Raw genomic sequence first — 57,671 nt, forward strand, 5'->3', positions numbered from 1 at the left:
TTAACCAAACTTGCAACACCTGAGAAACGAAACGTACTTGTTTAGAAAACCTGCCAAGGTAAAACGCTAAACTAGCTGTGAACGAAAACCGATTTGCTTTAGAAAGCTAAACTTCGAAGAGCTAAAGAACGCAATTGCAGACTTTACCAGTGCGACCCTTTCTTAGAGTTAACACAAACACAAAAGTACGAAACTACTTATAACCACGATAAACCAAACAGCTTTCAAATTTTTAACGCCGAGCTAAGCGGCAGTTTTTAAGTTGTGGTTTTGTGGAATACTTTGCGCAGCAAACCACGAAAGCGCAACTTAAAAACTGTCCAGCCACCGAAGGTGGCGATGCTTGAGCGACTTGTTAGAGAATTTTTTATTGCGCCATTTGATACCGACAGAGAAACATAATACATAAATTTTTCAGCGATAGTTAAATTTATACATATTGTTTCAACTTGCCAACGATAAAAAGGACTTTCTTCTTCTACCCCTTGCACATTGGGATTGCCAAAACGCGCTTTTAAAATTTCAAAAATTGCTTCCAACTCTACTTTGGCGCTATTGAATTCTTTTTCAGGCTTGTATGTTAAATGGAAAATACCATTTTTGTTATTGTAAGCTTGTACGGAAACGCTCATGCCACCAAAAACCTTTTCATCTGGCCAAAATAATTGTGTAAATTTTTCATGCTTCGGAATCTTCTCACCACCTAAACCTGCTATTTCGTTTAAATTTTTGTACCACGGAACAAGAATCTTTGAGTTCTCCAGATACAAACCTTCAGCTAGACTAATAATTGAATCTTGCATTTCATTTCTCTAACGCCGAGCTAAGCGGCAGTTTTTAAGTTGTGGTTTTGTGGAATACTTTTGCGCAGCAAACCACAAAACTGCGACTTAAAAACTGTCCAGCGCACGAAGTGCGCGATGCTTGAGCGACTTGTTAAAAATTACTTTTGCGCACCCAAAACCAAAAATTTTTCCAAGAACTAAGGATTATTGTCAATTGGAATTTTCTTAATTCCTGATGAAATTAAATTGTAAAGACCCATGAAGAAGAATAGCCATGCAAGTGGAATTATAAATATGAGAGGAACACCGCTAGCAGAACCAACTGTACCATACCATTTAAATAAAAATATTATGGGAATTAAGGGAGAGATTGCAGAGCTAACAATGAAATATGTTATGGCCAAGTCAAACTTCTTATCCGGCGCTTTAGTAACTTCAGACTGTACTTTTTGCTTTCCTTTTTTTGATTTACCTAGGTATATAAATGCCAGCACTATCGGTGCAGGACTACAAAATGCCGCGACACCAATAAACGCAAATATTGAATACAAGATAGAGTCCATTTTCGCTCCTTTTTAACGCCGAGTTCAGCGGCAGTTTTTAAGTTGTGGTTTTATGGAATATTTTTGCGCAGCAAAACCATAAAACCGCGACTTAAAAACTGTCCAGCGCACGAAGTGCGCGAGGCTGGAACGACTTGTTAAGTATTTGATGGTTTGAAAAACGAAAGAATGCGTTTTCAAACTAACAACTACATGTACTCGATTAAAAGTAATACGCCGAAGATTACCGCAATTTTTCTTATTGGCAATAGCCAGAAAAGAGCGCGCACTTTTGGCCAATGCATACTTTTAGAAACTACCCGCCAGTTAATTTAACCAAACTCGCAGCAGCTATGAACCCAAACAGACTTGTTAGTAGCGTGTTGGGCAGCGCGCCGGACTTCCTGTGAACAAATAAGGATTTCGTTTGGAACACAAAACCCCGACGAGCAAAAGAACGTGGCTACAAACTTTTCAAGTGCGACTCTTTCTTAGAGTAAACACAGACACAAAAAATACGACAGCGTTTACGACCACGACAAACCAAAACAAACTCAAATATTTAACGGCGAGTTCAGCGGCAGTTTTTAAGTTGTGGTTTTATGGAACACTTTTGCGCAGCAAAACCATAAAACTGCGACTTAAAAACTGTCCAGCACACGAAGTGTGCGAGCTGCAACGACTTGTTAAGTAGCTTTTTTGCTTGCGAAAATGTTTAATCCAGTAACCAATAATATTGAAAGAACAAAAAATAGTTACAAACCAAGAATTTCAAATTTTAATGATTCAGGTATAGCAACCCATTTTACATTTTTTGAAATTGACAAAATACAAGATTGTTCTTTTGCAGTATTAACTATTTGACTATACCAACGAGCGTAAGACCATTCTTTTGGCTTTGGTGAATATAAACACTTTCGCTCGGGATGCCAAAAAACCTCTTTTGCTTCACGATAAATGAAAGGAAATTCCTTTGATTTAGGCACGAGATAAAGCCTTTCTTCTGAGTCAATTCCGATTTCTATGATTTCGTCACGTTCCATTTTGTGCTACCTGATTTACTTAACGCCGAGTTCAGCGGCAGTTTTTAAGCTGTGGTTTTATGGAATATTTTGCGCAGCAAACCATAAAACCGCGACTTAAAAACTGTCCAGCGCAGGCACGAAGTGCCGGAGCGGAGCTGGAACGAATTGTTATATTTTATGCTCTGCTTTATAAATTAAATTTTTCGATAAGAATAAAAAATGACAATAGATCTGAATACCCAAACCTATAATTGCCGCAACAATTGCCACACCTATTATTATAGAACCACGACCCGCAAAAATAATATAATTATATGCATCTCCCCCCACTATTCCATCTTTGTAACCTAGCTCTTTGAAACCAATATAAATTCCAAAGAACGCCAGACCAACAGCGATGACATAGAATAGAACTGCAAAAAATGCTGCCGTGCTTCCTGACTCTGAAGGCTGACTTTCACTGGAAACACTTTCGTTTTGTTGCTCTTCGCTCACTTCACTTACTCCATTGTTATGTGTAGAAACTTGAATCTAACTCATTTGGTCATTTTCCATAGCACCGCTTACAAACCTCTTTTTCTTGGCCGTTTAGCTTGATGTGATATGTTTTTTGCCTATGCATTGATAGCGGGGATTTACAATAATTGCAGTGAGTGTCTTTTGGCATAAGAAAATACAGCACAGCCAAGATAGGTAAGCCGATAATTCCCAATACAATAATTAAAGGTTCATTTTCACTCATGATGAACTCCGCTAAATATAACGCCGAGCTAAGCGGCAGTTTTTAAGTTGCGGTTTTGTGGAATACTTTTGCGCAGCAAAACCACAAAAATGCGACTTAAAAACTGTCCAGCGCACGTAGTGCGCGGTGCTTGAGCGACTTGTTAAACTTACTTTTTAGGGCAGCCCAAATAGCCATTTCTTTTTAAAAGAGACTGAATTTCTGCTTTTAAACTTGAAACAGCCTCACCATTGCCTTCAAGCCTAACTTCTTCACGTGAATTACTTAGATTGATAGCTATATCTATTTGTTCACAATGAGTACATATTTCTTCAGAATTTGTTTTTGCAGCTTTTAGCTGATTTTCCAGTTCTTGAATTTTAAGATTAGCTATATTTTTCTCAATTTTAACTAGAAATGTGTTTAGTTCAGGTTCACTTACGTGCTTTACAAATTTAACTATTTTTGTTTCGCATTCTGATTTAATCAGAAGGTTGCCAAATTCATCTAAGTATATTTCTAAAGGCAAAGAAGACGCCCAGCTTGATGCGTGAAAATATGAAATAGGAGTGATATTTTCAGCCGAAGCGCTAAATGAAAAAGCCAACAGAATTAAAATTATGTTTCTCATATATTCCCAGTTTAACGCCGAGCTAAGCGGCAGTTTTTAAGTTGCGGTTTTGTGGAATATTTTTGCGCAGCAAAACCACAAAAGCGCGACTTAAAAACTGTCCAGCGCACGAAGTGCGCGATGCTTGAGCGACTTGTTAAATTTTTTGAATTTCACCTGATTCATTTAGAATGGGTTGTGCCCACATGTAAAATTCAGATTTTCCTTCACTCCAAGGCCATAAGCCTTGCGTAGTTGGCCAAATAAGCTGATATGCCGTGAAATTGCTTCCAGCATAGAGCCACAGCGCCCAACCAAAATATTCTTTGTAATGCTTTTTGTCTACCTCAACAAAAGCTACTTCAAAGCCCTCAATAAAGTCAGCGTAGAGGTTACCAGGTGTAAAGGTTTCACCATTTTTAAGCCGAGAACAGTAATTATTTATTATTGAGTGGGCAAGTGTGCTCTTTAAACCAACAACAATTAATTCAGGCTTATTTTGATTCTTATTAATACCAATAGAATATGAAAAACATGGCTGATCTTCACCTTCCATTACATTTAAAACATGACACCCATGCTTTTCAATATCTTCCAGCGCTTTACGATCTCTTTCGTCCATTCGCATTTTCCAATTTAACGCCGAGTTTAGGGGCGCCGTATCACGGCGTCCCAGCACGCAAAGCGTGCGCTCTAGAACGACTTGTTATGGACTTTTGATTTTGACTACTTTTTACACTTTAAATTAAACATTCCAAAACCATTTTTATGGAATTCTTCAAAGCCATTTTTCTCTATGTATTTTTCATTAAACTTGTAAGAATTAGATGCCTGATATTCTATGAGCTGCTTTGTATGTTCTTTAGACTTACCAGCTTTAATTCCTGATTCTATTGCTAATTTTGTGTATTTCTCAGAAAGACGAATAAATTCTACAGTTTGATTACTATATTCCTGACCCTGCTTATTAAAGATTTTTGCAAACGAAGATGATTCGCTTGCGCACATAACATTTTCGAAGTAGCTCGAGCTTATACCGGTCTTAGATTGGGCAACAGGATCAGCTTCTGCTGCTGCATTAATAAAAAACATAAATATAACTAAAGCCCATTTAATGGTTAACATAATTAATTTCTCTATGGATTTCCATAACGCCGAGTTCAGCGGCAGTTTTTAAGTTGTGGTTTTATGGAAACATTTGCGCAGCAAACCATAAAACCGCGACTTAAAAACTGTCCAGCGCAGGCACGAAGTGCCGGAGCGGTGATGCAACGACTTGTTAGCTATTTGGCAATACTACAGGGTAACGCCATTTAGTTTTTTCAAGAAACACTTCTACATATAACTTTTCATAATTTTTAACTTCAGGAAAAGTGAAAACAAAATTAATATTGCCTGCACTGTTTGTTGTAAGCTTTTCCTCTTGTGACACTTGACGAAAATTTTCTTTTACAGTGGAGCATACTAGGCATACAGAGATAACTTCACCTGCCCAAGGTGCACCATTTGGCTTTGATAATTTTATTTGTGCTTCTACAACAACACAACCTGACGGTGACGGAGTGTAGTTAAAAGAAATTTTTGGACTAAAAATTAGATTTGGCCTTAAACCCGCAGCGTATTCCAGCCTCACTTGTTCTAATGATGGGATGTAGCCAGAATCTGCTTCCGTTTCTCCAATGCAACCCCAGCAGTCTCCGCCACAATCAGATGAAAGCGGATCTTCAGAATTTTCTAAAATACGTCCGCAAATACCGCACTTCATATTCACACAATTCCATTTTTGGCTAACAGTTTATTAGATAGCGCCAACTATATAACCCGCAAAATAAAAAGCCAATTAATTTGTAGTTGCGCTGTATAACTCCAGTTAAACGCCTAATCGAGTACAAATAAAACATAGATTAATCAAAAAGTTAAATAACTCTCTGAATTAAATGTGGAGTTATACAGCGGTCACCGCTCCTAATTAATTGCTTTTTATAAAACATGTAACTACACTTGCGATACTGGCTATCCAAACAGGCATTTATTATGGACGATATTCGCACCCCTCTACCAGTTTCACCTACGAAGTTTTTAGACCAAGTCCGCACATTTATCCGTATTGATGGAAAGAGCTATTCCACTGAGAATGTGTATGTTTATTGGATCAAGCAATTCATTTTATTTCACAACAAAGCCCATCCGCGCGACATGGGTAAAAATGAAATCACTGCTTATTTAACTCACCTTTCCGCCACACGGGATGCTTCTGCAAATACGCAAAAGCTTGCGTTGAATGCACTAATGTTTTTATACAATCGCTTTTTACAGCAACCTGTTGAGAAGCTTGAATTCAGATATGCGAAGAAAACAATGCGTACTCCTACGGTATTTACGCATGCAGAGGCATTAAACATTATTAACAATATTGTCATGCCTTATAAGCTGATGGCGCAGCTTATGTATGGTGGAGGCCTCCGCGTTAATGAGGTGTTACGCTTACGTGTTAAGGATGTGGATTTTTCAATGGGATATATTGTTATTCGGGACGGCAAGGGCTTTAAAGATCGAACGACCTTGTTACCTAAAAGTGTTATTCCCGATTTACAACAGCAAGTTAAGATAGTTGAAAACCTATTGGCCTTTGATAAGTCCACTGGCGTTAGCGGCGTTTACATGCCCAACCTACTTGAAAAAAAATATCCCTCCGCCGGCCACTCATTGGGCTGGCAGTTTTTATTTCCCAGCCAGGATCTCAGTAGAGATCCTCGGAGCGATGCTATTCGCAGACACCATGTTTATCCTACTACGATTCAAACTCACGTTAAGCAAGCAATAAAAAAAGCCAATATTCACAAACAAGCCAGTTGCCACACCTTTCGCCATTCATTTGCAACGCGTTTATTGCAGGCCAAGTATGATTTAAAGCAAATCCAGACACTAATGGGACATACAGATATTCGTACCACAGAAATTTATTTGCATGTGCTGGACGAACTTGGCGATAAAGTTAAAAGCCCACTCGATTGAGAAACTTGCCGCACAAAGTAAAAAGCCCGCAAAAGGCGGGCTTTTTTATAAACTAATTAAGCTTTACTTTTTTGGCGTTAAACGCAAGACAATAACATCATGCGCTGGAATGGTTTGAGTGAAGGCGTTTTGGGTATCGCCTTTGGCGCCGGTCCAAACATTTTTCCAGTTGAAGAATTGTTTTTCAAAATAAATTTCTGTTTTGAAAAGATCGTCTTTTAGATAATGATCTTTCCAAACATGTTTTAACGATTTAGCCGAGTCTGAGCGATTCAAAAAAAGGATAGCCAATTCGCCATTCTCAAGCGGTTTGGCGAAAACTTCCAAGTCACCTTCGTCTAACCATTTTTGCGCCTGGATACCTAATTTATCCTGATTGATTGCAATCATTTCTTTATTAGTGAGAATTTTACGAGTGCGGTCTGACATACTGCGCAAATCATTACCAGCAATTAAAGGTGATGCCATGATTGCCCAAAGCGAAAAGTGTGAACGATCTTCGCTTTCGCTCATACCGTTACCTACTTCCATCATGTCCATGTCGTTCCAGTGGCCGGGACCGGCAAATTTACGCAAACCAGCTTGCTTGTCTAAAATGGGCAAGACACCCCATGATGACCATGAACCATGGTTGTGTTCGCAATTCCAGCAGGGATAGATATCACCAGTGGTGCGCCATGAATGGCCAATATCTTTTGCCCAATCCCACGGCTTATTATCGCCCCATTCGCAAATGCTGAATAAAATTGGGCGGCCTGCTTTTTTAATGGCGTCGCGCATGGTGGTGTAGGCTTGCTCTGCGTTAATACCTTTGGTGTCACACCAATCGTATTTCACGTAGTCGATGCCCCAGTTCGCGTAGGTAATCGCATCCTGATATTCATGGCCCCGGCTACCAGGGCGACCGCCGCAGGTTTTTCCACCGGCATCTGAATAAATACCAATTTTTAGACCTTTGCTATGCACGTAATCTGCAAGCGCTTTAATGCCTGATGGGAAGTGAGTTTTATCGGCCTGGATAAAACCTTGTGCATCGCGCTCGCCGTGCCAGCAATCGTCGATATTAATATATTCGTAACCCGCATCCTTCATACCGGTTTTGACCATGGTGTCAGCCATATCACGAATCATTTGCTCATTAATTTCACACCCAAATGTATTCCAACTGTTCCAACCCATTTGCGGAGTTTTGGCTAGCTCGTCAAATTTTTGCGCGTGAACTTGTACGGCTAACAGAAAGCCCGCACAGAGCGCGAGCAGATAAGATATTTTTTTGTTCATAACAAAACCTTTTATTTTTTAATGTCAGGAGTCAAATAGCATTTTATTGAAGAAGGGAGTCGTCCTCCTCGCAAAGCGGAAATCCAGTTGTTAACAGACTAAAATCAAAAGCTGGATCCCCGCTTCGCGAGGATGACGATTCCCATATAAAATTTTTCAGCAAAAACCCTGTATGACTAATCATATAAATTATTTTTCTGCCAAAAAAACTGCAACCTAAATTGCAGTTTTTAACGCTTATATCTATTTGCAACGGAAGTGCAAGACAAAATTAGAAACAAAAAGCGGACGCCTACATGGATGTAGGTGGTAGAGCAACGCAGGAGCAGTTGCCGAGTCTCATAAGCAAATCACTTACCACATCCATGTGGTTCACCCAAAGGGCAGCTTCGCTGTGTAAATTGCTCCTGCAATTTATGAGCATTTTTGTTTCTAATTTTAACGCCGCAATTCCTAAGCAAATTTATTTTGGTATTGCGTGCATTTTGTCGGCGTATTCTTTAATGATTAAGATAGTCGAAATATCTGAATCAAAAATTCCATACATGCCCTGCTCTTCTTGCGGTGGATCACCCATAAAGTCATCACCGGTTTGCCACCAGTAATTTGCACGGGTAGTGCGCGCAGAACCATTCCATGCCCAGAAGTTGTAACCCGCAATGGCTTCACCTGCTTTTACGCGGTTATACAAGGTATCGAAAACGATGCGATAAAATTTGTCGCGATAGTGAGTAGTGGCCTTGATATCGTAAGAACCGAAATCGCGATCCAAGCCAAACTCTTCCAACACCAAGGGCTTGTTTACTTTTTTCGCGATGTCGATATGCACATTTAAATATTCGTTTGCTTTTGCCAAACCTGCATCCCAGGTTTCTGCTGGTTTGGCTTTATCAAACCAGCCCCAGTTTCTAATCCACATATGATAAGTCATGTAATTAATGTAAGGCGAAGCGTGTGCATCACTATACAATTTTTCATCATTGTTAGATCCCATTAAACCTTCACTGCCTGTGCTCACCATGTGATTAGGGTCAAGCGAGTGAATATATTTTGCAGTGTCGTTAATCCACTTTACGTAAATTTCTTTTTCTTTGGCAGATGCTTTTGAATTGCCGGCACGAGGCTCGTTCGCCAATTGCCATGAAAGAATTGATGGATCATTAATGTAGGATTTACCTGTCACGGTATTAACACGTGTTACAATTTTTTTAATGGTTTTGCGCCATTCGGTTTGGGCTTTTTTGCTTTGATAGAAGCTGGCAGATTTTGCCATAAAACCTTCCCAATCTTTGGTGACGTTAGGATCTTGCGCAGGAGTGCCCTCAATCCAACTCATATATTGAGTCATACCGCCCGACCACTGCCAAAAGTTATTCAAATAGATAACCGCAGAAATATCGCGCTTGGCAATTTCTGCCATAAAGAAATCCAAACCAGCCAAAAGCTCTTCATTGTGATCACCGAAGCCGTTGGTAGTTGCGGGATGAACAGCGCTGTTATGCTCAGCTTTTTCTGACACAGCCAACACACGAATGTTATTAATGCCCAGTAATTTTAAATTATCGAGTTCTTTAACAAGCCTTGCTCTATCGCCAACTTTACCTGATGAACCCAAATAGCCGCCGTACCACATATTGGTACCCACCACATAATAATTTTTACCTTTCACAGAAAGGTGCGCACCATTGGTGGTAAAAAAATCAGCCTTATTAACGGCATCGACTTTTTTGTTATCGGCAGCGAAAGTCAGACTCGCCACACAAAACAGCAAGGCAGCTGCGCATCTACTAATAATTTTTTTCATAATGTCTCCTCGCATAATTTGCTCGCATGTTAATGCAAGTGGAATTTTGATACTTTTTCTAAACACGTTTAACTGCGCTTTTGATAAAAAATCACTATAGGGAGCTAGTCAAATTTTAATAAAAGATGCTGTGCGGTATTGTTTATTTTTCTTATCATTAAGACCTTTGGCGTTTTTATAATATCTTTGCCAAATAATTTATCCCTTCCATCATGGCGCGACCATTATGGTAAGGGCACTTCCAAAAACCAACTTTGTAATAAGGTGGAACTTGCGGCCCATTAACACTTGCCGACCAAAACCATTCCCCGTGCTCTTTGTCAATTTGGTAGCGCTTAATAAACTCCCAAATATTTTCTGCTGCACTGCAATATTTTTGCTCACCTGATTCGCTGTAGGCAAATAAAAATCCGACTAAAGCTTCTGCTTGCACCCACCACACTATATCGGGCAAATAGGTTTTGCTCGCAAAGTCGTAAGCGTCAATCACATGGCCGTGCGCACCTACCCCTTCCTTCAAGGTAACATCGGCAATTTTCACCAACTCAGGCATTAATGCTTGGGTATAATCTGTGTCGCCCAAAGATTCCAGGGCTTTTGCAATTAACCAACTCGCTTCAATATCATGCCCATAAGTGAAGCCGGGGGAATGATCTTTCCAATCATGATCCATAAACATACGCAAATGACTGGTTTTTTTATCAATAATATATTTATCAAAAAGCTCAATGTTATAACGCAAAGCCGCACTAATTTTTTCAGTCGGATGAACTTTATTGAGCGTTGTATAGGCCTCCAACACATGTAAATGGGTATTTTGTGATTTTGGAAAATTCAAATCTTTTTCACTTAAACGCAAATCATCCATTACTCCCCAGCTGCGGGTAAATGCTTCAAGATAACCCTCACACTGGCGATCAATCGTTTTTGATTCCAGCAATTCAAAACAATTCAGAGCATAGGCAAGAGCTTGCTCATCTTGCGTTAAATGATAATAAGCAGTGAGCGCATAAATAGTAAAAGCCTGGGCGTAGACTTGTTTCTTGGTGTTTATGGGATTGCCGAGCGAATCCAGCTCCCAATAGACACCGCCATGCTCGTCATCAAAAAAATAATTGACGATGTAATCATAAGCTCGCTTGGCCGCATGGCGGCATTCAGTAGCTTTGGAGTCAATTGAGCCCAGGGATACTGCTGCCTCGCTAAAAAACCACAAGATGCGCGCATTTAAAATAATGCCTTTGCTGGCATCTTTCACGGGCAAATTATTTTCACTGACCTCGCCAAAAAATCCGCCATGCTCGCGATCAATAGTATTGGCTAACCACCAATCAGCTATGGCAATTAATTCTTCGCGAAATTCAAATTGCAGCGCTGATAAACGGCTAGTGACACTCGCAACACTCATTGTTAATTACACCAAATCTTTTAGGATTTTTAAATTTGCACTAATTAACTCATTGCGCACCGCCACCGATGCCGCGGAACGCAAACCGTCTTCTGGCGTGTTTTTACAGTAATCAATTAATTTTTCTACTGTTGAAGTCGCCACGTGCATGCGCGTATCGGATGAGGCGTAATAAATAAAAACTTCATTTTTTTCATTCACAATCCAACCGTTGGCAAAAGCAACGTTGGAAACATCGCCTACGCGCTCTGCACCATGCGGTGCAATAAAGTGACCGGCAGGACTGTGCGAAACCACCCAGGGGCGTTCTAGTTCCGTCATAAACATATAAAGCGTGTAGCGCAAACCGGCAGCAGTGTTGCGCACGCCATGGGCCAAGTTCAACCAACCTTCTGCTGTTTTAATAGGCGCTGGGCCCTGGCCGTTTTTCACTTCTTTAATGGTGTGATAAACCTTTCCATCTACAATCACTTCTGATTTCACTTCGGCGCGGGTCATGTCATCAACCAAGCCCCAACCTATTCCACCGCCGCCACCGACACTGATAAAGCCATCTTGCGGGCGCGTGAACAAACCATATTTTCCATCGATAAATTCAGGATGCAAAACTACGTTGCGCTGTTGACCAGAATAAGTGATCAAATCCGGCAAACGCTCCCACACAACTAAATCTTTTGTGCGTGCGATTCCGCATTGCGCTTCTGCTGCGGAAGTATCATCAGGGCGCGTTAAATCTTTTCGCTCGGTGCAGAACAAACCGTAAATCCATCCATCTTCATGCGCAGTTAAACGCATATCGTAAACGTTGGTATCTGGACGATCTGTTTCTGGCATGGTGATTGGATAATCCCAAAAACGGAAATTGTCGATACCATTTGGGCTTTCAGCAATTGCAAAAAATGATTTGCGATCAACGCCTTCAACACGCACCGCCAAAACATATTTTCCCTTCCAGTAGATAGCGCCGGAATTAAACGCGGCGTTCATACTCTGACGCTCCATTAAAAATGGATTGGTTTTTTCATTTAAATCGTAGCGCCAAAAAATGGGAGCATGCTCAGCCGTAAGGATTGGGTTTTCATAGCAAGTGTAAATGCCATTACCATTTTCTTTAGGCGTATTTTTTTTTGTTATCAGCGCCTCATGTTGTGCGAGTAAAGCTTTCGCCTTTTGTTTAAATTCTGTCATTGGAAATCCCCATTGCTTAGCTATGCGCAGTTCTTTATTAATCGCCTGCGCTTGTAAATATTTTTTGCAAACACAATTGCGCTTGCTTTAGTTTAATTGCAGACCGATTGCCGTTTTATAAAACCGCTTTCGGTCAAGATTTTTTAATCAAATGCGCATCATTGGTACCCACCAACAATTCGTTGGGTACATCTGCAGGATAATCTTGCAAATGTTGATACCAATTTTTCCACAAGAATAAAGTCCCTAGCGCAGCTACGCCCATGCACAGTGCGAACTCGGTGTAGTAATGAATAACCAGGAAAATCGGCGCAGCCACCAAACTGGTTTGCCATACAATCCCCACAACTACATTCACCATATCGCGCAGGAAGTTGGTATTTTTTTGCAGCGCAGGATGATCTTGCAAACAGGCATCATGCACAGGTTTCCAGAAGCCCCATGGGCGAACTTTTAAATAGAATTTTTTCAAGATCGCCATATCAGTAGGCGCAGTCACCAAAGACGCCACCACACAAGTGATTAAGCAAACAACGAACAACCATGGGAATGCATAGATGAAATCAACTTTTTCCAATTGCAGACCAAACAGGTTCAAGCCATGCGCAACTGCGATGTTGGCTTCAGGTATCGCCAAGGCTAAGGCCAATACAATACCGACTGCCATGCCATAGAAATAACCGTAAGCATTGAATCGCCACCAGTACCACTTGAGCACGTTGGATGCGGTGTAGCCGCCATACAAACCACTTACAATCCACTGCAAGACTGTGTTCACGCTTGGGATGTAAAAACCGAGGGCAACACCCGTAACAATAAATATCAGCGAAACAACGTAGCTCAAGTACACATAACGCTTGGGGTGCGCGTTGGGGTTGATGTAGCGCTTGTAAATATCATTCACAACATAAGCTGGCGCCGCGTTAACGGTAGCTGCAAAGTTGGACATAAATGCGGCGAGCAAACCGGCAATTAATAAACCGAGCAAACCGCTGGGAATATAATTTTTCAACACGAAAGGCAGGATTTGCTCGAAGTCTACATTCGGGCCCATAGCCTTCAAATCCGTCATAAAGAAAGCGAGCGCCAATACGGTCAAACCAGCGATCAACATGTAACGCGGGAACATTAAGACTACAGTTACAAAGCCACTCATTTTTGCGGCGTCGCGCGGCGATTGGGTGGAGAGCACGCGCTGCATATCGTAATTCGGTGCAGGGCCAGCAAGGCTCAACAACACACCTTTAAACAACATGAGCATAAAGAAAATACCAAACAACGAATAACCATCGGCAGCAATTTTTTGGTTGGCAGCATCAAACCGGCCAGCCCAGTCCACATTTACATGCCAGTTAATTGCCAAACTGTCCCAACCTGCTGGCACCACCGCCGCAAGCATTTCGGGCGATACGCTGTTCATCGCAATAATACCCACACCTATACTCGCAATTGTGGTCACAATAAATTGGAAGACTTCGGTAAACACCACCGAGAACATGCCGCCTTTGATGATGTAAAAAGTGGTGATGGCGGTCATGCCCAAGCCGTAATAGACATCGTTCATGTGCGGATCATCGGAGAGCTTCCAAGGGAAAAATACCGAGGCAAATTTTCCGATTCCGATAAAGCCATAAGCGAGAAAGCCGATCACACCCACGAGCGCAAAAGCCACCACAATAATATTGGATAGGCGCGCACCGCGGTCATCGCCAAAGCGGAAAATAATCCATTCAGCACCCGTCATAACGCCCGAGCGGCGCAACCAGGTAGCAAGGAATACCATCAGGAAAATCTGGTTAAAGGTGGGCCAAAGCCAGGGGATGTAGACGCTCGACAAACCGTAAACGAACAACAGATAAACCAACCACATGGTGCCCGAAATATCGAACATACCCGAGGCATTGGACAGGCCGAGCATGTACCACTTGAGCTTGTTACCACCGAGGAAGTAGCTATTAATGTCTTTGGATGCACGGGCCGAAACCCAGAAACCTACACAGACCGTCGAGCAAATAAACGCAATCACGATCAGGATATCGAGCAAGGGGAGATTCATCGTATTTTCCACTTATTATGTTTTGTCCCACAGGGATTTTATAAAGGGCTGCATTCAGGAAAGCCCGGGCTGGCACGGCTAATAAAGTGCCAAACCGGAAGATCATGCCTAGCGTGTAAAGTTTGTTCAACTAAATCGGTTACATCTTTACAAAAATAGATCTTCCCGCAGCCCACTTGGTTTATAGATCCCTTAAAAGGTAAAGCCAAATCAGAAGATGCATAATGTAATCGGTTACAGTTAAAATTACCAGCTAAATTCAATGGCATGGCGTAAATATTCTTTGTAGACGCCCTGTATTTACATCACCAGAAAGCTTATTGTTACACTCTTCTGTTGACGCTCGCCTGTTTTGCACTTCACTCGAACGGCTGGAAAAATGACTTCCGGCAGTGCAAACAGGAACCGTCAACAGCCCTGGCAAACAACTATAACTCACCACTAAAAAGAGACAGATTATGTCCAGCATCCGCGATGTCGCCCGCTTGGCCGGAGTTTCCGTAGCCACCGTTTCCCGCGCACTTAGCATGCCTGAAAAAGTATCCAGCGATAGCTTGGCTAAAGTCCACACCGCTATTGCACAGGTTGGCTATAAACCCAATATGCTCGCACGCAACTTTAGGTCTGCCCGCTCTTATGCGGTAGTTGTGTTGGTGCCAGATATCGCCAACCCCTTTTATTCGCTATTTATTCGCGCCCTTGAAGACCGCGCACAACAAAAAGGCTACGCGGTATTGCTGGGTGATACCCGCGGCACCACCGAACGCGAAATCGAATATATTCGCCGCGTGGAAACACGTTTGGCGGATGGCATCATCCAACTGCGCCCCAGCTCTGAGAAAAGCCAAAACAATATCCCATCGGATATCCCCTGCGTGAACGCTTGCGGCTGTGAATACACCACCGGCCCGGCCATCCGTATCGACAATCGCAGCGCAGCCAAAACCATGGTGGATTATTTGATATCCCTGGGCCACAGACGTATTGGCGTTATCTCTGGCCTTAAAGATAACCCGCACACAGTGGATCGCCTTGAAGGTTACAAAGACGCAATACGCGGTGCCGGTATTGAGTTTGATCGGGATTTGATTGCAGAGGGCGATTTCACCATGTGGTCAGGCCTCAATGCTGCCTTCCAGTTCTGCAATATGAAAAACCGCCCCACGGCTATTTTTTCAATGAATGATGAAATGGCAATTGGCGCTATGCAAACCCTGAAAGCACAGGGAATTCGCATTCCGGAAGATATGTCAGTGACCGGCTTTGACGATATCGCCTACGCCAAATATTGCGACCCCAGCTTAACCACAATCTCCCAACCTGCTGAAGAGATGGGCAAGATGGCGATGGATATGTTGTTGCGAATTATTGAAGGCGAACCGCTCAGCCAAACCGAATGTATTTTGCCAACGGAATTTATTATTCGTAAAAGCACGGCGCCGGTTAAGGCGTAAACTTTTCGAGATCTGCAAAATAAAAAAGGGGCGACAGCCCCTTTTTGCTATTAATACCCGCCACACAAACTTTTTACCGGGGGTCGTCATCCTCGCGCAAGCGGGGATCACGATTCCCTATTTTAATGGGTGCGGCAGGTTACTTGCTGTAAACACCATTACAGTGATCAATCAATTCCACCGCCGCCACAATCAAATGATAAAGCGTACTTGCGGGCGCAACATCTACCACGATTTCATCATTAGCACCGCGTTGATCCACATAAGACCCCGGTGTGCTAGCGCATAAATAATAAGTGAAAAGATCATCAACACCTTTAATGGCGATAGCTTCTGCCTTGGGGTTTCCCGCGCGAATTTGGACGAGGCTGGCTTTGATTAATTCGGTAATGCCCCAGCAGCGTTTTTTGGGGTCTATGACGCGACCATCGGGAGCGACTGCATCAAACAATAAGCCGGATTTATCCATACCGATTTGCAGGCCTTTCTCGTAGAGCGCTTTGGTGTAGTGCGCCACGGGGCGGCCGCTGCGGCGACTATACCAATCGAGCAACCAAACCCATTCCATCATATGGCCGGGCTCAACCACTTCACCTTTGGCATCTGCACAAAGCGTCCAATCATCTTCAAAGAATTCAAACAGGACTTGTTTTTCTGCATCGAAAAAATGGCTTTGGAACAGTGCAAATAATTCGCCTACGCGCGCCAGCCATTTGGCATTGCCCGTCGCATCATAGAGTGCAAGAAAAGCTTCGAATAAATGCATGTGCGGGTTTTGGCGGCGACACACGTATTTATAATCACCCTCAATCCAACCACCTACGGCAGAGCCAAATTTTGCATCCAAATGCGCGACCAGATTCTCTGCTTCAGCGAGAGCATTTTTATCGCCCCAAACGCGGTACACCCAAGCGTTAGCGAGAAGGAAAAATGCGTGGTCGTAGAGATCCTGTTTGATATCGACTACGTGATAACTTTTATCCAAAAGATGGGTATAGCCACCACCAGCCGAAGGATGTGCAGCATGGGTTTGTACAAAAGCCAAAAGACGTTGGGCAACGGATTTACCACTATCGCACCAACCACGATCAGCAGCTTGCGCAAAGAAAAATGCCTGACGCGCCTGCACCCGAACACGCACACTCGACTCGAAATCAACCTCGCCATTGGGCAGTAAACGCTCATAGTTAACGCCGTTTCCAGGGTTTATACCGCGGGCTAGCCAGAGGGGAATTGCGTCGTTTTTAATCCAGTTTTCCAGGCGTTGCGCCTGAGCTTTAAGCTGTGCAGACATGGAGTTTCCTTAAGCAGAGTTGAATCGATATGGGACAGAACTATACCCATAAACGAAGGGCAAGTTAATTAAAAGCATGGCATGTTGAATTTTTTGGCGGATTTTTCCCATAAAAAACCCCGGCAAGCCGGGGCAACAAAAACAAACAGCGGGCTAACACCAGCATGAGCATCACAAGGATGCAATCGATAACTTATTCCAGTACTTGACCAAAGAAGTAATCGATTATTCATTGAAAAATATTAAAATCAATGAACTGGTTCGAGCATATTGCCAAAAAATGTAACCGATTACAATTGATCCTTGGATTTTATTAACAATTTAAACTTGTCGAGAAGATAGCAAGGGCTGGGAATAGAAATGGCATAAAGCAAAAAAAGGGGCCTAAGCCCCTTTAAATCATTAAGCACTGAGGCTTATTTAGCCAAAGCATCATCAATCGCCTTTTTCAAACTATCAGCATCTGGCTCGGTCATGCTGCCAAAGTGTTGGATCACCTTGCCATCTTTACCCACCAGATATTTATTGAAATTCCATTTTGGTTCGCCTGATTCTGCACCCAAATATTTAAACAAGGTGTTCGCCTCAGGACCTTTAACTTTGGTGGGCGCCAACATGGTGAAGGTCACACCGAAGTTCTTAAAGCAAATGCCCGCTGCATTGCCTTCGTCTTTGTCTTCCTGGTTAAAGTCATCGCTCGCAAAACCAACAATCACTAAACCCTTATCTTTGTAGCGTTTATGTAAAGCTTCCAAGCCTTTGAACTGCTTGGCAAATCCACAATGGCTAGCTGTGTTGACGACCAAAGTCACTTTATTTTCAACCAGGCTGCACAGGTTAAGCGACTCGGTAGAATGTAATTTGCGATACTCGCCTTGAAGCTGTGGCTCACAAGCAGCAAATGCGGTGGATGAGAGTAGCCCCATAAAGACGGCTCCTAATAACAGGCTTAGCGATTTCATAATTGCCCCCGATTAAAAAGCATTGGTTGATTTGAAGATTTATACGTTTTTTGAAAGGAGATAGATGATAGGCGCCCCCTAACCTTTGAGACTAGGGGGGCTGAGTTAAAAAAGGTTAAAACTTGAATTAAAACCAAAAAGAAAGGTAAAAGCGAATTACATCTGCATCCAAGGTATAAAGCGGCTCTTCACCCACTTTGTAACCAGACGCCGGCGCTTTGGTTCCACCGAAGTTCGCATAATCGCGGAAGTCTTCGTAATCAATTTTCATATGGTCCCAAAAAAGATTGGCTGTGCTTTTATCAACGCCGGGAATAGTCCAAGGGAATTTGTAGGTTAAACCCAGGCCAATAGTTTTGGATGAAAAGGGGCTCAACTCTTTATCGCGCGCCATAAAATTTTGCGCATCTTTATAGGGAAATAAATCGCTGTAAAATTCTGCTTCCGTTTGACTGTAAACGCGATATTTCACTTCTACCAACAAATCTTTTTTGAAGTCGTGGATGTAACGCACTTCGGCATTGGTTGCGGTGATTCCCCAGCTATCCGTATAACGACGCACATCAGCGCGCACAGAAGCTGAGTAGGGCAAGTGATAAATTGCACGTAAACTTCCAGCATCCGAATTGTGTGTTAGTGGATATTTTTCCAGCGCCAGCGCACGCACACCGTTCTGCAAATAACTGTAACTGCGGTAAGGATTGTTCAGGCAAGTTTCGCCTTCTGCCATGTTAATACAGGCTTCTGAACCCGACTCCAAGCTGATTTCGGCAATTAAGTTTTTGGTGAGAATTTGTGAAAGGTTTAACGAATAGCGACGCTGCTCTTTGTCCAAATGAAAATCTGGATCTGGTACGCCTTTTAAATTTCGCCCGACAACATCTTGCCCAAAACTGAAACCAAAATTCAAGGTTGTTAAATCACCAAAAAAACTTTGGGTTACGCCGAGATTGTAAGTTTTTGCCTGGTAATCATTTTCGTCGCTGGTGGTATAACCCAAACTAAAATTAGTGCGATCAAACATGTAATCCACACTAACAGATTTTTGTTTGCGCTCTTCGCTGTAGCGGCTGGCAGATGCCAACACATCTATAGAGGCACTGCTCACCATGTCCACATAATAATTTGCGGATACGGAAACGGATTTACCAATGTTTTTGCGTACCAGAATTGAAGGACCGGTAACTTGAATACCGCCGCCATCGTATTGGTGTTCCAGAATATCTACGCGTTCATCAGGCAATACAGCAGCAAAAACTGGAACAACACTCAGCGCACAAACAACGAGTGCAAACTGGCGTAACATTTTTTTGCAGTCAAAAAAATTAATTGCAACCACAACCGCCTCCCGAACCACCATCAGCACCTCGAGCGCCTTCGCGTGCATCATGCACATGGGAGAGATAAGCATCCGAAACCGGATCGCGACTGAAACTCATAATAGGATCAGAAATATTTTGGCGCTCGTAAGGTTTTACCCAAGGCTTAACCCGGCTGCAAGATGAACACAGCAAAGTAGATAACACCACTATGATCAGCGCGATTTTAGTTCGCATCATTCGCTGATTAGCTCCTTGATTTGTTTAATATATTTTTCGTCGTCACCTGGAACATAGCCTTTGTGTATATGGCGGATTTGGCCTTTCTTGTCGATAAACACACTGAATGGCATGCTATCCACAGCATAAAGGTCGCTCAATTTTGAATCGGGATCAAACAGAATTGGATAATTAACTTTTACTTTTTCCAAGACTTTTTTTGCTTCAGCAATATCCTGATCGGTGTTAACTCCGTACAACACAAAGCCCATTTTTCCGTACTTGCTATTGAGCTTGTCAAGCAACGGCATTTCATCGCGACACGGGCCACACCAGGAAGCCCAGAAGTTCAACATCACTACTTGGCCGCGCTGTTCCGCTAAACGAATGTTTTCACCCGTTGAACTTTTCAGCGTGAAATCCGGCGCTGCAGCTGCAAATACAGTACTGCTGCCAAACACTAAACCCAAGACGGCGATTTTTTTAACCCACGAAAAAAATGACATAATATTTCTCTATAAAAATTGGTATTCACAATTCCCTGACGGTTTTAGCCCTAGAAAAACAACGAAATACCTAAACGTGATTCAAGATTATTGGTTTTTTTACTTTCACCAAACAACTCATGGCTGAATGAGTAATTGCGCATTCCCAAATCCAGCATCAACCAATCGGTTGCGTAGAATTTAAAACCCGCACCGAGGTTATAGGTGAAATAATTTTTTTCAGCAAAGCGGGTATTGCCCGCGCCGGCAATAAAATAGACGCCGGTATTGAAATGCCATTTCTCAGAAATATAAACCTGGCCCGGCAGCAAATTGTAACCGAGGGAGATATTGTAATAACTGAGATCGCGTTGGTCCTTGGTTAAAAGCTCAACGCCACCACTCAACAATTCGTAACTGGTTTTTTGGGTTTCGCTGGTACCATAGTTGAGCTGCGCAAAAAAATCTTCAGTGATGTGGTAAGCGAAACTCACACCCACTACCGGATTGCTGCCGAAATCTTCTACGCTCAGCATGCCGTAATACAAACCTACTTCAAAATCTTCCGAATCCAGGTCAGCTTCTTTGATATGGCGACGTTCGATATCGGGCGTAATAATTTTTCCCAATTCGCCGTCGTTATTTTTTTCTTTATCGTCAGCTGCAAATGCTGGCGCAGTAAAACCACCCAGCGCACTCAACAGACTGGCAATTAAAAGAATACGTTGAACCCGATTTTCCATTCATTAACCTCTTCGTTAGTATTCCGGCTGGTCAGCACATAATCGTTAATATATTCCGCGCGCACAAAAAAACGGCCGGTAATATGAATGTAAGCGCCCAAACTCGCTTGCAGTAAATTGTCTTCGCGATCTTCCGACTGCACGAGCGTTGTACTGGGCATAGTTTTCAGTTTGCCTGCGCCTATACCGATAAAAGGCGATACACGCAAATCAGGAAAAGGTTGATGCAAAATGGCAATCGCAGCAATTTGGCTGTCTGAATATTGCCCGGTGTTTTGCGCAAGACGAATTTCGGTAGATAAATTTTTGGTGAACCTGTAACCCAAATTTAAACTCACCGAATCTGCACCGTCGAAATCCCCAAAAGCGGTGCCCACTTCAAAACGGTCAACCAAATAATCTGCTTGTTTGGTGTCAGGAAACTCCGGGGCCAAACCGTCAGGGCCCAGCGTTAACAAAACATCGCCACGCTTGATCCAACCCTCAATGCCGCGCACCGTTTTGATTTTAATCCAATCGGTTTTCATCTTTAGCAAGGTAATGGTTTCACCGCGCTCAACCACATGAAAAATTGGATAACCTCGACCGGGTGCGTTGTATACATTGATAAACGCATCGTTAACGGTTACTTCAATGGGCACGTCTGGCGCAAACCAATCCAGCTTCCAAAAATCCGCTGCGGATGCATTCACGCTAAATAGAACTGAAGCTGACCATAACCAGATTGAGCCAAGACAATAAGCACATGCCTTTGCGCTGCGAGTAAAGTGCTTTGCTGTTTTTATTTTCAAAAGCGATATTTTCACAAGTCGATTCATCGAATGTTATTGTCTGATCATGTCAAAAGGATTGTTGTAATAAGTACCGCCAATATCCAACCACTCTGACAATAATTTTAATTCGCTGGCATTCAGTAGGCCGCGATGATCCACAGTGTCCGTTGCCGCATTAAAATTAGCAAATTTATTAAAGAACCTTGCACTGCCCAATGCGCTGCCGCGGCTCATGCTGGGAGGAATTCCTATATTTCTGGTCAGCGGCGTTGGGTTACCCATTGCATCCAACACCACTGCATCCGTTATTGCATCTTGCACAAAAGGACAATTCGCCACGCCATTACAGGTGGGCACGCCATTGGTATCGCGCACTATTACACAAGCATCAATATCGGGATACAAATCTGCCGGTGCTAATTCGCACACGGGTATCTCGATAGTGGGGACGTTATTAACGTTAAGAATTTGCTTGTTGGTGGTTGTGGTCAGCTCAGTATAGGAGAGCATGCGCTGATTGTTAGCCGCTTTGGTACCCAAAAGCTCAAGCTGGCCATCGGGAATTTTCATATTGACGTTGCCATCGGCGTCGGTAGAAGTATGGCAGGTGACGCAGGTGGTATCTGCTATGCCATTGGCAGCGCCGCGTGCGCGCTCCCAAATCGGTTGCAAGTGGTTTTCATAGTTGATGGTAACGCGGCACAAGCTCGACCAACCATCCGCTTCCATACAGGCTTCTGCCGTGGGCGAATGTATATCGCTCGCAACCAGCGCGAGGTTTTTGTATCTATAGGCGAAGCTGGCGGTTTTCGGGCGAACAGCTGGATCGGTCCATTCATCGTCAAATACCAAATCGACACTTGGGGCACGCAGGTTAGTGGATTTGGCTTTGTTGCTAAAAGGTGCACAGGTAGTGGGATCACCAGGAATCAAACAATAGGTGGTATGGCTGGCGAATTCCGCCATGGTTTCCCCTGCTTTGGGCAGGCTTGGTGTGCCCAGGGGATCGAAACGAACAGTGTTGGTAAATTGGCTTCCACCAGCGCCTTTATTGATGCTCGCCAATTCCGCATCGCTGCGACCGTGACCGGCATTTACAGTCACGGCGTTGTGGCAACCGTTGCACTCACGCACCTCACCCGGACGAACCTGCAACCAGTTGCGATGGAGCGCGCCCACGCGTTTGCCATCCTTATTGATCAACTCCAGTGTAAAAGCGACATCGGCAGGCACTTTGATTTTGACTGAACCATCCGGCTCTACCGGTGCATAGCCAAGAATCTCACGAAGATTGGTGAATTGGTTGAACAGCTCGCCATAAGTGTTATCACCCAGGTTATCTGCCGTTTCATCATCGGGAATGGAAACCGCTTTAATTAAACGTACAAAACGTATTGGGCGTTGATCTGGCGCCGCTTGGGCAATTTGCTCGATGCTGGTAAAAGCTGCCGCACCGTAGTTGTTAAATTTGCCGTCCATATCGTAAACGCTGCGAATATGGAGCATTCCCACAGATTCTGCGGCCAAATCGGCTTCAATTTTGGGCTGAAGATATGTTGCTGCAGCGCGCGGTTCCAACGATACCGGCTCACTAAACATCATGCCTTCTTCTGCAAGAACGACTGGCTGTTGGGTTTGTTGGGTGATGTTATAAACCCAAATACCGTAAATTGGATCTGCCTCTTTTACCCCCGGCGTCGCTAACCAGGTTGCGGTACATGGCACCAAACGTTTGTCTTTCGGTTCAATTAAACGGCATTCACTCCAACTTACTAACAGGCGGTTAGTGCCATCGAATAGCGGAGTTAATGAGGAATAACGACCATGTTGCGAAAACTCGTTTTCACCCACTTTGGTATTGATTGGCAAAATGGAAATGGAGGCTTGGGCTGTGGTACCGGTGCCGCCGCCAGCAGGAATTTGTAAATCATTTTCAAAGAAATGCTTGGTATCAATGACCACCATATCACCCCCAAGCATGGCCTCATTGGGTTTGAGAATGGCAGCTATGCGGCCATCGGGCATTTCTTGCGGGCGAAACAGGCGATTGCGCGGTGCGTTGGCTGTCTCAGGTGCGATATTCAGGCTGAAGTAACCGTAGTGGCGTTCAACCTGGGTGCCATCGGGATTCGCCGTGTAAAAGCTGAGCTTGTTGGTGGCAAATTGGTCCCAGTGACTATAGAGAATCTTGCCGTTTTGCAGCACGGTGGGTTGCAAATCGTGGCTTTGGTTGTAGGTGAGTTGCTGGATGTCAGTTCCATCGTCCTTCATGGAGTGCAGTACAAATGCCGGTGTATCGCTGCCTTCTTCCAAGGCCGAGAATTGGGGTTTGCCATCGTCCAACAAAATTGCCTTGCTGCGGATTTGGCGGGTTGAACTGAACACAATACGGCCATCAGGCAGGTAGCGCGGGCTAACGTCATGCCCCTGAAGCGCCACAATACTGGAGGTAATAATAGGGCGCAGGATTTTGGTGGTGAGGTTGTATTCCCAAATCTGCCACTTGGGTTGTTTTTCCTCGGTCACGTTCTCCAGCATGGGTGGATGCAAGGCGAACAAAAGCTTTTTGCCATCGGGACTGGTGCTTAGGTCTTTTACATCGTAAAGCGCGCCTTTCTCAAAAGCCCCTTCGGTAATGTTGACCGGCGTTGCCAACGCAGTAGCGCGCTCTTTTACATAAACCGCCGCACCGGGGTTGAAGTCCGTTGGGTCGAGCAAATCGGGGAAAACGGGGTTTTCATCTTCATCCACCGGAATGGGGCGCTTGATATAGGCAATGGGTAAGTCGACAGCAACAGGATCAGGCTTTTGTCCACTATCGGAGCTTTTACTCGTCCCACTACCGCCACCACAGGCGCTTAGCAAAACACAGACGCTCAGCCAAACACAAAAAGTGCCGGCAAGGGCTGATCCGGCTAAGCCTGAAATCTGTGGTCGCAACATAAGCACTGCCTTACATCATTTGGGGAGACTATTAGGGGAAGATCATTGTCAGTGAAGTGTATAGGCCATTCTCTCGATTTAATCACGATTTAAAGACCTTTCAATGCATCATTTGCGGCACAAGTCTCGTTCTCCTTTTGATACGAAAGACAAATTGTAGAGGCAGCTTGTAAAACCTAGCTACCTAAGCAAAACAATATATGTGGCTTGTGACAAATTGCAGGAGCAATTTGCACTGCGTAGCTGCCCGTAGGGTAAACCACATGGATGTGGCTTATGACAAATTGCAGGAGCAATTTGCACAGCGTAGCTGCCCGTAGGGTAAACCACATGGATGTGGTTTATGAAACGACAAAAATCCTTTGCTACCTGTTTCACAAAATCCATAAGCATTCCCGAATATGTGATTGAGTTGTCAGCATATTTGCAAGCGAGGCACAGGTTTCATAAAAACTCCCGCCTATAATCAATCCAGAATTCTTGTCTGACGATTAGCCCCGGAGCAGCCGTGACCCCTTTCATCATCACCAAAGCCATCACCGCAGCGGTTCCCGCCTGGCTGCACCGTCAACGCCGCTATTTGCAAATAGCCTTGGTCAGCGCCGGTTTGCTTGCTGCCCAGGCACACGCCGGCTCGCGCGAGCAGGCACTGCAAATCCACAACCGCGTTGCTGGCGTGCCACCGAGCGAAACCGTACTACTGCAAATGGCAGCATTTTTAGATGCAGGCCAAAAAGACAAAGCCGTAGAACTCGCCATGGATAACGAAGGTTTTTACAGCGTTGTTTTGAAAAATATGGTGACGCCCTGGACCAACCGCGAACAAACCGTATTTGCGCCGCTTAATGACTACACTGCAACCGTGATTGGCCTGGTGCGCGACAACGCCGATTTCCGCCGGGTGCTGTTTGATGATGTGCTCTACGTGGCCAACCCTAATCTCGGTTTACCGGCCTACTCGATTAGTAACAACGCTCACTACCAAGCGATTGAAGACCAGCATATCGAGCTTAAAGACCCCAATAAATTTATATCTATTGCCCAATCTTCAGTTAACGGCCTTCCAACAGAGGCCACCTCCGGCGTTATTACCAGCCGTGCCGCCGCAAAAGCATTTTTTATTGCGGGCACCAACCGCGCCATGTTCCGTTTTACCTTGATCAACCACCTCTGCCGCGATTTGGAACAAGTGCACGACACTACTCGCGTACCCGATTTTATTCGCCAGGACGTTAGTCGCAGTCCCGGGGGCGACAGCCGCGTGTTCCTCAACGGATGCATTGGTTGCCACAGTGGCATGGACCCTATGGCCAAAGCTTACGCTTACTACGATTTTGAATTTGATTCTGTCGGCGACCCGGATGCCCTTAACGGCAGCATCCACTACAACGCAGCAGGTGCCACAGATCCCACTACCGGCACCCGTGTTGAGAAAAAATACCTGATTAACAGCACCACCTTCCCCTACGGATACGTCACTACTAACGACGACTGGCAAAACTACTGGCGCGAAGGCATCAACACTAATCTGGGCTGGAGTTCAGCACTGCCGGGCAAAGGCTCGGGTGCTAAAGATATGGATAAAGAATTGGCTTACAGCAAGGCATTCGCCAGCTGCCAAGTGGAAAAAGTGTTCAAGCACGTCTGCCTGCGTAAACCTGCCAATGCGGCAGATCGCAGCAAAGTTGATGCAATTACAACCAACTTTGCGAGCAAAGGTTATCAACTCAAGCAGGTGTTTATCGACACCGCCGACTACTGCAAAGGTGAGTAAGCGATCATGATAAAACTCACTCGTAAACTCATTGCACTTCCTTTTGCACTACCTTTGGCCTTTTCTGCCAGCTTGTTGGTAATGACTGGCTGCGGTTCAGGCAGCTCGGCCAAAACAACGACTAATCCGGATACCAGCAATGGCAATACCGGTACAGAAACCTTTACCTACAAAGGCCAAAAACCGGCAGGCACGCCGGATGTGCTGAAATTCCAGACTAATCTATGGATCAACATAGCGCGCGAAGATCGTTGTGGCGGTTGCCATAACGCCACCGGCCAGGCTCCCCGCTTTGCTCGTGCCGATGACATTAACCTCGCTTACGATGAAATGATCAGCAATGGCTTGGTGTCGCTTTCCAACCCGTCGCAATCCCACATTGTTGAGAAAGTTTCCAAAGGCCATAACTGCTGGTTGAAAGACTCGGTTGCCTGTGGCGATACCATCACCACCTGGATTACCAACTGGGCCGGCCCCAGCGAAACCAAAGCTAACGACGTGACACTGATTGCGCCCGCCGAGAAGGATGTGGTTAACAGCAAAAACTTCCCTAAAGATCCTAATGATCCGCAAAATCCGGACAACTTTGCCAAAACCGTGTATCCGGTGCTGACCGAATATTGTTCCCGTTGCCATTCCGAAACAGCTCTTACGAAGCAACAACCTTACTTCGCTCAGTTTGATGGCCAAATCAAACCCGGCGACGCCAATTACCAAAGCATTTACAACGCTAACCTCGCCATTGCCTACGCTGCCGCCAAGACCAAAATCCGTTTGGATAACCCTGCTCAATCGCGCCTTGTGCAACGCCTGCGCAGCGATTTCCATAACTGCTGGAGCGACTGCGCCGCTAACTCGGCCACTATGGAAGCCAAAATCGCCGCCTTCTCTAACAGCTTGAAACCGATTGAAGTCGATTCTTCATTAGTTATCAGTAAAACCGTTGGCTTGGGCGATGCCTTTGTACTCACCAGTGGTGGCCGTATAGACACCAATCTGATCGCCAAATACGAATTCAAATCCGGCAAGGGCAGCATCGCCTATGACACCAGCGGTGTAGAGCCGGCAGCCAACCTGAACATCATGGGCAACGTGGGTTGGAGCAGCGCTTGGGGCATCAAAATCAAAGACACGGGCCGCGCCCAGGCAACCACGGCGACCAGCCGCAAATTCTTTGACCTCATCCGCGGTTCAGGTGAATACAGCATTGAAGCCTGGGTTATTCCCGATAACGTCACCCAGGGCACTAACGACAATAACCCCGCGCGCATAGTGACCTATTCGGGCAGTGCTATTGACCGCAACTTTACTCTGGGTCAATACGAGTACAACTACAGCTTCCTCAACCGCACTGATAAAAGTGACGGCAACGGCCTGCGCGAACTGCACACCGCCGATGCCGCTCAACGCTTGCAAGCGACCTTGCAGCACGTGGTTGTTACCTATGACCAAACTAACGGCCGTCGCATCTACGTAAATGGCGAATTCACTGGCGATGCAGACCCCAGCAAGGGCGCCGTATTGAAAGATTGGGATAGCAGCTATGCCTTGGCGCTTGGCAACGAAGTGAGCGGTGATACCAAAACCCAATGGCAAGGCAGCATCCGTTTCCTCGGCATCCACAAGCGCGCTATGACAGCCGCTGATATCAAAGCCAACTACAAAGTTGGGGTGGGGGCGAAATACTTGCTGCTTTTCAACATCTCTAGCCTCATCGGCACGCCCGACAGCTTCCTGGTGTTTGAAGTGCAACAATTCGATGACTACGGCTATCTGTTCGCGAATCCTTTCTTTACCAACCTGAAAGGCACCGCCATAAACAGCGATATTCCGCTTAAAGGAATTCATATCGGCATCAACGGCGAAGAAGCGGCAACCGGACAGGTATTTGCCAACCTCAATACTTCGCTCAACTCGAACGCCATGGTTAACGGTCGCCAGACGCTATCGACTTTAGGTACGGTAGTTGAAATTAAAGGCGGGCCGGATCAAGACCAATTCTTCCTTACCTTTGACCAAATCGGCAGCAAAACCTACGCTCGCACGGCGCCTACGCCACCTCCAGCCGCCACTCCGGCTGATATTGAAGGCCAGCCGCTGATTGGATTGCGTCGCTTTGCGGAAATCAATGCGTCACTGTCTACCTTGACCGGTATCCCCCAATCAAACGCCAGCGTAAAAACCACTTATGGCAAGGTGCAGCAACAGCTGCCAACGCTTGCCAACCTTGATGGTTTCCTTGCCGCGCAGCAAATGGGTATCACCCAACTGACAGTGGCTTATTGCAACGCCTTAGTGGGTAGCAGCAGTGCCCCTAATGCTATTCGCGATAGCTACTTTGCAGGCTTTAATTTTGGCGCACCCGCATCCAGCGCCTTTAGCGCCAGCGGTCGCAGCCAAATTATTGATCCGTTGCTTAAGCGCTTATTAGCCGCAGAAATCGGCGGCACTGCGCTGAACACCCAAGCTGATCCTGCGCTTTTGCGCACCGAGTTGAATCGATTGATTGACACCATGACCGCCTGCGGCAGCGGCTGCGCTGCAGACCGTACCTTAACTACCGTCAAAGCTACCTGTTCGGCAGCCTTGGGTAGCGCGGTGATGTTGTTGCAGTGATATAGAACAAAACCCCTCGGCAACCGCATCTTGCGTGGCTCTACCTCCCGCATCCATGCAGTCGCCCCGATCTCCCCCTTGGAAAGGGGGAGGTTGGTAGGGGGGTTCAAGCCCTCAAACAAAGACGGCAATCTGAAATAAACAGTTGAACACCAACCGCTACTAGCAGGTTAAGACATGGCAAGAAACAAAGCTCCACTTCATCCAGACGCGCCGCTGCTGTTGAACAGCCATAGCCGCCCAATCACCCGCCGCGAACTTATCGCGCAGGGGTTTAAAGCTGGCGGCGTCACTCTCGCTGGCGGTTCACTGTTCAGCTTGCTGGCACCTTCGGCCATGGGGAGCTTGTCATCCGACATCGCCGACAAGCGCGCCCAGTGCGGCATTGCCTCCCAAGGTGCAGGCAAGATTCCTTTTATCTGTTTTGATTTGGCAGGCGGCGCCAACATAGCTGGCTCAAACGTTTTGGTCGGCCAAAAAGGTGGCCAGCTCGACTTGATCAGTACCGCCGGCTACAGCAAACAGGGCTTACCGGCAGCCATGGCCCCCAACTCTTCAACCACAAATTTTGTTGATCAAACCCTCGGTCTCGCCTTCCACTCTGACAGCGCGGTTCTGCGCGGCATCAAGAGCCGGGTTGCCATTACTACCGCCGCTATGACCAACGGTGCGGTAATTCCCGCACGCTCGGAAAACGACACTGGCAATAACCCGCACAACCCCATGTACGGCATCAACAAATACGGCGCAGATGGCTCGCTGTTGACCTTGATTGGCTCAGTCAATAGCGACTCCGGCGGCAATTCCATGTCACCTTCCAGCATGATCAACCTGGAAGTGCGCCCCACCAAAATCGACAACCCAGGTGACGTAAAAGGTTTGATCGATGTAGGTGACCTGGTGAGCTTAATGAGCCAGCAGGACACTGTGTCGGTAATGGAATCCATGTACCGCATTAGCGATGCCAAACTCAAATACGTGAAGACCGGCACCGCACGTGATGCCGAATTGAAAGAAATGATCCGCTGCGGCTACATCAAAAGCGCGGACATTGCCGACCGCTTTGGCGACCCACGCAGCGTTAGCGTGGTAGATGATCCCAACATCGTTGGCCCAACAGGTATTTTCAGCAAAGCCGAATTTGACACCGACAGCGAATTCCGCAAAACCGCCTCAGTGATGAAGCTGGTCGTCAACGGCTACGCTGGCGCAGGCACTATCACCATGGGCGGTTTCGACTACCACACCGGCAACCGCTCCGCTGGCGAAATGCGCGACGAACGCGCCGGCAAATGCATAGGCGCCTGCCTGGAATACGCCGCACGCTTGCAAGTACCGATCATGATTTATGTATTCAGCGACGGCTCCGTATTCAGCAATGGCATGGCCGACAACAGCACAGAGGGCCGCGGCAAAGGCCAATGGACAGGTGACGACCAACAAACTGCATCGGCCTACTTTTTGGTATACAACCCGACCAAACGTCCCATCCTCATGGACGGCACCAGCTCAGACCCAGCCACCATCACCATGGCACAACGCGTTCACCAACAACTCGGCTACATGCGCGCCAGCGGCGACGTAGAAACCGCCTCAAGCCCCGCCGCCAACAACGTAAACCTGTTAGTGGAAACTGTTATTTTGAATTACATGGCGTTGCACGGAGAGCAAAGCCAATTCGGCACCTTATTCAAAGGCAACGGAATTGGCAGTAGCGTGATGGTAGATAGAATGACGGCGTTTCAGCCGATTTGTAATGGCTTGATTTCGAAGCCGGTTTAGTATTAAAGAAGCAAGGAAGCTGAAATGTTATTAGTCACTTGTTAATTACTGCTTCATTAGGAATTGCACCCTAATAGTCGTGATGCCGCCTCATTCAAAAAATATTTTTGCGCGCGCAAAAAATACTCCGTCGTGACTCCAATATTTAATAGCTCAGTCGGTTTGGAAATCCCACAAGAGGATCACCACCACCCTACGCAATAAAATGCGAAATCTATTAAATAAGCCAAAATTGGAGGCTGTAAAGTGGATCTAAAACACCAATTAAATGCCGATGTGAAAATTAAGGGTGAGATGACACCACAAGGCTCCGATGCTCTTGGAAAAGATTACGGAACTTCAGCAAAGCTACTTGCCTTATGCGTTGGCATTGCAGTGATTATTGTTGCAATGAAGCATTAATAATTCATGTCATTACAACAATAAAAAAATAAAAATTTTATATGGGAATCGTCATCCTCGCGCAGCGGGGATCCAGCTCTTGATTTTAGTTTGTTAACAGCTGGATCCCCGCTGCGCGAGGATGACGACTACCTACTTAATATTTAGCGCGGCAAATGCTTCGGCAAAATACGATTCAGCACTTCAGCAATGTAACCCAAAAATAAAGTGCCCATGCTGGAGCGGTAGTAGTGCGGATCGCGGTTGCCGACGGCTAATAAACCGAAGGCGTTGCCATGGATGAGGGGGACGGTTGCAACAGAACCAATTTCGTCGGCGTATTTGCCGAAGATAAATTGCATTTCTTTTGCGCCCAAAGTGCCGCACATAGCGCGGTTACTTTTGAGGATGGTGCCGACGTTATCGCGTGCGGCTGCAATGCTCACTACGTGTGCCTGGCTGCTCGGAATTTTATCGATGTTGCCAAAGAAAAATAAACTGGTGTATTGGATTCCAAAATCTTTATCGAAGCAGTAGTAAAGTGCATCAACTATATCGCCGAGATCCTGGCCTTCTAATAAGGTCAAAACAAGGCGTTTGGTTTTGTCGAATAATTTATCGTTGTCACGCGCGTTGTCGAGCAATTTGCTCAGGCGATGACGCATGTCCATATTGCGTTCACGCAACACTGCAATTTGTCGTTCGATTAATGACACTGCGCTGCCGCTTTCGTGTGGCAATGACAGTTCGGCGAGCAAATCAGGATAGGCTTCGAAAAAGTGTGGGTTCTCTTGCAGAAATGCTGCAACTTGTTCTGGCTCTAAAGGATCGGCGAGTGTTTTTTTATTATCCGTCATTGCTCTTTCACCTAAATAAATAATCAACTGATGTGCGCAGAATTATCGTCATTCTCGTGTAGCGGGATGACGATTACCTTTTATTAGATATTTACTTGCCCATGAAAAACAGTAGTTGCAGGGCCAGTCATAATGACCGGGTGGCCTTCACCAGCCCAGGTGATATGCAAACTGCCGCCGGGTAAATTCACTTTTACATTTTCATTTAATAAATTGCGTAAACGCCCTGCAACAACTGCCGCGCAAGCGCCAGTACCGCAAGCAAGGGTTTCGCCCGCGCTGCGTTCAAATACGCGCAAATCAATTTCATTTGAAGAAATTTTTTGCATAAAACCAACGTTCACGCGCTGAGGAAAACGTGGGTGATGCTCAACACGCGGGCCGAGAATTTCTACAGGCGCTTTGCCAACATTATCTACAAGCATAACCGCATGAGGATTGCCCATGGACACGGAAGAAATTTCCAATGTTTGGCCGTCCACATCAAGCTGGTAGGTTGCTGCTTTTGCATCGGCAACGAAGGGGATTTCTTGCGGAACCAAACGCGGAATTCCCATATTGACGCTGACTTCACCTTTGTCGGTTACGTTTAATTCAATCAAACCACCGGCAGTTTCCACTTTAATTTTGCGCTTGCCAGTTAAACGACGCTCACGCACAAATACAGCGAAGCAGCGCGCACCATTACCGCAGTTTTCAACTTCGGTACCATCGCAATTAAAAATTCTATAACGGAAATCCACGTCGGGATTTTCCGGATGTTCAACCAGCAATAACTGATCGCAACCGATTCCAAAATGGCGGTCGGATAAAAACCGAATTTTTTCTGGCGTTAAACGCACGCTTTGACTTATGCCATCGATCACGATGAAGTCGTTGCCAAGGCCGTGCATTTTGCTAAAACGTAAGCGCATTTTTCTTTCCAATAATTTTCGACGTCTGTCGATGTGCAACCTTACCTTAGTGAAATCGTCATCCCTAATAATTTAATTACTCCGGAATTACCGCTTCCCCACGCAACATATCATCTATGGTTTCGCGTGCGCGCACCAGATGCATTTGGTCACCATCTACAATCACTTCTGCAGCGCGGCCGCGGGTGTTGTAGTTGGAACTCATGCTAAATCCGTAGGCACCTGTAGACATCATGGAGAGCAAATCGCCGGGTTCAATGGCGAGCTCGCGATCTTTACCCAGGAAATCGCCCGTTTCGCAAATCGGGCCAACCAAATCCCATTTTTTAGCTTGCTCAGTGCGAGGCTTAACCGGGCGAATATCCTGCCATGCCTGATAGAGCGAGGGACGAATGTTGTCATTCATGGCCGCATCGATAATCGCAAAGTTTTTGTGCTCGGTTGGTTTCAGGTACAACACCTTGGTCAACAGCACACCAGCGTTGGCGCTGATGGAGCGACCTGGCTCAAACATCAAACTCAATTTGCGGTCACCCAGTTTGGCTTTGAGCGCGGCCATGTAGTCGGCGACTTCCGGCGGAGTTTCGTTGCGATAGGTCACGCCCAAACCACCACCCAAATCCAGGTGATGAATCGCTATGCCATTTGCCGCCAATTCGTCGATTAAAGCCAACACGCGGTCAAGTGCATCCAAAAATGGTGTGAGCTGGGTCAGCTGCGAGCCTATGTGGCAATCCACACCTTGAACGGACAAGCTGGGCAACTGCGCTGCGCGTGCATACACCGCAGGAGCGCGTTTGATATCTATACCGAATTTGTTTTCTTTCAGGCCGGTAGAAATATAAGGATGGGTGTTGGCATCCACATCGGGGTTTACCCGCAGGGAAATGTTCGCAACCTTGCCTTTTTCAGCAGCAACCTGGGCGAGGATTTCCAGCTCGGCTTCTGATTCCACGTTAAAGCAAAAAATACCTACATCCAGGGCGCGCGCCATTTCCTCTGGGGTTTTACCCACGCCAGAAAAGACGATTTTTTCAGGATTGCCACCGGCGCGCAGAACGCGCTCCAATTCGCCCAAAGACACAATATCGAAGCCCGCGCCAAGCTTGGCGAGCAAATTCAAAATACCAAGGTTGGAGTTGGCCTTAATCGCGTAACAAATCATGCCCGGATGAGAGCCCAAGGCTTCTGAATAGGACAAATAATGCTGGGTGAAAGCGGCGCGACTATATACGTAGGTGGGTGTGCCGAAACGGGCGGCAACCGCGGCGAGTGGAATATCTTCTGCGTAAAGTTCGCCGTTGCGGTCAGTAAAATGCTGCATAAAAAACTCTGCTTGCTCAAAAGTGGATCTGAAAAATAAATGTTGGAAGTTTAATAACCCGTAGATTCCTTGTTGGATTCTGGCTTGGGTTTGACGGGCTCAGGGGCGGTTTGAGGAGCGTCGGGAGATGGTTTTGCTGGCTGAGGTAAATACAGCGGACCTTTTTGCCCGCAACCTGCCAAAAGAAATACTAACGCGCCGCACATCAGCACAATTTTTTTCATGCAAACCACCCGATTGATCTCCTGACAGCAGGCTCCCCAAGGAGCCAAAACGGCGGCCAGTATAACCCCAAACCGGCAGGGCGGCTATGAAGCGAGCAGGCTGGAAACTACAGAATTAATTGGCTAATTCCGGCGCTTGGCGCACCTGACGGTACTCAGATGGTGTCTGCCCCACAATCTTCTTAAAGAAGGTGTTGAATACGGATTTACTGTTAAAACCTACTTCCAAATAGATATCAGTAATCGTTTTGTCTTTGTTTTTGGGATCTATCAGAATTTTTTTGGCTTCTTCAATGCGATAATTATTAATGAACTCGTAAAAATTATTATCGAAATGACGATTGATAATCATGGATAAATCGCGCGCGGGAATGGCTAATTTTTCGGCGAGCACATCCAGGGTAATATCAGCCATCAAATAAGGTTTTTCGCTGCGCATTACGCTATCAATTTTTTCTGCGTACTCAGGATTAAGCAACTTTTCCTGAACAGGTTTTTTAGCGGGTTCGGGTTCTTTTTTCTGGCGCACAGCTTCAAAGTTGGCGAAATAACGCATGCTGGTAAACACCAGAGTGCACACCAAAATAAAGGTGACGTAATAACCGCTTAAGCCGATAAATTCAAAGAAGGACAAATTGTAGTGGTGGAAATCAAAATGCATCACCACGCCCACGAACTTTGACACGCCTAAAAATAATTCCATAAGCGTGACGATTAAAAAACCAACAACCAGCAGCTTTAACCAAAAAACATCTACCTTTTCAATATTGGAGTGCGTGGCCTTGAGCAAATCTTTGTATTTCAAAATCAGGCGGAAGCAGGCGATACAATAAATTGCCCGCAAAACTTTGCATAGAAAATCAGAGGTAATATAGGGCGCGCTATACACAAAAATTTCGTGGTTGATCCACTCCAAACGCTGCGCCAGTGGAAAACGGAAATAAGCCGCGACCATAAAAATTGCGTAAAGCGTTATGGGAATTAAATGGTAGTAATCTTTGCGGCGAATATGGAAGTCACGAAAAATAAGCGATTTAACGTAGAAATACAGCAGGGCTGCATCTATGTAATAGGCGAAACTGCCCAAAAAATAAATTTGCGGAAAATTGTCGCGCACTGTGTGTTTAAATTCTGCGCCCCACATCATTAATTCGTGCAGCGGAATACACGCATGAGTGAGAAGAAAGGCCGCTAAAAAATAATTGCTGATATTTTTTGGTGGATTAGTCACCACCAAAAGCGCAGAAAACAGTACACAGAGTGTGGCTGTCATCAATAAAATAACATCGTGGAAATTAAAGACGACTTGGTTCATGCCGGGCTCTCTCTTGTTTTCCGAATCCAGGCTAAGGCTTCCGCAGGCTATTTTTTTATGAACGGGTAAGCTCTGGCTTTTTATAATTTTTAAAATGTTTTTCAACACTAGTAGTCAAAAAGACTTTTTCTGTGTCGTGGGTTGCCGCATCATTATGGCAAAAAAAATGAACCTCATGGGGAAAATTACACCCATAGCGCGCAAGGTTTGCTATGGTAGTAGGCGTTAGTAAACTCAATCGCTTTTACAACAAATTGGGATGCTAATCGGTCAATACGCGCGGGCACTTCTGCCACTAAAGCAGAGGTGCCTTTCTATTATCCCTTTTAATAACTTTTTAATGGGAAGCTTATGACCAACCGCATTTTTTTATTACTGATATTTTTTTCGGCGCTGCTAAGCCTGCAAGCCTGTAGCAACCTACCGCAAAAATCTGTTACCCATCTTTATATTGCTTCTGATTCGACTGCCACCGATTACAGCACCGAACCGGACTACGGAACCAAGCGCTATCCACAAATGGGATGGGGACAAGTGTTCCAGCCATTGTTTACCGCAGAATCACTACCACGCTTAAAAAATTTGCATGTGGGCAACACAGTGGAAGTTGTACCAAAAGCAAAGGGCGGGCGCAGCACCCGCAGTTTCTTTGAGGAAGGGCGCTGGCGTGAAATTTACGAAGCGCTGCAACCGGGCGATTTAGTGTTGATTCAATTTGGCCACAATGACCAATCCAAGGAAAAAGTTGATCGCTACACGCCCATCGACGGCTACAAACAATACTTGCGTTTGTATGTTGAGCAAGTTCGCGCGAAAAAAGCTCGCCCTATTTTGATCACTTCGGTTAACCGCAATTACCCTTGGGTAGATGGCAAATTGCAAAACAGCCATGGCGATTATCCGCAAGCGGTGAAAGATATTGCTGCTGAAATGAAAGTGGATTTAATCGACCTGACCCAAATTTCTATCGACCACTTTACCGCCAAAGGCGAAGCCTACGTGACCGGGAAATATTTTATGAACCTGCCCGAAGGCAAATTTGAGGGTTACCCAAAGGGGCTGAAGGACAATACTCACTTCCAACCGGAAGGCGCCGAAGCTGTGGCCAAATTGGTATTTGAAGCGCTTACCAAATTGCCGGCTAAGCCTTAAAGCTCAGCGAGCACAGCGGAATATCCATCTCGATAACCTGGGTAGCGGAATTTAAACCCCGAATCCAACAAGCGCTTGTTGTTACAGCGCTTGTTGCCGCGCTCATTTGTCGCTGCTTCCGATAGAAAATCTTGCACGCCCACTTGTTCTGCCAGCCAGCTCACCACTTCCACCATTGGTGCTGGCGCACTATCACTTGCCAGGTATACAGGCTCTAACTTTTTCCCGTTTCGATAAAGCTCGATAAGGTGCGCAAGGCTGCGGGCGCAATCATCCACATGAATGCGATTGGTGTAATGAGTGCTTGCCGACGCTTTACCTTGATGAACCTGTTCAATTAAACGGTTGCGATTTGGGCCGTAAATTCCGCTAAAACGTACGATTGTGTTTGCAAAACCGCTATTTTGGACAATGGCTTCCGCTTCCAATAAGCGCTTGCCACTAAAGCTCTCGGGCTCAACGGGAGAATTCTCATCCACCCAGCTACCATCCATTTGGCTGTACACAGCCGAACTGGACACAAACACCAGCAGCGGCGATTTTTCTCGCTGCTTCTGCAATCCCACAACGAGGTTTCGACAGGTTTGGACATAGGCGCGCTCGTAGCCAGCATCGCTGCGTTCACTGGGTGTCATGGTGATAAGGACCACATCAAAACCCTGCCTTAACACATCACTTAGCGCTACAGCATTAGTCACATCACAAGTTTGATAATGTAGGGATGGAGTATCAGGCGGTGGGTTTCTGCGCAGACCAGTAACTTCGTAAATATCCTGCGGCAGACATTGCGCCAAGCGCTGACCAATATCGCCACAACCAACTATTAAAACTTGCGCTTTTGATAGAGACTGACTATTCATTGCCATCTAAATGGTTTACCTTTTGATTCTGTTTTGCTGATTTTCAATTTTCGCTACACCTTCAAACAGGGAGCACAGAATGACCCTTACCGAACTCCGCTATATAGTCACCCTTGCCCAGGAACAACACTTTGGCCGCGCTGCAGACCGATGCTACGTAAGCCAGCCGACACTGAGTATTGCCGTTAAAAAACTGGAAGATGAATTGGGGGTAGCCCTTTTCGAGCGCACCAAATCCCGCGTACACCCAACCCCGCTGGGCGAGCAAATTGTTAAGCAGGCAAACCTGGTGTTAGAGCAGACCGCTACCATTAAAGACATGGCCGATGCCGGTAAAGACCAGCTGAGCAGTCCGCTCGCTGTGGGTGCGATTTTTACCATTGGCCCTTATTTGCTGCCGCAGTTTATCCCGCATTTACAAACCCTTGCCAGTAAAATGCCGCTCTATGTTGAGGATGGCTACACCCACACGTTGCGCAAAAAACTGCGCAATGGGGAGCTGGATGTCATCATAGTGGCGCTGCCATTTAACGAGCCAGATGTAGTGACCCAAGCGCTTTACGATGAACCTTTCGTCGTGCTTATGCCGCACGATCACCCGCTTGCAGCAAAAACCGAAATCGACCCCGGTGAAATCGGAAGCCAACAATTGTTGCTACTGGGTGAAGGCCACTGCTTCCGCGATCAAGTGCTAACAACCTGCCCCAATATTCACCAAACCGAAGAAACCAATTCCAACGTTCGCACTGCTGCTGAAGGCAGCAGCCTTGAAACCCTGCGCCATATGGTTGCCTCTGGCTTGGGCATCACCATACTGCCGCAATCTGCCGCAAGCAGTAGTATTTACAGCTCAAACCTCTTGGTAACGCGCCCATTTGTTGCGCCCGCGCCCAGCAGAACCGTAGCCTTGGCCTGGCGCGCCAGCTTTCCGCGGCATAAGGCGATTGATGCTTTGCGAAAATCCATCCAAATGGCCAGAAGCGATCTAAAATAAGGAGACAGACAAAAAAACGTCGCTTAAAAGCACAATAACGAGGCAGTCCCATGTTTAAAAAACTCTTGGCCAGTGTAGTTTTAATGGCAAGTGCGACAGCGAGCATAACGGTACTGGCGGATATGGAATCCGCCCAGGCCGCCTTTAAAAAAGGCGACCACGCTGCTGCAATTAAAGAGTTTACAGCCTTGGGGAATGCCGGAAATATAAGCGCCCAATTAATTTTGGGTGCCCTCTATAGCAAAGGCGGCGTGATTCCCCGCGATGATAGGGGCGCGCTAGTATGGTTCCAAAGAGCAGCCGAGCAAGGTAATCCTGAAGCCCAATATCAGGTCGGCAACCTCCACGAAAATAGCCAACTGCCGCAAAACTACGCGCAAGCAGCACACTGGTATCACCGGGCCGCGCAAAAAGACCTGGCCAAAGCACAAGTTCGCTTGGGTCACATCTACAACCGCGGCTTGGGTACAACCCAAAATTTCAACGAGGCAGTACTTTGGTACGGCAAAGCTGCCCTCCAAAATAACGCCGAAGCCCAATATTCCCTCGGCCTTATGTATGCGCTGGGTAAAGGCCTGCCTAAAAACGCCCAATTGGCGATTGGCTGGCTAACCAAGGCCGCCGCGCAGCGCTACCCGGATGCAGAACAACTCTTGGGTGATATTTATTTGACTGGAGCAGGCACAGATAAAAAACCCGTGCTGGCCTATGCACTTTATGATTTAGCGATTAGCCACAAAACCACCACCTTGGCAGACGCGATAAAAAAACGCGACCGCCTCGCTAAAGAGCTAAGCCCAGAACAAATGGAATACAGTAAACAACTCATTTCCGAATTTAAAAAGCCCGAGAGTTTTTCCAAGACGCTGAACAAGTATCTGGAAAAATCCGACCAGATGTTCAGATTCTTCCCCGCCAAGTAACAAGTCGCTTTCAAACCTCGCAAGAACTCCTGCAACGAGGCGCAGGTTTTGCTATGTTGCACCCCAACATACCTAGCCAGCATCTGGACCCATGAATAAAGCCATTGGCCAACAGCAAACCCTCGACCAGATATCCGTCACCGCTTTAAAAGGTGTTGGGGCGAATTTGGCCGAGAAATTGGCGAAGATCGGCTTATTTTCCCTGCAAGATGTACTTTTCCATTTGCCATTGCGCTACATGGACCGCACCCGCGTAACACCCATGGGCGGATTACAGCCGAACATCAATGCAGTTATTGAAGGCGAAGTGCGCGCGTGCGATATCGTTTTTGGTAAGCGTCGAAGTCTGGTGGTGCGCATGCAAGACGGCACCGGCGGAATTACCTTACGTTTTTACCATTTCAATGCCGCCCAGAAAAATCGCCTGACCAGCGGTACACGGCTGCGCGTATTTGGCGAGACGCGCCGGGGCTCTGCCGGTTTGGAGATGTATCACCCGGAATACGATTTGTTAGATGAAGCCGCGCCACTTCCGCTGGATCAACACCTCACCCCCATTTACCCTGCGACCGAAGGCCTGACCCAGCCGCGTTTGCGCACGCTCGCAAGCCAGGCGCTGACTTGGCTTACAACCCATAATTTGCGGGAATTATTGCCCGACGAAGTGCGCCGACAACTTAACCAAAGTTCGTTGGCTGATGCACTGCGCTACCTGCACCAACCACCAACTGATGCCAACGTCCACCAACTGATGGAAGGCGAGCACCCTTTTCAGCAACGCCTGGCCTTTGAAGAACTACTCGCGCACCACCTGAGCCTGCTCTTATTGCGCAGACAAATGCAGACCAACGGCGCTCCCCGACTCAAAAGCGACAGCCAACTACACAGCCATTTTCTAAAACAACTGCCCTTTGCCCTGACTCGTGCCCAAGCGCGGGTATTTGAAGAAATCGCAGAAGATTTAGCTAAACCCGTGCCCATGCTGCGACTGGTGCAGGGCGATGTAGGCTCCGGCAAAACCGTAGTTGCAGCATTGACCGCCCTCGCAGCTGTCGCCAATGGAAAACAAGCTGCGATTATGGCGCCCACAGAAATCCTGGCCGAGCAACATCGCATAAACTTTGGCAAATGGTTGGAGCCTTTAGGCATTCAGCTCGGCTGGCTAACCGGTAAACTAAAAGTGGGCGAGCGCCGATCCCAACTTGCGGCTATCGCTAGCGGCCAAGCGCAGGTTGTGGTTGGAACCCACGCACTTTTTCAGGAAGCAGTCGATTTTGCAGATTTGGGCTTAATCGTTATTGATGAACAACATAGATTTGGTGTTCATCAGCGCTTATCTCTCTCAAATAAGGGTTCATCTTCGGCAAATCAGCGTGAATTGCGCCCACACCAACTGATTATGACGGCCACTCCCATTCCCCGCACCTTGGCCATGAGCGCCTACGCCGATCTGGATTGCTCGGTTATTGATGAGCTACCTCCCGGTCGCACCCCTATCACCACCGTAGTCATTAGCGAACAGCGCCGACCTGAAATTATCGAGCGCGTTCGCTTGGGGTGTGAAGAAGGGCGGCAAGCCTACTGGGTTTGCACGCTTATTGAAGAATCGGAAGCGCTGGAAGCCCAAGCCGCGCAAGCTACTGCCGAGAGCCTAGCCCTGGCTTTGCCGCATTTGCGCATAGGTTTAATCCATGGAAGGTTAAAGCCCGTAGAAAAAGAAACCGTCATGGCCGCATTTAAAGCCAATGAGTTGGATTTATTAGTGGCCACCACTGTTATAGAGGTGGGCGTAGATGTTCCCAATGCCAGCCTTATGATTATTGAAAACCCGGAGCGGCTTGGCCTCGCGCAATTGCATCAGCTGCGCGGGCGCGTCGGGCGCGGTTCAGCAGCCAGCCACTGCGTACTACTTTACGGATCGCCCTTATCGCATCACAGCAAAGAACGTTTGCGCGTTATGCGGGAAAGCAACGATGGCTTTTATATCGCCGAACAGGATTTGCAATTACGCGGCCCTGGCGAAGTTTTAGGCACCCGTCAAACTGGCGATATGCAGTTCAAAATTGCCGATTTACAGCGCGACGCACACCTTTTACCCAGCGTAAAACAGGGCGCGGATTACTTAATGGCGCATCACTTCACACTTTGCCAAGAAATCATCTCGCGCTGGCTAGGAAAGAGTCATGTTTACCTGCAAGTTTAAAATACTCGTCTATGCTCACAAGATAGCTGTCTTTGCGCTACACAGATTTTCATTCTTCGACCTAATGAACTAACAAAGGAGTAGGCCGTGCCAGTACCCGCTAGCGTTCAATCGTTACTTCAAACTCGCAATGTTGCTTATGATTTGGCAACAACACCGTTTAATGACGATGATCGCCGCTTGATTTGGCATGACCAACATTTACGTAATATGAGCGCCGCTAAATCCTTGATTTTACAAGATGGCCAAGGCCGGGTTCAGGTAATTATTTCTGCAGATCGCCTGCTCGACCTTAAAGCTGTTAACCGCCAACTGGGCCGTGAGCTACAAGCCACCAGCCTGGAAGACATTCGCAAATTCTGCGATAGCCATCAACTGGACTCCATCCCGGCACTGCCAAAACTTGCGGGCCTGCAAACGCTGGTCGACAAGAGCCTGATGGATCGCAATGAACTACTGCTGGATTCCGGCAGCGAAGAACAATTGGTGCGCATAGACCGCAGCGAGTTCGAACAGATTTTGGAAGGCGCTACCTTGTGCGATATTTCTGTACCCCTCGCACCTTTAGAAGTTGATGATCTCAACACCTCAGATCAAGACCAAATCCTGGGTGCCGTGCGCAACTTTACCCAGCTGCGCGTTAAGCAACGCCTGGAAGAAACCCTTGAATTGCCGCCACTTTCCGATACCGCGCAACGCATTATTAAACTGCGCGTTAATCCCAATGCGGATATCAGCGACCTTGCCCAAATCGTAGAAACTGACCCAAGCTTGGCTGCGCAAGTGGTGAGCTGGGCAGCATCGCCTTATTACTCAGCGCCCGGCAAAATTAAATCTATTCACGATGCCATTGTGCGCGTGCTCGGTTTTGACATGGTGTTAAACCTGTCATTGGGTTTGTCACTTGGCAAAACCATGACCATCCCCAAAGAAGGCCCGCATGGAACCCTGCCTTACTGGCAGCAAGCCGTGTTTATGGCAGCCACTATTGAAGGCTTGGTAACTGCAATTCCACGCGATCATCGCCCGAGTTTCGGCATGGCCTACTTGTGCGGATTGCTGCATAACTTTGGTTATTTGATTCTGGCAGAAGTGTTTCCACCCTACTTTCATGCCTATTGCGAAATGGCCGATGCCAATCCGCACGTAACTCACCAAGCTATTGAACGTCATTTAGTGGGCGTAACGCGCGAGCAACTGGCAAGCACCTTGATGTCGCTCTGGTCCATGCCAGAAGAAGTGGTAGTGGGTTTACGTCACCAAAACAACCCCAATTTCCAGGGCGAATACAGCCAATACGCCAAGTTAATCTTCGTTGCCCAGCGCTTGCTGCACCAACACAATATTGGCCACGGACCCAAGCTGGAAATTCCGCAATCCGTATTTGACGATTTGCATTTGGACCCCGAAAAGGCCCAGCAAACAGTGCAAAATATTTTGGAGTCCAGCGACGATTTAAAGCATATCGCGCACGAGCTAAGCCCCAAACATTGAAGGGGCGCGCCGGCCGGCACTCCAAAAAAGACTGCAACACATAAATCGCGTTTTTAATGAGTTACATTGGAGAGGGCTATTATGAAATTCACCCCAACGAAATTCACCTCAACCCTTACATTCCTGATTGTCGCCACTGCCATGGTTACTTTTTCGTTAATTTCGTTCACGCTTTTCCCGCGCCCATTGTCGCTGGATAATCCCACGTTCTTGGTAGAAACTATTTTTGTCGGCGGCTTGATGCTAATGGTTACTTCCACTCGCCAACTCCGTTATCAAAGCATTAAAATCAAAGATTGAAGTTACACCCATACAAGTTGTGGCCAATTAAACCCCTGTCTCACTTACGGAAACAGGGGTTTTGTTTTTCAGGATAATTAAAAAATATGAGTAATGCGCAAGAAGCTGCGGCGATTTTAGTTGAACGTCGCCAAACAGGTACGCAAGGTGATCGACTGCCTGAAAGCTGCCGTCCTACCAATATTAAGCAAGCCCTAGATATTCAAAACGCTGTTACCGAGCGCTGGTGCGAGCTTGAAGATGACAGCATCGGCGGCTGGAAATGCTTGTTACCACCGCAAGATAAAATAGTCGTCGGCCCTATTTATACCCGTACTATAGATTCAGTCGCCCCGGTGGCACTCTGGCCAAAACCAGGCACTACTGATATCGCCCGCATAGAGCCGGAACTCGCTTTTTTCTTCGGCATAGATTTACCCGCACGCGAACAACCTTATACCCCCGCCGAAGTCGATGCTGCCATTAGCCGTACCCATCTCGCGCTTGAATTGATCAACTGCCGCTACATCACTCCAGGCGACTGCACTTTCCCGGAGATGCTTGCTGATGGTTTGGTTAATCAGGGTTTGTTTATCGGCCCGCAAATTGATAATGCTTTAGCGCAAAATGCCAGCGAATTTACGTTAAATGTACGCCAAAATAGCGAACTTAGCGCTCATCACGCAAAACATCCAAATGGTAACCCGAAGGCACCTTTGTATTGGCTGGCCGAATTTTTACGCAGCCAAGGGCAGGGGATTGTGGCTGGTCAAGCGGTAATCACCGGGTCATTTGCAGGGGTTTTGGAAGTGCCGATGAATGCTGAAGTTAGTTTGGAATATGTGGGATTGGGTAGGTTGGATGTGAGTTTTACTGCCAAATCATAAGCTTGTTAAATAGGGAGTCGTCATCCTCGCGCAGCGGGGATCCACCGGGCTGGCGATCCAGTTTTTGATTTTACTTTAAATCGTTAAGAGCTGGATCCCCGCTGCGCGAGGATGACGACTGCATGGATGCAGGAGGTAGAGCAACGCAGGAGCAGTTGCCGACGATTCCCTGCTAAAAACCTATTGTTGCAAGTACGAACTATTTGCGAGGAAAAGGAATGAATAAATTTACCGTCACTATCGCTTTGATATTTGCCTTCTGCGCCACATCAATCGCCGCCGATGCTCCCGGCACGCCCTTCAAGCTCTCAATACGAGAACAAACCTTTTTAGAGCAGAAGGTGTGCGGTGCCCAATACAACCTAAAAGCCAGCAAAATCAAGGCTTACGCCTTTGAAGCCAGAAAGGCGACCGACGGTAAAATCGGCTTGGAAGCGCGAACCAATGCCTATGTGGAATGCGCAAGCCACGGCGATTTTATGGGCAAACCCATGCACTACATCGACGATTGCGACTTGGTAGATGGCGAATGGGACTGCTCACCACCGCAACTTGAAGTGGTCGTACCCATCAATGGCCGCGACGTAAAAATGCGCCCTTGGGGCGGCCTCACCCCCGAGAAATCCTACGCCTTACTCAAAGACATCAGCACCCGCGGCCGCTTCCAGGGCGAATCCCTCGACAAAGCCATAGGCAACAGCTGCGACATCGCCAAAAACAAAGACCCGGATATAGTCGAACTCGGCTGCGAAGCCACCATGAGCATCTCCTACTGGTGCCCACAAACCAAAATCACCGGCTGCCCCCGAGTGCTATTCTTAAGTTTCGATGAGCCGGCGCTTATGCGGAGGCAGTGATGATTAAACATTTAATTATTGCTTTAGGCTGTATAGCTATTTTTGTAATTTCTCTTTACGTGAATGCCGATGAAGAGCCGATGTCAAAGGCCAATATTTCAAAAGTCGAATATTCACAAATAGAAAACATTGCCTGCATGAAACCTCACAAAATTAAAGCTGAAATCATTACAGCTTCTCGATATGAGAATGGAAATCCAAATCAACAGAAATATGCATACGTTAAATGCAAACCGCACAGCGTATTTAAATATCCTGAAGTCAATTGCTCTCTCACGGATAAACAATGCAAATTCCATGATGCGCTTATCTTCTATGAAGCGAACTGTTCACTCCATGAAAAGTATTGGGAATGTAAAAAAGCAAATTTACTCACCAGCGTTAATCTCCTCGGCAAAACAATTGAACTTCACATCTTAGATATAACCCCAGAGCTGGCGTATCAAACTCTTACAAGAATAAGCACTTATGGAAGCTATCGAGGGGTACCAATGGAAGATCTCATGGGCTACAACTGCAACATATCCCAACCCAAAGCTGAAACGATAGAGCTAAGTTGTAGGTATAAAATTACTGTTTCAACTTTGTGCCCACAGTCAGAACCAGCTAAATGCCCACGTATTGTTCTTGTTACTGAACAGCCAATCCTCTAAGGAGATTTATTTTGTCAGACCAACCCTTTTTCAGTTGTGAAATCCCCGTGCGCTGGGGCGATATGGACGCTTTCGGCCACGTGAACAACACGATTTATTTTCGTTATTTTGAAGAGACTCGCTTCCAGTGGATGCTGCAAAAGGGCATCCCCATTGGCGGTGCGGATTACCCCGTTGTGGTCACCATTGGCTGCACTTTTTTCCGCCCGGTTTTTCACCCGGATACCTTGCGCATTGATGTATTTATCTCCGAACCCGGCCGCTCCAGTTTTATGGCGACCTACAAGGTTTACACCAGCGCTGACCGTGAGAATCCCTGCAGCGAAGGTTATTCAAAAATCGTTTGGGTAGACAAAGCGACCGGCAGGTCGGTCGCGCTGCCGGATGCGGTTAAGGCGTGGTTTTAACTGGCTCCCCCCTTATCACGGGGGAGGCTGGGTGGGGGCTTACAACTGCGGCGTAAAAATAAAATGGAAGGCTTTGCCATCCAACCCATCAATACTCACTGCGGCTGATTGTTTGTTGGCAACCAAAAGCTTGGGGCTGGCTTTGAGCTGGTAATTCTTACCATCGTAAAAATAGACTTGAGCATCTACAAAAACATTGCCGTCACTTTGTTTGGTGGAGGTGACTTTCACTTTAATTCGATCATCCACCTTGGTTTCGCTAGACTCACCCGCCTCGTTCAACAAATGAACGCTCGCGATAGGCTTTTCTCCCTCTGAAACCGCAAGATCTACCTTAATCTGATCAGCATAAGCTTGTGACCACCACAAGCCTGCGGCTGCAACCGCAACAGCTGCAGCAAGTGCCGATAAGCGCTTGCTGATGGATTTCTTTGCAGCTCCAGAATTTTCAACGGCGGGATCATCCTGCGCAAGCAAGGCTTCCACCTGCGTATCAAACGCAGCCGCTATAGCTTTGGCGGATTCGAGCGAGGCTGAACCGCTGGTTTCAATCCGCTGTACTGTGCGCATACTAAGCCCGGCAACTTCCGCCAAATGGCTCTGGCTCCAGGCACGCAGTTCGCGCTCGCGGCGCAGTTGGTCTTTGTTTAATTGCATATCCATGTTTCATATCTCCGGCAGGGGGTTAAGGAAGCCCGAAGCCTCGCCGAGATAAGCCTTGTTGTATACGACACTTGTATGACATGCGTGGTCAGCGCTATGAAATTCGCGTTTTCTTTATTTTACAGGCACAAAAAAAGGCGCAACAAGTGCGCCTTTTTTATCAACTAACCAGAGATTAGCTGTTAACAGAATCTTTCAAAGCCTTACCCGCTTTGAAGTTAACGCTGTTTGATGCTGCGATTTGGATCTCCGCACCAGTTTGTGGGTTGCGGCCAGTACGGGCAGCGCGGTGGCTTTGGCTAAAAGTACCGAAGCCAATCAAAGTAACGCTTTCATCGCGGCTCAAGGCGTTGGTGATTTGCTCAACAATGGCAGATACAGCTGCGTCTGCTTTTTCTTTGGTCAAATCGGCCTGGGCAGCCACGGCGGCTACTAAGTCTGCTTTATTCATGATGGATTTCCTTCGAAGAATGGTCGTTTGTAATTATTCGGCGTGCCTTTTTCAGCCGCCTGTAAATTTGAGCTGCTAGAATGCCAGCTTCTGATGACTTTAGCCTAGGGTTTTTTCACCTTGCCAACTATTTCACATTTCAGGCGCCAATTGCGCTGGTCCGTTAACCCTAGCTTATCATCGCCCCTACATCCTAGTACACGTTTGCGATCCTGGCTGCTGGATAATGGCTCGCTGACCGCAAAATTATTAAAACTCAGCCAGGGGGACTTCCGGGTAGAGGTGTTGCGCCAGCTGAATGCTCGCGCCAGCCTTAGCGAAGCTCAGGCTTTAGGAATCAATCCGCACCAAATCTGCCTGATTCGCGAGGTAATTTTACGCGGCCATAACCAACCTTGGGTGTTTGCCCGCAGCGTTTTGCCCTTGAGCAGCCTTACGGGCAACCTACGCCATTTACGTAAGCAGGGAAATCGTCCTTTAGGGGCTTTTTTGTTTAGTCAGCCACACTTAAAACGCAGCCCCATTGCCCTAAGCTTGATAAGCCGCCATCATGCCTATGTGCCTGAAAAACTGGTGGGCGACGCCCAGATTTGGGGTAGGCGCTCAATTTTTTCCCTGAGCGACAAGCCACTTTTGGTTAGCGAAGTTTTCCTGCCGGGCTTTCCCGGCGAATAAATACCAGCACTGATAAACTTAACACCTGATAGCCGGACGACCGCCTATCTTGTAACTGATTCGGGACGACCCTTTTTCAAATTGACGAGGGTTCCTATGAGTTGGATATTATTGGTATTGGCTGGCCTGCTGGAAATTGTATGGGCAGTAGGCCTGAAATATACCGAAGGCTTTACCCGGTTTTGGCCGACAATAATTACAGTGACGGCAATGTTAGTCAGCTTGGCGATGCTAGGCGTAGTCATGAAAACCCTACCCGCCAGTACCGCTTACGCCGTATGGATGGGGATTGGCGTGTTGGGCACTGCCATTCTCGGCATTATGATGCTCAACGAACCAGCCACCTTTGGGCGTTTATTTAGCATTAGCTTAATTCTTGCGGGAGTGATTGGCCTAAAGCTGACAACTTCTACCTAAACTTTGTTAAGCCGACACGCTTGCGCGAGGCAGTTTTACTGATAGGTACAGCTCTTTTATGACCACGGATAAACCTACAACGGCAGATTCACCGGTTAAGCAATCTGCCGCGGAGACTGCACCTTCAACGACAGCCAAGACACCAGCCCCAAAAACAGCGGCTCCTAAAAAAGCCGCAGCTCAAAAAGCATCCTCAGGCCAGGCAAAACCTGCTGCCACCAAAGCGGCTCAGCCTAAGCCAGTTGGAGCAAAAGTGGGGGGCGAAAAAAAGAAGCCTGCCGCCGCTACAAACCAAACAGCACCGGTGATCAAACCCGCAGTTGAAAAAGTGGCCTCAGCGCAGCCTTCAAATACTGCCAAGCCTCAGCCGGTTGCAACAGCAGTTAAGCCCAACGAAGCCTCTACCACCCCCAAAGCGGCTTCTTCCAAACCAGCCGCTACCAAAACTGCCAAGAAGCCAGCCGCCAAACCTGTACAACAAACTGACGCTAATACGACTCAGCCGACGCCACCCTTAAAAACCGATATTCCTGCACCTGCACCTGCACCTGCACCTGCACCTGCACCTGCACCTGCACCTGCACCTAAAAAGTCTGCGCCGCACGCCCGCAAACGCAAGCCTCTACCGCCAGCGGTTCAAGGGATTGCCAAACGCCTGCCGCATTTCATGCAGCTGATGCGCTTGGATAAACCTATCGGCATTTTGCTATTGCTTTGGCCAACACTCTGGGCACTGTGGCTTGCCGCTAATGGTGTTCCGTCCATCAAAAACCTGGTCATCTTCTGCCTGGGCGTGGTGATCATGAGATCTGCAGGCTGTGTCATCAACGATTTCGCCGACCGCAAAATTGACGGACGAGTCGCGCGCACTCAGGGCCGTCCGCTGGCAACCGGGGTTATTTCCAGCCGCGAGGCCATTATTCTGTTTGTGACTCTATGTTTGATCGCCTTTGGCCTAGTGTTACTCACAGATCCACTTACGATAAAACTCTCGGTTGGTGGTTTGCTGCTCGCCTTCAGCTACCCCTTTATGAAACGCCACACACATTTGCCACAAGTCGTGCTGGGCGCGGCTTTCGCATGGGGAATCCCCATGGCTTATGCTGCCGAGACAGGCGCACTGGATAAAAACATGTGGTTAATCTACCTCGCCGTCGTACTTTGGACGGTGGTTTACGATACGTTTTATGCCATGGTCGACCGCGATGACGATTTGAAAATCGGCGTGAAATCTACGGCGATTTTGTTTGGTGAGCAGGATCGCGTTATCACTGGCGCGCTGCAAATTATGGTGCTTTACGCACTGGTTTTAGTGGGTAAAGCTTATACGCTGGGCTGGGTGTTTCACCTTGGGCTTGTAGTCGCAGCGGGGCTATTTGCCTATCAACAATGGCTAATCCGTTTTCGCGAACGCAAAGCCTGTTTCACTGCATTCCTCAATAACAATTGGGTTGGCGCCGCTATTTTTATAGGAATTGCAGCAGATCTAGCGCTCAAATAATCAATATAAACCTGCGTCGGGATTCTGCATCACCATCTCTTTCTCGAAACAATCTGCTAATGCTATAGCCTGGCCGATTTAGTAACCTTTCTTAGCTTTTCGCCGCTATGATAGCGCTGTCATTGATTGTAGAATCGCAGCGCATTCATTCTAAAAAGGTAGTCTCTCCATGATAAAAGTCTTACGCAGTACCGCTTTCTTTCTAAGCCTTCTAACTTTCGCCACAACCTCTTTTGCAGCTGACAAGGCTAAACCCGACAAGGACGGCTGGACCTATCTGTTTGATAAAAACATGACTCAATGGACAACTTACCTGGGCATTCCCCGTGCAGAAACAAAAGTCACCGGCATTCCCAAAGATGAAAAAGGAAACTACACACAAGCCGTAGGCTTCAACAAAGATGAACGCGGCGTGTTTACCACTAGCATCGTGGACGGTGAACCCGTATTGCATGTAACCGGCGAGATTTACGGCAGCGTGCACACCAAGCAGGAATTTGAAAACTATCACTTGGTTGTGCAATTTAAATGGGGCACGCAAAAGTGGCCACCGCGCCTGACTGAGCCGCTGGATACCGGCATTCTCTACCACGTCATTGGTGACCACGGCGTGGATTACTGGAAGGCTTGGGCGCTCTCGCAAGAGTTCCAAATCATGGAACACAACACCGGTGACTGGTGGCAAATTGCCGGCTCGCAAATTGATATCCGCTGCGAAAAAACACCCGCCGAAACCGTACCGGTTTACAACCCAAAAGCACCACTGGTTAGCTACGGCCCGGGCGGCGCAGGTATTACTTGTATGCGCGGCAAAGATGCGGAAAAACCCAACGGCGAATGGAATACCCTTGAACTCATCACCTTCGGCGATAAGAGTTTGCACATAGTAAACGGACAGGTTGTGATGGCGCTGTCCAATTCGCGTTACACCAAAGACGGTAAAGTTATCCCTCTTACCAAAGGCAAAATTCTTTTGCAAAGCGAAGCGGGCGAAGCTTTCTTTAAAGGTGTGAAGATCAAACCGATTAAGGGAATTCCGGCGGAATATCAGTCTTACTTTTAATACCGCAAATCCTTGGGTTTTCCACACAAAGGCACTGTAAGATCTCCCGCTTACAGTGCCCTTAAAGGAGTTAGCATCATGACCAAGGCATTCACCTCTCCGCTACACAAATACCTGATCAAACTCCCCGAAGCCACACTCGACTACCCCTTTGGTCCCGAAGCCGCTGTCTATCGCGTGGAAGGGAAAATATTTGCTATAGCATCGGCAGGAAGCATCAACCTCAAATGCGACCCCGAACATGCGCAGGAATTACGCGCTGTTTTCACCGAAGTCACCCCTGGCTACCACATGAATAAAAAGCACTGGAACACGTTGGACTTAACCGGCGATTTACCCAAGAGCGAAATCCATCGCCAAATTGATCACTCTTACGATTTGATTGTGAAGAAACTGCCCAAAGCGACCAAGCAACGCTTGAGGATCTTGCATGAACGATTGGCGTGGTTGAAATAATTCAAACGCAAGATTTTTATTTCACCTAATCTTTATTCAGCTGCCAGCCAGTTACGCTTGGCTATGTTAAACGGACAGCAACCGAGCAGCCCGGTGAAATGTAAATGTGTGTCGCCAAAGCCGCTCAACATTCACGTTAAAACAAGGAAAACTTCGATGAAAAAGCAGCGTGTTTTACTTCTGGCGATTCCAATCATTTGGGCAGCTTGCGCCATTTCCTGTTCCAGCAGCGACAAGAAAAAAGAACCCACAGTATCCTCGTCTTCACAAGTAGAAGAAATACGAGTTACAGGCGCAAAAGCCACACGCAAAATTGAACGCGAAGCCAAAATGGCGACACCTGCGCCTACTCCAATAGCCTATGCACCAAGTCAGATACAAGCTGTAAGAAAAATGTCTGAAATAGCTTCACCTCCTCCACCGCAAAACACCGAAAACTATCAACACAAAGAAGAAAGCCCGATCAAAGTTACCGCTAAAGAACCCGTTTCTACGTTCAGCATTGATGTAGATACTGGCGCTTACGCCAACGTGCGCCGCTTCTTAAACCAGGGTCAATTACCACCGAAAGATGCAGTACGCATTGAAGAGTTGATTAACTATTTCCCTTACGCAAAAGTCACCAAAAAAGGTGCGCATCCGTTTGGTGTTGATACCGAGGTTGCACCCGCGCCCTGGAATGCTGATCACCAATTGTTACGTGTGCGCATTCAGGCGATGGATACCAAAACGGTTTCATTGCCCGCATCTAATTTAGTGTTTTTAGTAGATGTGTCTGGCTCAATGAGTTCGCCTGACAAACTCCCGCTAGTAAAAAATACGCTCAAAATGTTGACGAAAAAATTGCGCGCACAAGATCGTATTTCGCTTGTTGTTTACGCAGGCAGAACGCAAGTTGAACTTGAACCTACAGCAGGCAATGAGCACGATAAAATTCTCGCGGCTATCGACAAGCTTGAAGCGGCCGGTTCAACCGCTGGCGAATCTGCAATGAAACTCGCATACCAAATGGCACGCCGCAGTTATATTCCTGACGGTATCAATCGCATTTTAATGGCAACTGATGGCGATTTTAATGTGGGCATCAGCAACATCGACCAACTGAAAGATATGGTTGCCGCTGAACGTAAAACCGGAATTTCATTAACCACGCTCGGATTTGGCCAAGGCAATTACAACGAATATTTAATGGAGCAATTAGCAGATGTTGGCAATGGCAATTACGCCTACATAGATTCTGCCGATGAAGGCCGCAAAGTGTTGATTGAAGAAATGGCATCCACATTTAATACAGTGGCTGCGGATGTGAAAATACAAATTGAATTCAATCCCGCACAAATTTCTGAATATCGTTTAATCGGTTACGAAAACCGCGCGCTTAACGAGCAGGATTTCAACAACGATAAAATCGATGCCGGTGAAATTGGTGCAGGTAAAACTGTTACAGCGATTTATGAATTAACACCTGTGGGCAAACCAACCTTGATTGATCCACATCGTTACGAAAAAGCCGCTGACACCAAAGCTGCAAAAAGCAACGAATTTGGTTTCTTGCGCATTCGCTACAAAAAACCTGATGCAGACAAAAGCATTTTGCTGGAAGAACCATTGCTCATTAGCAACAACAAAACCAGCCTCGATAAAAGCAGCGAAGATTTTCGCTTCGCAGTCAGCGTCGCCGGTTTTGGCCAGCTGTTAAAAGACAACAGCTACATGAACAACTACGGTTTTGATCAAGTTATCGCACTGGCAAAATCTGGTGAAGGCAGTGATGAAGGTTGCTACCGCGCTGAATTTATTCGCTTGATAAAAACAGCAAAAGAATTATCCACACAAACGCCAGCAAAAAAGGCAGAATGACCTTTTGCTTCCATAACTGATTTTTAAAGTAAGGATATTTATGAGTTTGTTGATTCGTTTTTCGTTGGCAACATTGTGTTTGTGTGCAGCAATGCAAACGTCCGCGCGTGAAATTGCACTGACGTTTGACGATGCGCCCTTGGGGGACAGCGCACTCATGACGGGCGCGGAACGCACCAACAAGCTCATAAAATTTTTGCAGGATGCCAAGGTTCCCGATGCACTTTTTTTCGTCACAACCAACAATATTACCGAGCAAAACAAAAACCGCCTTCATCAATACACGCAAGCGGGTTTTCATCTCGCCAATCACAGCCACAGCCATTCGTCGGCAGCCAAATTGGGCGTGAATGATTATTTGAGTGATGCCTACAAAGCACATCTCATTCTCAAAGATTTTGATAATCGCCTGCCTTTTCATCGTTTTCCCTATTTGAATTACGGTGCGGATGCTAGCGCGGTTGAAAAGTTGCAAGCCGGTTTGGGCGAATTGGGTTACAAGGATGGCTATGTGACCGTGGATAATTTTGATTGGGCGATCAGCGGAATTTTGGCCAAGGCTGCGGAAGAAAAGAAAACTATCGACTACAAAAAAGCCAGCGCGCTTTATGTAGACACTCTGGAGCAATCAATTGAGTTTTACGATGCTATCGCCCAAAAAACCTTAAAGCGCTCCCCACGACATGTACTTTTACTTCATGAAAATGATGCTGCCACACTTTTCTTACCTGATTTAATTGCGCGTTTGCGCAGCAAAGGTTGGAAAATTATTTCTCCGCAAGATGCGTACAAAGACCCCATCGCCAAACAAAAGGTTTTTCACAAACAGGGTAGGGTTGCAGGCATCGCAGCGAATAAAGGAGTTCCCGAAACTGATTTGCGCCATGAATCAGAAAATATGGAATATTTAGAAGCTTTGTTTAAAGCGCGGAAAGTGTTTGAGTAATTTGTTGAAAACCGTATCGCTCACACTGAGTTAATCGAAGATTTAAATTTCGACAAATTCAGTGTGCGCGGAAATAGCAATTCTCTTAAGGCTTTTTGTTCGTCAAATTATCTTTAAACCAAGCCACCAATTCATCCTGCATTTCTTTGCGATGATTTCCAATCGAATGGTTATCGCCTTCATAAATAACAAGCTTGTGCGGATGCTTAAGCTCGGTAAGTTTTTTATCCATTGCTTTTGCGTTGGCTACATCAACCCGCTCGTCGTTACCACCGTGCAACAACAAAATGTGTGTGGATTTGGGAATTTTATCTGCCCATAAAAGCGCCGAGCGCTCTGCTAAAGCCTGTTCTTTTTGGATGGCATAGTTAGGAATTCGGTCTTTGTAGACATTTTCCATTTCTGCCCGAAATTTTAATTCCGCCGCGAGATCAACCACTCCACCAGCCACGGCTATGGCCGAAATTTTAGGTGATTGTTTGGCCGCCATATAGGTCATCATGCTGCCACGGCTAAAACCATACATGCCGATTTTCTTGCTATCTACCTGCGGGAATGCACCTGCCAACTCCACCAGTTTGAGTACATCGCTCAGGTCTTTACCGCCAAACTCATCCTCACCTGAATTGGGAATGCCTTTGATAAACCCACGGTATTGGCTGCCAATCACTACAAACCCCTGCTCAGCCATGGGGAAGAAATTCATCATAATGTAGCCAAATACCGAAGCGCCGAAATCGCCATTGCCGCCACGGTTAAAAATCAGCAGGGGTAGTTTGGGTTGTTTAGCAGAGGCCTTGTCCTGTGTTGCGACAGGTTTGGGTGCAACATAAAAGCCGCGAACCAAAATGCCATCCACCAAATAATCAAAGTTTTCACATACTACGGCGCTTTGATAATGCTCAAACATCTTGCGCAAACCCTCTTCCACCTGTTTGTTTTCAGGTTTAGCCATGCGCTCGGCGGCGCCGGGTTTATGTTGGGCGAGGAACGCTCGCCAGCTATCAAAGCTTGCAAAAGGCCCGCTAAAGCAGGAGTTCACATTGAGGAAGTTTTTATCGGTGAGTTCGATCGCAGAGGCAGGCAGGGCGAAGCAATAGCAAGCAAGGCAAAATGTCAGTAGTTTTTTCATATCCAGATGTTCCTTGTTATTTAAAGTCAGGTTTTGCCGATTCCAGTGGCTTTTCATTGTTATAACCGCATAGCCGAATTCATCTTAGCATCATTTTTAAACGAGACTTCATCAGCTCAAAAAAGGAACCTCGGCCGCTCAAGCCGGTATTTTCGGCAAATTTATGAAAGAAATGTGGCGCTTATCGACAAAATAAGTGCAAGTGTCACGAATGTGTAACAAACTCTTTATTAAATAGACTGCAACAATAGTTTCACAAACCAGTGAGTCTTTCAGAGCAGAACCTTATGTCAGGACGTAAAATTTTAATTGTCGATGATGAATCCGCTATTCGCGATATGTTGCGTGTAGCCTTGGAAATGGCTGAGTACGATTGTATTGAAGCCAGCAATGCGCAGGATGCCCATGCACTGATTGTGGATGAAAAGCCTGATTTGATTTTGCTCGACTGGATGATGCCCGGCACCAGCGGTATTGAACTGGCGCGCCGTTTAAAGCGCGATGAAGTGACTGCTGACATCCCGATTATCATGCTCACCGCGAAGGGTGAAGAAGACAACAAAATCCAGGGCTTGGAAGTCGGTGCCGATGATTACATCACCAAGCCGTTCTCTCCCCGTGAATTGGTTGCGCGCTTAAAAGCCGTATTGCGCCGCGCTGACCCTAAAATTTCTGGCCAACCGATTATCGTGCAAGGTCTGTGTTTAGATCCTTCCAGCCACCGCGTTACCATCCATGACCAATCACTGGATATGGGCCCGACTGAATATCGCCTGTTGGAATTTTTCCTCACTCACCAAGAGCGCGCTTATACCCGTGGCCAGTTGCTGGATCACGTTTGGGGAGGCAATGTCTATGTGGAAGAGCGTACCGTAGACGTACATATCCGTCGCTTGCGCAAAGCCCTGAGTATTGATGGCCACGAAGATCTGGTGCAGACCGTGCGCGGCACCGGCTACAGGTTCTCGACTAAAATAGAAGCTTAAGCATAATATGCGACTTCACTAAAGCAGCCCTGGCTGCTTTTTGCTCCACACTCGCGAGGCCAACCTTTTGTTTTTGACCGGTTTTAAAATTGAGCTGCGCCGCCTGCTCATTATTTTTGTAATTTGCGTTGGCTACGGCGTTCTGTTTGGCTTGCAGTGGTGGCTGTTGTTTACCGGCCTGTGCCTCTATCTCGCCTGGCTCTTTTACCAAATGTATCGCCTCAACAAATGGTTGATCAAAGGTACTGATGCGCCCCCGGAGTCGAGCGGTTTGTGGGGTGAAATCTTCGACAACATGTACAACCTGCAACGCCAGCAACAAATCGAGAAAGAAAATCTGCAAGCTGTTATTAAACGCATTCAGGAAATTACGTCTGCCTTAAAAGACGGCATCATCATTTTGGATTGGCGCGGCCATCTGGATTTTTGGAATCCTGCTGCGCAACGCATGATTGGTTTCCGCACTAAAGACCAGGGCTTATCGGTCATCAATTTTATTCGCGATCCTAAATTCGTTCACTACTTTGAAACGGGCGATTACGCGGAGCCTTTGGATTTACCTTCGCCACGCCACCCCAATAAGCAATTGCAAATCCAGATTACGCGCTTCGGGCAACAAGAGCGTTTGATTGTGATTCGCGATATCACGCAAGTGCACAACCTTGAGCAAATGCGTCAGGATTTCGTGGCCAATGTTTCGCACGAATTGCGTACACCGCTTACGGTAATCAATGGTTACATTGAAACCATTTCTGATAACAACAGCATGCCCGCGTGGGATAAACCTTTGCAGCAAATTTTGCAGCAAGGCAAACGCATGTCGCTATTGATTAACGACTTGCTCGTTTTATCAAAATTGGAAACCACCGAGGCAGGGCACAATCAAAAAGAATTGGAGATGGAACCGCTGTTAATTTCCATCAAAAACGAAGCAGAAGCTTTGGGCAATGAAAAGCAACAAACCATTCGTTTGCAATGTGACCAGGCGATTAGCATTC

General features: G+C 46.7%; 56 protein-coding genes (1 of these 56 running past the window's edge). 25 read left to right on the plus strand and 31 right to left on the minus strand.

What is annotated here, in order from left to right; genetic code table 11:
• Positions 1 to 257: 257 nt before the first annotated feature.
• The 9 genes from IE104_RS18185 to IE104_RS18225 all read right to left on the minus strand — a co-directional run bounded on the left by IE104_RS18185 (position 258) and on the right by IE104_RS18225 (position 5,454).
• A complete protein-coding gene (locus IE104_RS18185; RefSeq protein ID WP_189421209.1) occupies positions 258 to 803 on the minus strand; it encodes a hypothetical protein in 546 nt (181 codons plus the stop codon).
• A 179-nt stretch (positions 804 to 982) separates the two neighbouring features.
• Positions 983 to 1,348 (minus strand): hypothetical protein, encoded by a 366-nt coding sequence (locus IE104_RS18190; protein ID WP_189421211.1) that lies wholly within the window; start codon positions 1,346 to 1,348, stop codon positions 983 to 985.
• Between the two features lie 734 nt (positions 1,349 to 2,082).
• The gene (locus IE104_RS18195) at positions 2,083 to 2,370 is read right to left on the minus strand and encodes a hypothetical protein (RefSeq protein ID WP_189421213.1); all 288 of its coding nucleotides are present in this window, start codon (positions 2,368 to 2,370) and stop codon (positions 2,083 to 2,085) included.
• Positions 2,371 to 2,520: 150 nt separating this feature from the next.
• Complete coding sequence (locus tag IE104_RS18200) at positions 2,521 to 2,847, minus strand: hypothetical protein (protein WP_189421214.1); 327 nt, start codon at positions 2,845 to 2,847, stop codon at positions 2,521 to 2,523.
• Positions 2,848 to 2,896: 49 nt separating this feature from the next.
• Entirely contained in the window at positions 2,897 to 3,094 is a 198-nt protein-coding gene (locus tag IE104_RS18205; RefSeq protein ID WP_189421217.1) for a hypothetical protein, read from the minus strand.
• A 148-nt stretch (positions 3,095 to 3,242) separates the two neighbouring features.
• Positions 3,243 to 3,704, minus strand: coding sequence for a hypothetical protein (locus IE104_RS18210; protein WP_189421219.1), 462 nt, complete (start codon positions 3,702 to 3,704; stop codon positions 3,243 to 3,245).
• Positions 3,705 to 3,840: 136 nt separating this feature from the next.
• Positions 3,841 to 4,305, minus strand: a complete 465-nt coding sequence (locus tag IE104_RS18215) for a DUF4262 domain-containing protein (protein WP_189421221.1) — start codon at positions 4,303 to 4,305, stop codon at positions 3,841 to 3,843.
• Positions 4,306 to 4,409: 104 nt separating this feature from the next.
• Positions 4,410 to 4,808, minus strand: a complete 399-nt coding sequence (locus IE104_RS18220) for a hypothetical protein (protein WP_189421223.1) — start codon at positions 4,806 to 4,808, stop codon at positions 4,410 to 4,412.
• Positions 4,809 to 4,962: 154 nt separating this feature from the next.
• On the minus strand, positions 4,963 to 5,454 hold the full coding sequence (locus tag IE104_RS18225; protein ID WP_189421225.1) for a hypothetical protein: 492 nt from the start codon (positions 5,452 to 5,454) through the stop codon (positions 4,963 to 4,965).
• A gap of 263 nt (positions 5,455 to 5,717) precedes the next feature.
• Between IE104_RS18225 and IE104_RS18230 the strand changes: the two genes are divergently transcribed.
• Positions 5,718 to 6,698: an integron integrase gene (locus IE104_RS18230; RefSeq protein ID WP_189421226.1), complete on the plus strand. Its 981-nt coding sequence runs from the start codon at positions 5,718 to 5,720 to the stop codon at positions 6,696 to 6,698.
• A 63-nt stretch (positions 6,699 to 6,761) separates the two neighbouring features.
• Here IE104_RS18230 and IE104_RS18235 read toward each other — a convergent pair whose 3' ends face one another.
• The 5 genes from IE104_RS18235 to IE104_RS18255 all read right to left on the minus strand — a co-directional run bounded on the left by IE104_RS18235 (position 6,762) and on the right by IE104_RS18255 (position 14,435).
• The gene (locus IE104_RS18235) at positions 6,762 to 7,979 is read right to left on the minus strand and encodes a glycoside hydrolase family 27 protein (protein WP_189421228.1); all 1,218 of its coding nucleotides are present in this window, start codon (positions 7,977 to 7,979) and stop codon (positions 6,762 to 6,764) included.
• Positions 7,980 to 8,442: 463 nt separating this feature from the next.
• Positions 8,443 to 9,783: a glycoside hydrolase 5 family protein gene (locus IE104_RS18240; RefSeq protein WP_189421230.1), complete on the minus strand. Its 1,341-nt coding sequence runs from the start codon at positions 9,781 to 9,783 to the stop codon at positions 8,443 to 8,445.
• Between the two features lie 175 nt (positions 9,784 to 9,958).
• Positions 9,959 to 11,191, minus strand: coding sequence for a cellobiose 2-epimerase EpiA (epiA, locus tag IE104_RS18245; protein WP_189421232.1), 1,233 nt, complete (start codon positions 11,189 to 11,191; stop codon positions 9,959 to 9,961).
• A 6-nt stretch (positions 11,192 to 11,197) separates the two neighbouring features.
• A complete protein-coding gene (gene mgp130 / locus IE104_RS18250) occupies positions 11,198 to 12,379 on the minus strand; it encodes a 4-O-beta-d-mannosyl-d-glucose phosphorylase Mgp130 (protein WP_189421234.1) in 1,182 nt (393 codons plus the stop codon).
• Positions 12,380 to 12,512: 133 nt separating this feature from the next.
• Positions 12,513 to 14,435 carry a sodium:solute symporter family protein gene (locus IE104_RS18255; protein WP_189421236.1) on the minus strand — a complete coding sequence of 641 codons (1,923 nt, stop codon included), beginning with the start codon at positions 14,433 to 14,435 and terminating at the stop codon, positions 12,513 to 12,515.
• 458 nt (positions 14,436 to 14,893) lie between these two features.
• Here IE104_RS18255 and IE104_RS18260 point away from each other — a divergent pair, with 458 nt between their 5' ends.
• Positions 14,894 to 15,889: a LacI family DNA-binding transcriptional regulator gene (locus tag IE104_RS18260; RefSeq protein WP_189421238.1), complete on the plus strand. Its 996-nt coding sequence runs from the start codon at positions 14,894 to 14,896 to the stop codon at positions 15,887 to 15,889.
• A 139-nt stretch (positions 15,890 to 16,028) separates the two neighbouring features.
• On the opposite strand, the gene IE104_RS18265 is transcribed toward IE104_RS18260, so the two are convergent.
• The 8 genes from IE104_RS18265 to IE104_RS18300 form a co-directional block, all read right to left on the minus strand.
• Positions 16,029 to 17,183, minus strand: coding sequence for an AGE family epimerase/isomerase (locus tag IE104_RS18265; protein WP_189421240.1), 1,155 nt, complete (start codon positions 17,181 to 17,183; stop codon positions 16,029 to 16,031).
• A 416-nt stretch (positions 17,184 to 17,599) separates the two neighbouring features.
• On the minus strand, positions 17,600 to 18,109 hold the full coding sequence (locus tag IE104_RS18270) for a glutathione peroxidase (RefSeq protein WP_229838128.1): 510 nt from the start codon (positions 18,107 to 18,109) through the stop codon (positions 17,600 to 17,602).
• 163 nt (positions 18,110 to 18,272) lie between these two features.
• Entirely contained in the window at positions 18,273 to 19,484 is a 1,212-nt protein-coding gene (locus IE104_RS18275) for a DUF3570 domain-containing protein (protein WP_229838142.1), read from the minus strand.
• Entirely contained in the window at positions 19,471 to 19,704 is a 234-nt protein-coding gene (locus IE104_RS18280; RefSeq protein WP_373298539.1) for a DUF4266 domain-containing protein, read from the minus strand. The genes IE104_RS18275 and IE104_RS18280 overlap by 14 nt, the downstream gene beginning before the upstream one ends.
• The gene (locus tag IE104_RS18285; protein WP_189421243.1) at positions 19,701 to 20,189 is read right to left on the minus strand and encodes a TlpA family protein disulfide reductase; all 489 of its coding nucleotides are present in this window, start codon (positions 20,187 to 20,189) and stop codon (positions 19,701 to 19,703) included. The genes IE104_RS18280 and IE104_RS18285 overlap by 4 nt, the downstream gene beginning before the upstream one ends.
• A 50-nt stretch (positions 20,190 to 20,239) precedes the next feature.
• A complete protein-coding gene (locus IE104_RS18290) occupies positions 20,240 to 20,911 on the minus strand; it encodes an outer membrane beta-barrel domain-containing protein (protein ID WP_189421246.1) in 672 nt (223 codons plus the stop codon).
• A complete protein-coding gene (locus tag IE104_RS18295) occupies positions 20,881 to 21,717 on the minus strand; it encodes an SH3 domain-containing protein (RefSeq protein ID WP_229838144.1) in 837 nt (278 codons plus the stop codon). Before IE104_RS18295 ends, IE104_RS18290 begins: the two co-directional genes overlap by 31 nt.
• Before the next feature lie 18 nt (positions 21,718 to 21,735).
• The gene (locus IE104_RS18300) at positions 21,736 to 24,627 is read right to left on the minus strand and encodes an HzsA-related protein (RefSeq protein WP_189421249.1); all 2,892 of its coding nucleotides are present in this window, start codon (positions 24,625 to 24,627) and stop codon (positions 21,736 to 21,738) included.
• A 559-nt stretch (positions 24,628 to 25,186) separates the two neighbouring features.
• Between IE104_RS18300 and IE104_RS18305 the strand changes: the two genes are divergently transcribed.
• The 4 genes from IE104_RS18305 (at position 25,187) to IE104_RS18320 (ending at position 31,201) form a co-directional block, all read left to right on the plus strand.
• Complete coding sequence (locus IE104_RS18305; RefSeq protein WP_373298541.1) at positions 25,187 to 26,401, plus strand: DUF1585 domain-containing protein; 1,215 nt, start codon at positions 25,187 to 25,189, stop codon at positions 26,399 to 26,401.
• 6 nt (positions 26,402 to 26,407) lie between these two features.
• A complete protein-coding gene (locus IE104_RS18310) occupies positions 26,408 to 29,017 on the plus strand; it encodes a LamG domain-containing protein (protein WP_189421251.1) in 2,610 nt (869 codons plus the stop codon).
• A 177-nt stretch (positions 29,018 to 29,194) separates the two neighbouring features.
• Positions 29,195 to 30,799: a general secretion pathway protein GspF gene (locus tag IE104_RS18315; RefSeq protein WP_189421253.1), complete on the plus strand. Its 1,605-nt coding sequence runs from the start codon at positions 29,195 to 29,197 to the stop codon at positions 30,797 to 30,799.
• 246 nt (positions 30,800 to 31,045) lie between these two features.
• Positions 31,046 to 31,201 carry a hypothetical protein gene (locus tag IE104_RS18320; protein ID WP_189421255.1) on the plus strand — a complete coding sequence of 52 codons (156 nt, stop codon included), beginning with the start codon at positions 31,046 to 31,048 and terminating at the stop codon, positions 31,199 to 31,201.
• Between the two features lie 143 nt (positions 31,202 to 31,344).
• On the opposite strand, the gene IE104_RS18325 is transcribed toward IE104_RS18320, so the two are convergent.
• From IE104_RS18325 to IE104_RS18345, 5 genes are all read right to left on the minus strand, one after another.
• A complete protein-coding gene (locus tag IE104_RS18325; protein ID WP_189421256.1) occupies positions 31,345 to 32,037 on the minus strand; it encodes a DUF484 family protein in 693 nt (230 codons plus the stop codon).
• A gap of 83 nt (positions 32,038 to 32,120) precedes the next feature.
• Positions 32,121 to 32,951: a diaminopimelate epimerase gene (gene dapF, locus IE104_RS18330; protein WP_189421258.1), complete on the minus strand. Its 831-nt coding sequence runs from the start codon at positions 32,949 to 32,951 to the stop codon at positions 32,121 to 32,123.
• A 76-nt stretch (positions 32,952 to 33,027) separates the two neighbouring features.
• Positions 33,028 to 34,275, minus strand: a complete 1,248-nt coding sequence (gene lysA / locus IE104_RS18335) for a diaminopimelate decarboxylase (RefSeq protein WP_189421260.1) — start codon at positions 34,273 to 34,275, stop codon at positions 33,028 to 33,030.
• A gap of 50 nt (positions 34,276 to 34,325) precedes the next feature.
• Entirely contained in the window at positions 34,326 to 34,499 is a 174-nt protein-coding gene (lptM, locus tag IE104_RS18340) for an LPS translocon maturation chaperone LptM (RefSeq protein WP_189421262.1), read from the minus strand.
• A gap of 115 nt (positions 34,500 to 34,614) precedes the next feature.
• Entirely contained in the window at positions 34,615 to 35,814 is a 1,200-nt protein-coding gene (locus tag IE104_RS18345) for an AraC family transcriptional regulator (protein WP_189421264.1), read from the minus strand.
• A 351-nt stretch (positions 35,815 to 36,165) separates the two neighbouring features.
• Here IE104_RS18345 and IE104_RS18350 point away from each other — a divergent pair, with 351 nt between their 5' ends.
• The gene (locus tag IE104_RS18350) at positions 36,166 to 36,966 is read left to right on the plus strand and encodes a rhamnogalacturonan acetylesterase (RefSeq protein WP_189421266.1); all 801 of its coding nucleotides are present in this window, start codon (positions 36,166 to 36,168) and stop codon (positions 36,964 to 36,966) included.
• Here IE104_RS18350 and IE104_RS18355 read toward each other — a convergent pair.
• The gene (locus IE104_RS18355) at positions 36,963 to 37,832 is read right to left on the minus strand and encodes an SDR family oxidoreductase (RefSeq protein ID WP_229838146.1); all 870 of its coding nucleotides are present in this window, start codon (positions 37,830 to 37,832) and stop codon (positions 36,963 to 36,965) included. The two genes, IE104_RS18350 and IE104_RS18355, sit on opposite strands and share 4 nt — an antisense overlap.
• Positions 37,833 to 37,905: 73 nt before the next feature.
• Between IE104_RS18355 and IE104_RS18360 the strand changes: the two genes are divergently transcribed.
• The 9 genes from IE104_RS18360 (at position 37,906) to IE104_RS18400 (ending at position 46,523) form a co-directional block, all read left to right on the plus strand.
• Positions 37,906 to 38,820, plus strand: coding sequence for a hydrogen peroxide-inducible genes activator (locus IE104_RS18360; RefSeq protein WP_189421267.1), 915 nt, complete (start codon positions 37,906 to 37,908; stop codon positions 38,818 to 38,820).
• Between the two features lie 50 nt (positions 38,821 to 38,870).
• Positions 38,871 to 39,743, plus strand: coding sequence for a tetratricopeptide repeat protein (locus IE104_RS18365; protein ID WP_189421269.1), 873 nt, complete (start codon positions 38,871 to 38,873; stop codon positions 39,741 to 39,743).
• Between the two features lie 91 nt (positions 39,744 to 39,834).
• On the plus strand, positions 39,835 to 41,946 hold the full coding sequence (gene recG / locus IE104_RS18370) for an ATP-dependent DNA helicase RecG (RefSeq protein ID WP_189421271.1): 2,112 nt from the start codon (positions 39,835 to 39,837) through the stop codon (positions 41,944 to 41,946).
• Between the two features lie 87 nt (positions 41,947 to 42,033).
• On the plus strand, positions 42,034 to 43,440 hold the full coding sequence (locus IE104_RS18375) for an HDOD domain-containing protein (RefSeq protein ID WP_189421273.1): 1,407 nt from the start codon (positions 42,034 to 42,036) through the stop codon (positions 43,438 to 43,440).
• An 81-nt stretch (positions 43,441 to 43,521) separates the two neighbouring features.
• Entirely contained in the window at positions 43,522 to 43,740 is a 219-nt protein-coding gene (locus IE104_RS18380) for a hypothetical protein (protein ID WP_189421275.1), read from the plus strand.
• A gap of 86 nt (positions 43,741 to 43,826) precedes the next feature.
• On the plus strand, positions 43,827 to 44,606 hold the full coding sequence (locus IE104_RS18385; protein ID WP_189421277.1) for a hydratase: 780 nt from the start codon (positions 43,827 to 43,829) through the stop codon (positions 44,604 to 44,606).
• Between the two features lie 218 nt (positions 44,607 to 44,824).
• Complete coding sequence (locus IE104_RS18390; protein ID WP_189421279.1) at positions 44,825 to 45,463, plus strand: hypothetical protein; 639 nt, start codon at positions 44,825 to 44,827, stop codon at positions 45,461 to 45,463.
• A complete protein-coding gene (locus tag IE104_RS18395; RefSeq protein ID WP_189421280.1) occupies positions 45,463 to 46,116 on the plus strand; it encodes a hypothetical protein in 654 nt (217 codons plus the stop codon). Before IE104_RS18390 ends, IE104_RS18395 begins: the two co-directional genes overlap by 1 nt.
• An 11-nt stretch (positions 46,117 to 46,127) precedes the next feature.
• The gene (locus IE104_RS18400; protein ID WP_189421282.1) at positions 46,128 to 46,523 is read left to right on the plus strand and encodes an acyl-CoA thioesterase; all 396 of its coding nucleotides are present in this window, start codon (positions 46,128 to 46,130) and stop codon (positions 46,521 to 46,523) included.
• 39 nt (positions 46,524 to 46,562) lie between these two features.
• Here IE104_RS18400 and IE104_RS18405 read toward each other — a convergent pair whose 3' ends face one another.
• Positions 46,563 to 47,186 carry a helix-turn-helix transcriptional regulator gene (locus IE104_RS18405; RefSeq protein ID WP_189421283.1) on the minus strand — a complete coding sequence of 208 codons (624 nt, stop codon included), beginning with the start codon at positions 47,184 to 47,186 and terminating at the stop codon, positions 46,563 to 46,565.
• 175 nt (positions 47,187 to 47,361) lie between these two features.
• Positions 47,362 to 47,637 (minus strand): HU family DNA-binding protein, encoded by a 276-nt coding sequence (locus tag IE104_RS18410; protein ID WP_189421285.1) that lies wholly within the window; start codon positions 47,635 to 47,637, stop codon positions 47,362 to 47,364.
• Between the two features lie 204 nt (positions 47,638 to 47,841).
• Here IE104_RS18410 and IE104_RS18415 point away from each other — a divergent pair, with 204 nt between their 5' ends.
• The 7 genes from IE104_RS18415 to IE104_RS18445 all read left to right on the plus strand — a co-directional run bounded on the left by IE104_RS18415 (position 47,842) and on the right by IE104_RS18445 (position 54,555).
• Positions 47,842 to 48,312, plus strand: coding sequence for a chorismate--pyruvate lyase family protein (locus tag IE104_RS18415; RefSeq protein ID WP_229838154.1), 471 nt, complete (start codon positions 47,842 to 47,844; stop codon positions 48,310 to 48,312).
• Positions 48,313 to 48,408: 96 nt separating this feature from the next.
• The gene (gene sugE, locus IE104_RS18420) at positions 48,409 to 48,729 is read left to right on the plus strand and encodes a quaternary ammonium compound efflux SMR transporter SugE (protein ID WP_189421288.1); all 321 of its coding nucleotides are present in this window, start codon (positions 48,409 to 48,411) and stop codon (positions 48,727 to 48,729) included.
• Positions 48,730 to 49,396: 667 nt separating this feature from the next.
• Positions 49,397 to 50,230, plus strand: a complete 834-nt coding sequence (gene ubiA / locus IE104_RS18425) for a 4-hydroxybenzoate octaprenyltransferase (RefSeq protein WP_189421430.1) — start codon at positions 49,397 to 49,399, stop codon at positions 50,228 to 50,230.
• A 169-nt stretch (positions 50,231 to 50,399) separates the two neighbouring features.
• The gene (locus IE104_RS18430; RefSeq protein WP_189421290.1) at positions 50,400 to 51,293 is read left to right on the plus strand and encodes a 3-keto-disaccharide hydrolase; all 894 of its coding nucleotides are present in this window, start codon (positions 50,400 to 50,402) and stop codon (positions 51,291 to 51,293) included.
• 78 nt (positions 51,294 to 51,371) lie between these two features.
• Positions 51,372 to 51,749: an MmcQ/YjbR family DNA-binding protein gene (locus IE104_RS18435; protein ID WP_189421292.1), complete on the plus strand. Its 378-nt coding sequence runs from the start codon at positions 51,372 to 51,374 to the stop codon at positions 51,747 to 51,749.
• Between the two features lie 156 nt (positions 51,750 to 51,905).
• The gene (locus IE104_RS18440; RefSeq protein ID WP_189421293.1) at positions 51,906 to 53,609 is read left to right on the plus strand and encodes a vWA domain-containing protein; all 1,704 of its coding nucleotides are present in this window, start codon (positions 51,906 to 51,908) and stop codon (positions 53,607 to 53,609) included.
• Between the two features lie 40 nt (positions 53,610 to 53,649).
• Positions 53,650 to 54,555 carry a polysaccharide deacetylase family protein gene (locus IE104_RS18445; protein WP_229838160.1) on the plus strand — a complete coding sequence of 302 codons (906 nt, stop codon included), beginning with the start codon at positions 53,650 to 53,652 and terminating at the stop codon, positions 54,553 to 54,555.
• Between the two features lie 85 nt (positions 54,556 to 54,640).
• Here the strand turns inward: IE104_RS18445 and IE104_RS18450 are convergent, their stop codons facing one another.
• On the minus strand, positions 54,641 to 55,687 hold the full coding sequence (locus IE104_RS18450; protein WP_189421295.1) for an alpha/beta hydrolase family protein: 1,047 nt from the start codon (positions 55,685 to 55,687) through the stop codon (positions 54,641 to 54,643).
• Between the two features lie 287 nt (positions 55,688 to 55,974).
• On the opposite strand from IE104_RS18450, the gene phoB reads away from it, so the two are divergent.
• Entirely contained in the window at positions 55,975 to 56,673 is a 699-nt protein-coding gene (phoB, locus tag IE104_RS18455) for a phosphate regulon transcriptional regulator PhoB (protein ID WP_189421297.1), read from the plus strand.
• A 40-nt stretch (positions 56,674 to 56,713) separates the two neighbouring features.
• Positions 56,714 to 57,671, plus strand: the 5' portion of a protein-coding gene (gene phoR / locus IE104_RS18460) for a phosphate regulon sensor histidine kinase PhoR (protein ID WP_229838162.1). It continues 347 nt past the right edge of the window; only the first 958 of its 1,305 coding nucleotides appear in the window; it begins with the start codon at positions 56,714 to 56,716; its stop codon lies off the right edge, out of view.

This window comes from Cellvibrio zantedeschiae (assembly GCF_014652535.1).
Taxonomy (GTDB): domain Bacteria; phylum Pseudomonadota; class Gammaproteobacteria; order Pseudomonadales; family Cellvibrionaceae; genus Cellvibrio; species Cellvibrio zantedeschiae.

What these genes read in the sequence shown, in the direction of transcription:
- IE104_RS18215 (WP_189421221.1), bottom strand. Translation starts at nt 4,305, where the DNA reads ATGGACGAAAGAGATCGTAAAGCGCTGGAAGATATTGAAAAGCATGGG.
- IE104_RS18380 (WP_189421275.1), top strand. Translation starts at nt 43,522, where the DNA reads ATGAAATTCACCCCAACGAAATTCACCTCAACCCTTACATTCCTGATT.
- IE104_RS18390 (WP_189421279.1), top strand. Translation starts at nt 44,825, where the DNA reads ATGAATAAATTTACCGTCACTATCGCTTTGATATTTGCCTTCTGCGCC.
- IE104_RS18445 (WP_229838160.1), top strand. Translation starts at nt 53,650, where the DNA reads ATGAGTTTGTTGATTCGTTTTTCGTTGGCAACATTGTGTTTGTGTGCA.
- IE104_RS18345 (WP_189421264.1), bottom strand. Translation starts at nt 35,814, where the DNA reads ATGAACCAAGTCGTCTTTAATTTCCACGATGTTATTTTATTGATGACA.
- phoB (WP_189421297.1), top strand. Translation starts at nt 55,975, where the DNA reads ATGTCAGGACGTAAAATTTTAATTGTCGATGATGAATCCGCTATTCGC.
- IE104_RS18385 (WP_189421277.1), top strand. Translation starts at nt 43,827, where the DNA reads ATGAGTAATGCGCAAGAAGCTGCGGCGATTTTAGTTGAACGTCGCCAA.
- IE104_RS18310 (WP_189421251.1), top strand. Translation starts at nt 26,408, where the DNA reads ATGATAAAACTCACTCGTAAACTCATTGCACTTCCTTTTGCACTACCT.
- IE104_RS18230 (WP_189421226.1), top strand. Translation starts at nt 5,718, where the DNA reads ATGGACGATATTCGCACCCCTCTACCAGTTTCACCTACGAAGTTTTTA.
- IE104_RS18450 (WP_189421295.1), bottom strand. Translation starts at nt 55,687, where the DNA reads ATGAAAAAACTACTGACATTTTGCCTTGCTTGCTATTGCTTCGCCCTG.
- IE104_RS18410 (WP_189421285.1), bottom strand. Translation starts at nt 47,637, where the DNA reads ATGAATAAAGCAGACTTAGTAGCCGCCGTGGCTGCCCAGGCCGATTTG.
- IE104_RS18430 (WP_189421290.1), top strand. Translation starts at nt 50,400, where the DNA reads ATGATAAAAGTCTTACGCAGTACCGCTTTCTTTCTAAGCCTTCTAACT.
- IE104_RS18325 (WP_189421256.1), bottom strand. Translation starts at nt 32,037, where the DNA reads ATGACGGATAATAAAAAAACACTCGCCGATCCTTTAGAGCCAGAACAA.
- IE104_RS18190 (WP_189421211.1), bottom strand. Translation starts at nt 1,348, where the DNA reads ATGGACTCTATCTTGTATTCAATATTTGCGTTTATTGGTGTCGCGGCA.
- IE104_RS18210 (WP_189421219.1), bottom strand. Translation starts at nt 3,704, where the DNA reads ATGAGAAACATAATTTTAATTCTGTTGGCTTTTTCATTTAGCGCTTCG.
- IE104_RS18185 (WP_189421209.1), bottom strand. Translation starts at nt 803, where the DNA reads ATGCAAGATTCAATTATTAGTCTAGCTGAAGGTTTGTATCTGGAGAAC.
- sugE (WP_189421288.1), top strand. Translation starts at nt 48,409, where the DNA reads ATGAGTTGGATATTATTGGTATTGGCTGGCCTGCTGGAAATTGTATGG.
- IE104_RS18350 (WP_189421266.1), top strand. Translation starts at nt 36,166, where the DNA reads ATGACCAACCGCATTTTTTTATTACTGATATTTTTTTCGGCGCTGCTA.
- IE104_RS18220 (WP_189421223.1), bottom strand. Translation starts at nt 4,808, where the DNA reads ATGTTAACCATTAAATGGGCTTTAGTTATATTTATGTTTTTTATTAAT.
- IE104_RS18280 (WP_373298539.1), bottom strand. Translation starts at nt 19,704, where the DNA reads ATGATGCGAACTAAAATCGCGCTGATCATAGTGGTGTTATCTACTTTG.
- recG (WP_189421271.1), top strand. Translation starts at nt 39,835, where the DNA reads ATGAATAAAGCCATTGGCCAACAGCAAACCCTCGACCAGATATCCGTC.
- IE104_RS18405 (WP_189421283.1), bottom strand. Translation starts at nt 47,186, where the DNA reads ATGGATATGCAATTAAACAAAGACCAACTGCGCCGCGAGCGCGAACTG.
- IE104_RS18270 (WP_229838128.1), bottom strand. Translation starts at nt 18,109, where the DNA reads ATGGGGCTACTCTCATCCACCGCATTTGCTGCTTGTGAGCCACAGCTT.
- IE104_RS18235 (WP_189421228.1), bottom strand. Translation starts at nt 7,979, where the DNA reads ATGAACAAAAAAATATCTTATCTGCTCGCGCTCTGTGCGGGCTTTCTG.
- IE104_RS18300 (WP_189421249.1), bottom strand. Translation starts at nt 24,627, where the DNA reads ATGTTGCGACCACAGATTTCAGGCTTAGCCGGATCAGCCCTTGCCGGC.
- ubiA (WP_189421430.1), top strand. Translation starts at nt 49,397, where the DNA reads ATGCAGCTGATGCGCTTGGATAAACCTATCGGCATTTTGCTATTGCTT.
- mgp130 (WP_189421234.1), bottom strand. Translation starts at nt 12,379, where the DNA reads ATGACAGAATTTAAACAAAAGGCGAAAGCTTTACTCGCACAACATGAG.
- IE104_RS18255 (WP_189421236.1), bottom strand. Translation starts at nt 14,435, where the DNA reads ATGAATCTCCCCTTGCTCGATATCCTGATCGTGATTGCGTTTATTTGC.
- IE104_RS18205 (WP_189421217.1), bottom strand. Translation starts at nt 3,094, where the DNA reads ATGAGTGAAAATGAACCTTTAATTATTGTATTGGGAATTATCGGCTTA.
- IE104_RS18240 (WP_189421230.1), bottom strand. Translation starts at nt 9,783, where the DNA reads ATGAAAAAAATTATTAGTAGATGCGCAGCTGCCTTGCTGTTTTGTGTG.
- IE104_RS18315 (WP_189421253.1), top strand. Translation starts at nt 29,195, where the DNA reads ATGGCAAGAAACAAAGCTCCACTTCATCCAGACGCGCCGCTGCTGTTG.
- IE104_RS18195 (WP_189421213.1), bottom strand. Translation starts at nt 2,370, where the DNA reads ATGGAACGTGACGAAATCATAGAAATCGGAATTGACTCAGAAGAAAGG.
- IE104_RS18395 (WP_189421280.1), top strand. Translation starts at nt 45,463, where the DNA reads ATGATTAAACATTTAATTATTGCTTTAGGCTGTATAGCTATTTTTGTA.
- IE104_RS18440 (WP_189421293.1), top strand. Translation starts at nt 51,906, where the DNA reads ATGAAAAAGCAGCGTGTTTTACTTCTGGCGATTCCAATCATTTGGGCA.
- IE104_RS18360 (WP_189421267.1), top strand. Translation starts at nt 37,906, where the DNA reads ATGACCCTTACCGAACTCCGCTATATAGTCACCCTTGCCCAGGAACAA.
- IE104_RS18365 (WP_189421269.1), top strand. Translation starts at nt 38,871, where the DNA reads ATGTTTAAAAAACTCTTGGCCAGTGTAGTTTTAATGGCAAGTGCGACA.
- lysA (WP_189421260.1), bottom strand. Translation starts at nt 34,275, where the DNA reads ATGCAGCATTTTACTGACCGCAACGGCGAACTTTACGCAGAAGATATT.
- IE104_RS18355 (WP_229838146.1), bottom strand. Translation starts at nt 37,832, where the DNA reads ATGGCAATGAATAGTCAGTCTCTATCAAAAGCGCAAGTTTTAATAGTT.
- IE104_RS18290 (WP_189421246.1), bottom strand. Translation starts at nt 20,911, where the DNA reads ATGGAAAATCGGGTTCAACGTATTCTTTTAATTGCCAGTCTGTTGAGT.
- IE104_RS18285 (WP_189421243.1), bottom strand. Translation starts at nt 20,189, where the DNA reads ATGTCATTTTTTTCGTGGGTTAAAAAAATCGCCGTCTTGGGTTTAGTG.
- IE104_RS18435 (WP_189421292.1), top strand. Translation starts at nt 51,372, where the DNA reads ATGACCAAGGCATTCACCTCTCCGCTACACAAATACCTGATCAAACTC.
- IE104_RS18260 (WP_189421238.1), top strand. Translation starts at nt 14,894, where the DNA reads ATGTCCAGCATCCGCGATGTCGCCCGCTTGGCCGGAGTTTCCGTAGCC.
- lptM (WP_189421262.1), bottom strand. Translation starts at nt 34,499, where the DNA reads ATGAAAAAAATTGTGCTGATGTGCGGCGCGTTAGTATTTCTTTTGGCA.
- IE104_RS18265 (WP_189421240.1), bottom strand. Translation starts at nt 17,183, where the DNA reads ATGTCTGCACAGCTTAAAGCTCAGGCGCAACGCCTGGAAAACTGGATT.
- dapF (WP_189421258.1), bottom strand. Translation starts at nt 32,951, where the DNA reads ATGCGCTTACGTTTTAGCAAAATGCACGGCCTTGGCAACGACTTCATC.
- epiA (WP_189421232.1), bottom strand. Translation starts at nt 11,191, where the DNA reads ATGAGTGTTGCGAGTGTCACTAGCCGTTTATCAGCGCTGCAATTTGAA.